This is a genomic window from Agrobacterium sp. D14 (assembly GCF_001526505.1).
Lineage (GTDB): Bacteria > Pseudomonadota > Alphaproteobacteria > Rhizobiales > Rhizobiaceae > Agrobacterium > Agrobacterium leguminum.
Genome location: NZ_ASXX01000063.1, coordinates 1 through 57,365, shown reverse-complemented (window position 1 = coordinate 57,365; position 57,365 = coordinate 1). Strand labels below are relative to the sequence as shown.

General features: G+C 60.7%; 54 protein-coding genes, 2 tRNA genes and 1 pseudogene. 28 read left to right on the top strand and 29 right to left on the bottom strand.

Annotated features, from left to right (window positions below; genetic code table 11):
• Positions 1-113: 113 nt before the first annotated feature.
• Positions 114-188: transfer RNA gene (locus L901_RS23195), tRNA-Thr, on the bottom strand.
• A 155-nt stretch (positions 189-343) separates the two neighbouring features.
• Here L901_RS23195 and L901_RS23190 point away from each other — a divergent pair.
• The 10 genes from L901_RS23190 (at position 344) to L901_RS23145 (ending at position 7,195) form a co-directional block, all read left to right on the top strand.
• Positions 344-610 (top strand): hypothetical protein, encoded by a 267-nt coding sequence (locus L901_RS23190; RefSeq protein WP_059760547.1) that lies wholly within the window; start codon positions 344-346, stop codon positions 608-610.
• Positions 611-713: 103 nt separating this feature from the next.
• Positions 714-2,006 carry a UDP-N-acetylglucosamine 1-carboxyvinyltransferase gene (gene murA / locus L901_RS23185; protein ID WP_004432483.1) on the top strand — a complete coding sequence of 431 codons (1,293 nt, stop codon included), beginning with the start codon at positions 714-716 and terminating at the stop codon, positions 2,004-2,006.
• Between the two features lie 114 nt (positions 2,007-2,120).
• Positions 2,121-2,561, top strand: coding sequence for a DUF2948 family protein (locus tag L901_RS23180; protein ID WP_004432481.1), 441 nt, complete (start codon positions 2,121-2,123; stop codon positions 2,559-2,561).
• 133 nt (positions 2,562-2,694) lie between these two features.
• Entirely contained in the window at positions 2,695-3,993 is a 1,299-nt protein-coding gene (gene hisD, locus L901_RS23175) for a histidinol dehydrogenase (RefSeq protein ID WP_059760545.1), read from the top strand.
• 3 nt (positions 3,994-3,996) lie between these two features.
• Positions 3,997-4,470: a UPF0262 family protein gene (locus tag L901_RS23170; protein ID WP_004432477.1), complete on the top strand. Its 474-nt coding sequence runs from the start codon at positions 3,997-3,999 to the stop codon at positions 4,468-4,470.
• 2 nt (positions 4,471-4,472) lie between these two features.
• Positions 4,473-4,961, top strand: a complete 489-nt coding sequence (locus L901_RS23165; RefSeq protein WP_004432476.1) for a low molecular weight phosphatase family protein — start codon at positions 4,473-4,475, stop codon at positions 4,959-4,961.
• Positions 4,962-5,104: 143 nt separating this feature from the next.
• Positions 5,105-5,323, top strand: coding sequence for a translation initiation factor IF-1 (gene infA / locus L901_RS23160; RefSeq protein WP_003503453.1), 219 nt, complete (start codon positions 5,105-5,107; stop codon positions 5,321-5,323).
• Positions 5,324-5,356: 33 nt separating this feature from the next.
• A complete protein-coding gene (locus tag L901_RS23155; RefSeq protein ID WP_035262770.1) occupies positions 5,357-5,980 on the top strand; it encodes a Maf-like protein in 624 nt (207 codons plus the stop codon).
• Positions 5,981-5,983: 3 nt separating this feature from the next.
• Positions 5,984-6,211, top strand: a complete 228-nt coding sequence (yacG, locus tag L901_RS23150; RefSeq protein WP_035262773.1) for a DNA gyrase inhibitor YacG — start codon at positions 5,984-5,986, stop codon at positions 6,209-6,211.
• 150 nt (positions 6,212-6,361) lie between these two features.
• Positions 6,362-7,195: a DUF6030 family protein gene (locus tag L901_RS23145; RefSeq protein WP_035262775.1), complete on the top strand. Its 834-nt coding sequence runs from the start codon at positions 6,362-6,364 to the stop codon at positions 7,193-7,195.
• 12 nt (positions 7,196-7,207) lie between these two features.
• Here the strand turns inward: L901_RS23145 and galE are convergent, their stop codons facing one another.
• The 3 genes from galE to mscL form a co-directional block, all read right to left on the bottom strand.
• Positions 7,208-8,239, bottom strand: coding sequence for a UDP-glucose 4-epimerase GalE (gene galE, locus L901_RS23140; protein ID WP_035262779.1), 1,032 nt, complete (start codon positions 8,237-8,239; stop codon positions 7,208-7,210).
• A 327-nt stretch (positions 8,240-8,566) separates the two neighbouring features.
• Positions 8,567-9,733, bottom strand: coding sequence for a pyridoxal phosphate-dependent aminotransferase (locus tag L901_RS23135; protein ID WP_035262781.1), 1,167 nt, complete (start codon positions 9,731-9,733; stop codon positions 8,567-8,569).
• Positions 9,734-9,887: 154 nt separating this feature from the next.
• A complete protein-coding gene (gene mscL / locus L901_RS23130; RefSeq protein WP_059760543.1) occupies positions 9,888-10,316 on the bottom strand; it encodes a large conductance mechanosensitive channel protein MscL in 429 nt (142 codons plus the stop codon).
• A 219-nt stretch (positions 10,317-10,535) separates the two neighbouring features.
• On the opposite strand from mscL, the gene L901_RS23125 reads away from it, so the two are divergent.
• On the top strand, positions 10,536-14,045 hold the full coding sequence (locus L901_RS23125) for a hybrid sensor histidine kinase/response regulator (protein WP_059760541.1): 3,510 nt from the start codon (positions 10,536-10,538) through the stop codon (positions 14,043-14,045).
• Between the two features lie 57 nt (positions 14,046-14,102).
• On the opposite strand, the gene L901_RS23120 is transcribed toward L901_RS23125, so the two are convergent.
• The 13 genes and pseudogenes from L901_RS23120 to L901_RS23060 all read right to left on the bottom strand — a co-directional run bounded on the left by L901_RS23120 (position 14,103) and on the right by L901_RS23060 (position 27,605).
• Positions 14,103-15,950 carry a methyl-accepting chemotaxis protein gene (locus L901_RS23120; protein WP_059760539.1) on the bottom strand — a complete coding sequence of 616 codons (1,848 nt, stop codon included), beginning with the start codon at positions 15,948-15,950 and terminating at the stop codon, positions 14,103-14,105.
• A 143-nt stretch (positions 15,951-16,093) separates the two neighbouring features.
• Positions 16,094-16,795 carry a transcriptional regulator VisR gene (visR, locus tag L901_RS23115; protein WP_003522758.1) on the bottom strand — a complete coding sequence of 234 codons (702 nt, stop codon included), beginning with the start codon at positions 16,793-16,795 and terminating at the stop codon, positions 16,094-16,096.
• 53 nt (positions 16,796-16,848) lie between these two features.
• A complete protein-coding gene (gene visN / locus L901_RS23110; RefSeq protein WP_035262791.1) occupies positions 16,849-17,580 on the bottom strand; it encodes a transcriptional regulator VisN in 732 nt (243 codons plus the stop codon).
• A gap of 370 nt (positions 17,581-17,950) precedes the next feature.
• A complete protein-coding gene (gene fliF, locus L901_RS23105) occupies positions 17,951-19,633 on the bottom strand; it encodes a flagellar basal-body MS-ring/collar protein FliF (RefSeq protein ID WP_059760537.1) in 1,683 nt (560 codons plus the stop codon).
• Between the two features lie 129 nt (positions 19,634-19,762).
• A complete protein-coding gene (locus tag L901_RS23100) occupies positions 19,763-20,146 on the bottom strand; it encodes a hypothetical protein (protein WP_003522761.1) in 384 nt (127 codons plus the stop codon).
• Positions 20,147-20,160: 14 nt separating this feature from the next.
• The gene (cheD, locus tag L901_RS23095; RefSeq protein WP_003522762.1) at positions 20,161-20,706 is read right to left on the bottom strand and encodes a chemoreceptor glutamine deamidase CheD; all 546 of its coding nucleotides are present in this window, start codon (positions 20,704-20,706) and stop codon (positions 20,161-20,163) included.
• Positions 20,703-21,092 (bottom strand): chemotaxis response regulator CheY2, encoded by a 390-nt coding sequence (gene cheY2 / locus L901_RS23090; protein WP_003503467.1) that lies wholly within the window; start codon positions 21,090-21,092, stop codon positions 20,703-20,705. Before cheY2 ends, cheD begins: the two co-directional genes overlap by 4 nt.
• On the bottom strand, positions 21,092-22,147 hold the full coding sequence (cheB, locus tag L901_RS23085; protein WP_003522763.1) for a protein-glutamate O-methylesterase CheB: 1,056 nt from the start codon (positions 22,145-22,147) through the stop codon (positions 21,092-21,094). Before cheB ends, cheY2 begins: the two co-directional genes overlap by 1 nt.
• Entirely contained in the window at positions 22,144-23,052 is a 909-nt protein-coding gene (gene cheR / locus L901_RS23080) for a protein-glutamate O-methyltransferase CheR (RefSeq protein WP_003522764.1), read from the bottom strand. The genes cheB and cheR overlap by 4 nt, the downstream gene beginning before the upstream one ends.
• Before the next feature lie 13 nt (positions 23,053-23,065).
• Positions 23,066-25,332 (bottom strand): annotated as a pseudogene (locus tag L901_RS23075) (chemotaxis protein CheA).
• Between the two features lie 16 nt (positions 25,333-25,348).
• Positions 25,349-25,714 (bottom strand): chemotaxis response regulator CheY1, encoded by a 366-nt coding sequence (gene cheY1, locus L901_RS23070; RefSeq protein WP_003493773.1) that lies wholly within the window; start codon positions 25,712-25,714, stop codon positions 25,349-25,351.
• A complete protein-coding gene (locus tag L901_RS23065; RefSeq protein ID WP_003503483.1) occupies positions 25,711-26,010 on the bottom strand; it encodes an STAS domain-containing protein in 300 nt (99 codons plus the stop codon). The genes cheY1 and L901_RS23065 overlap by 4 nt, the downstream gene beginning before the upstream one ends.
• A complete protein-coding gene (locus tag L901_RS23060) occupies positions 26,010-27,605 on the bottom strand; it encodes a globin-coupled sensor protein (protein WP_249936962.1) in 1,596 nt (531 codons plus the stop codon). The genes L901_RS23065 and L901_RS23060 overlap by 1 nt, the downstream gene beginning before the upstream one ends.
• A 517-nt stretch (positions 27,606-28,122) precedes the next feature.
• Here L901_RS23060 and L901_RS23055 point away from each other — a divergent pair.
• From L901_RS23055 to mnhG, 7 genes are all read left to right on the top strand, one after another.
• Complete coding sequence (locus L901_RS23055; RefSeq protein WP_059760534.1) at positions 28,123-28,500, top strand: hypothetical protein; 378 nt, start codon at positions 28,123-28,125, stop codon at positions 28,498-28,500.
• Positions 28,501-28,606: 106 nt separating this feature from the next.
• Positions 28,607-31,525 carry a monovalent cation/H+ antiporter subunit A gene (locus L901_RS23050; RefSeq protein WP_059760533.1) on the top strand — a complete coding sequence of 973 codons (2,919 nt, stop codon included), beginning with the start codon at positions 28,607-28,609 and terminating at the stop codon, positions 31,523-31,525.
• Positions 31,525-31,860, top strand: a complete 336-nt coding sequence (locus L901_RS23045) for a Na+/H+ antiporter subunit C (protein ID WP_059760531.1) — start codon at positions 31,525-31,527, stop codon at positions 31,858-31,860. Before L901_RS23050 ends, L901_RS23045 begins: the two co-directional genes overlap by 1 nt.
• On the top strand, positions 31,857-33,503 hold the full coding sequence (locus tag L901_RS23040; protein ID WP_059760529.1) for a monovalent cation/H+ antiporter subunit D: 1,647 nt from the start codon (positions 31,857-31,859) through the stop codon (positions 33,501-33,503). The genes L901_RS23045 and L901_RS23040 overlap by 4 nt, the downstream gene beginning before the upstream one ends.
• The gene (locus L901_RS23035) at positions 33,500-33,988 is read left to right on the top strand and encodes a Na+/H+ antiporter subunit E (protein WP_003522771.1); all 489 of its coding nucleotides are present in this window, start codon (positions 33,500-33,502) and stop codon (positions 33,986-33,988) included. Before L901_RS23040 ends, L901_RS23035 begins: the two co-directional genes overlap by 4 nt.
• Positions 33,985-34,266 (top strand): K+/H+ antiporter subunit F, encoded by a 282-nt coding sequence (locus L901_RS23030; protein WP_003522772.1) that lies wholly within the window; start codon positions 33,985-33,987, stop codon positions 34,264-34,266. The genes L901_RS23035 and L901_RS23030 overlap by 4 nt, the downstream gene beginning before the upstream one ends.
• Entirely contained in the window at positions 34,263-34,607 is a 345-nt protein-coding gene (mnhG, locus tag L901_RS23025) for a monovalent cation/H(+) antiporter subunit G (RefSeq protein ID WP_003522773.1), read from the top strand. The genes L901_RS23030 and mnhG overlap by 4 nt, the downstream gene beginning before the upstream one ends.
• A gap of 9 nt (positions 34,608-34,616) precedes the next feature.
• On the opposite strand, the gene L901_RS23020 is transcribed toward mnhG, so the two are convergent.
• Positions 34,617-34,949, bottom strand: a complete 333-nt coding sequence (locus tag L901_RS23020; RefSeq protein WP_059760526.1) for a helix-turn-helix domain-containing protein — start codon at positions 34,947-34,949, stop codon at positions 34,617-34,619.
• 78 nt (positions 34,950-35,027) lie between these two features.
• Between L901_RS23020 and L901_RS23015 the strand changes: the two genes are divergently transcribed.
• Both L901_RS23015 and L901_RS23010 read left to right on the top strand, forming a co-directional pair.
• Positions 35,028-35,306, top strand: coding sequence for a hypothetical protein (locus tag L901_RS23015; protein ID WP_059760524.1), 279 nt, complete (start codon positions 35,028-35,030; stop codon positions 35,304-35,306).
• A 53-nt stretch (positions 35,307-35,359) separates the two neighbouring features.
• Positions 35,360-35,620 (top strand): helix-turn-helix domain-containing protein, encoded by a 261-nt coding sequence (locus L901_RS23010; protein WP_059760522.1) that lies wholly within the window; start codon positions 35,360-35,362, stop codon positions 35,618-35,620.
• On the opposite strand, the gene L901_RS23005 is transcribed toward L901_RS23010, so the two are convergent.
• The 6 genes from L901_RS23005 to L901_RS22980 all read right to left on the bottom strand — a co-directional run bounded on the left by L901_RS23005 (position 35,621) and on the right by L901_RS22980 (position 42,672).
• Entirely contained in the window at positions 35,621-36,211 is a 591-nt protein-coding gene (locus tag L901_RS23005) for an alpha-ketoglutarate-dependent dioxygenase AlkB (RefSeq protein WP_059760520.1), read from the bottom strand.
• A 159-nt stretch (positions 36,212-36,370) separates the two neighbouring features.
• Positions 36,371-36,446 (bottom strand) — tRNA-Phe (locus L901_RS23000).
• A 239-nt stretch (positions 36,447-36,685) separates the two neighbouring features.
• Positions 36,686-37,111 carry a hypothetical protein gene (locus L901_RS22995; protein ID WP_059760518.1) on the bottom strand — a complete coding sequence of 142 codons (426 nt, stop codon included), beginning with the start codon at positions 37,109-37,111 and terminating at the stop codon, positions 36,686-36,688.
• Positions 37,112-37,266: 155 nt separating this feature from the next.
• A complete protein-coding gene (locus L901_RS22990; RefSeq protein WP_059760516.1) occupies positions 37,267-39,483 on the bottom strand; it encodes a 3-hydroxyacyl-CoA dehydrogenase NAD-binding domain-containing protein in 2,217 nt (738 codons plus the stop codon).
• A 147-nt stretch (positions 39,484-39,630) separates the two neighbouring features.
• Positions 39,631-40,839, bottom strand: a complete 1,209-nt coding sequence (locus L901_RS22985; protein WP_059760514.1) for an acetyl-CoA C-acetyltransferase — start codon at positions 40,837-40,839, stop codon at positions 39,631-39,633.
• A gap of 36 nt (positions 40,840-40,875) precedes the next feature.
• Entirely contained in the window at positions 40,876-42,672 is a 1,797-nt protein-coding gene (locus tag L901_RS22980; protein WP_059760512.1) for an acyl-CoA dehydrogenase C-terminal domain-containing protein, read from the bottom strand.
• Between the two features lie 377 nt (positions 42,673-43,049).
• Between L901_RS22980 and podJ the strand changes: the two genes are divergently transcribed.
• The 4 genes from podJ to L901_RS22960 all read left to right on the top strand — a co-directional run bounded on the left by podJ (position 43,050) and on the right by L901_RS22960 (position 49,401).
• Positions 43,050-46,790 carry a cell division protein PodJ gene (gene podJ, locus L901_RS22975; RefSeq protein WP_082710799.1) on the top strand — a complete coding sequence of 1,247 codons (3,741 nt, stop codon included), beginning with the start codon at positions 43,050-43,052 and terminating at the stop codon, positions 46,788-46,790.
• A 263-nt stretch (positions 46,791-47,053) separates the two neighbouring features.
• Positions 47,054-47,980, top strand: coding sequence for a sulfite exporter TauE/SafE family protein (locus tag L901_RS22970; RefSeq protein ID WP_003522786.1), 927 nt, complete (start codon positions 47,054-47,056; stop codon positions 47,978-47,980).
• Positions 47,977-48,804: a TIGR02186 family protein gene (locus tag L901_RS22965; protein ID WP_059760508.1), complete on the top strand. Its 828-nt coding sequence runs from the start codon at positions 47,977-47,979 to the stop codon at positions 48,802-48,804. Before L901_RS22970 ends, L901_RS22965 begins: the two co-directional genes overlap by 4 nt.
• Before the next feature lie 159 nt (positions 48,805-48,963).
• Positions 48,964-49,401 carry a universal stress protein gene (locus tag L901_RS22960; protein ID WP_003522788.1) on the top strand — a complete coding sequence of 146 codons (438 nt, stop codon included), beginning with the start codon at positions 48,964-48,966 and terminating at the stop codon, positions 49,399-49,401.
• Between the two features lie 49 nt (positions 49,402-49,450).
• Here L901_RS22960 and pdeM read toward each other — a convergent pair whose 3' ends face one another.
• Positions 49,451-50,179 carry a ligase-associated DNA damage response endonuclease PdeM gene (pdeM, locus tag L901_RS22955; protein WP_059760505.1) on the bottom strand — a complete coding sequence of 243 codons (729 nt, stop codon included), beginning with the start codon at positions 50,177-50,179 and terminating at the stop codon, positions 49,451-49,453.
• Positions 50,180-50,213: 34 nt separating this feature from the next.
• Positions 50,214-52,733, bottom strand: a complete 2,520-nt coding sequence (locus tag L901_RS22950; protein ID WP_059760504.1) for a ligase-associated DNA damage response DEXH box helicase — start codon at positions 52,731-52,733, stop codon at positions 50,214-50,216.
• A gap of 121 nt (positions 52,734-52,854) precedes the next feature.
• Here L901_RS22950 and L901_RS22945 point away from each other — a divergent pair, with 121 nt between their 5' ends.
• Together L901_RS22945 and L901_RS22940 are read left to right on the top strand one after the other, a co-directional pair.
• Positions 52,855-53,358, top strand: a complete 504-nt coding sequence (locus L901_RS22945) for an Rrf2 family transcriptional regulator (protein ID WP_059760503.1) — start codon at positions 52,855-52,857, stop codon at positions 53,356-53,358.
• 97 nt (positions 53,359-53,455) lie between these two features.
• Complete coding sequence (locus tag L901_RS22940; RefSeq protein WP_035227571.1) at positions 53,456-53,917, top strand: carboxymuconolactone decarboxylase family protein; 462 nt, start codon at positions 53,456-53,458, stop codon at positions 53,915-53,917.
• A gap of 26 nt (positions 53,918-53,943) precedes the next feature.
• Here L901_RS22940 and L901_RS22935 read toward each other — a convergent pair whose 3' ends face one another.
• The 3 genes from L901_RS22935 to L901_RS22925 form a co-directional block, all read right to left on the bottom strand.
• Complete coding sequence (locus tag L901_RS22935; protein ID WP_059760502.1) at positions 53,944-54,585, bottom strand: YitT family protein; 642 nt, start codon at positions 54,583-54,585, stop codon at positions 53,944-53,946.
• Positions 54,586-54,658: 73 nt separating this feature from the next.
• A complete protein-coding gene (locus L901_RS22930) occupies positions 54,659-55,270 on the bottom strand; it encodes a YitT family protein (RefSeq protein WP_035236585.1) in 612 nt (203 codons plus the stop codon).
• 134 nt (positions 55,271-55,404) lie between these two features.
• The gene (locus tag L901_RS22925; protein WP_059760499.1) at positions 55,405-56,346 is read right to left on the bottom strand and encodes a class I SAM-dependent methyltransferase; all 942 of its coding nucleotides are present in this window, start codon (positions 56,344-56,346) and stop codon (positions 55,405-55,407) included.
• Between the two features lie 168 nt (positions 56,347-56,514).
• On the opposite strand from L901_RS22925, the gene L901_RS22920 reads away from it, so the two are divergent.
• Both L901_RS22920 and L901_RS22915 read left to right on the top strand, forming a co-directional pair.
• A complete protein-coding gene (locus L901_RS22920; protein WP_003493739.1) occupies positions 56,515-56,781 on the top strand; it encodes a DUF6460 domain-containing protein in 267 nt (88 codons plus the stop codon).
• A 1-nt stretch (position 56,782) separates the two neighbouring features.
• Complete coding sequence (locus tag L901_RS22915) at positions 56,783-57,280, top strand: CAP domain-containing protein (RefSeq protein ID WP_003519931.1); 498 nt, start codon at positions 56,783-56,785, stop codon at positions 57,278-57,280.
• Positions 57,281-57,365: the final 85 nt, after the last annotated feature.

The window sequence follows — 57,365 nt, the reverse complement described above, 5'->3', positions numbered from 1 at the left end:
ACAAATCACACGGATTTTAATGCGGATTCATGAATTGCTCTGCCGCTTTAAGCGGCTTTACACGCAACAACTAAACGGGGGATTTGTAGAAAACTGAATTTATTGAAGAAAAATGGTGCTGCTAGAGAGATTTGAACTCTCGGCCTCTCCCTTACCAAGGGAGTGCTCTACCCCTGAGCTATAGCAGCATCCGGTGCCGAAGCGTTTGCTTCAGCATCAAGCGTGGCGGCCTATTGCCATAGGTTTTTGGCGAGCGCAAGTCGCAAAACGATATTCTTCATCAAGCGGGGCAAAAAAGCGTGCCCCCTGTTGAAAAATACATTTTTCAGATATTGCTGAATCTATGAACGAACATCATGACAAACAGGCAAAGGCAGCGGTTTCCGCCAGCGCCTCCGCGGAAGCATCCGCCCCGGTGGCCGATGGCAAGCCGCAGGCGGGGCCTGGCGAAAAGGCGCGGCAGCGCGAGGCGGAGCGCAAGGCGCGGGCGGCGAAGAAGCTTCGTGAAAATCTTTTAAAGCGCAAACAGCAGGTTCGCGCGCGCCGTGCCGGCGAAGAGGACGAGACGATTGGCCTGCCTGCCGCAAAAACGGACGAATCATCCTCATAGAGAATTCACCAAGCATAAATTGAAACGCCGCGGAAATTGGTCTAAGGACGCGCCTTTCCGCAAGGCACGATAAAGAAAGGCGGGCACAGGCCCGTAGGGACGCATGGATCGCATCAGAATTACGGGTGGCAACAAGCTAAACGGCATCATTCCCATCTCCGGCGCCAAAAACGCCGCCTTGCCGTTGATGATCGCATCGCTTCTGACCAGCGACACGCTGACGCTCGAAAACGTGCCGCATCTGGCGGACGTGGAGCAGCTCATCCGCATTCTCGGCAATCATGGCGTCGATATTTCCGTCAACGGCCGCCGCGAAAGCCAGGGCGAAGCCTATTCCCGCACCGTGCACTTCACCTGCCGCACCATTGTCGATACCACCGCACCTTACGAGCTGGTGTCCAAGATGCGCGCAAGCTTCTGGGTCATCGGCCCGCTTCTGGCGCGTGAGGGCCGCGCCCGCGTTTCCCTGCCCGGCGGCTGTGCCATCGGCACGCGCCCGGTCGACCTGTTCATCGAGGGCCTTGAGGCGCTCGGCGCAACGATGGAGATCGATGGCGGCTACATCAACGCCACAGCGCCCAAGGGCGGCCTGATCGGCGCGGTTTACACCTTCCCGAAAGTTTCCGTCGGCGCGACGCATGTGATGCTGATGGCCGCAAGCCTTGCCCGCGGCACCACCGTCATCCACAATGCCGCCCGCGAACCGGAAGTGGTGGATCTGGCGCAATGCCTGATCGCCATGGGCGCGAAGATCGAAGGCGCCGGCACCTCCACCATCACCATCGAAGGCGTCACCTCGCTTTCCGGCGCGCGCCACCGCGTTCTGCCGGATCGTATCGAGACCGGCACCTATGCCATGGCAGTGGCAATGACCGGCGGTGATGTGGTGCTGGAAGGCACGCGCGCAGCGCTGCTCGACAACGCGCTCGACACGCTGAGGCTTGCAGGCGCCACGATCAGCGAGACGGAGACAGGCCTTCGCGTCGTGCGCAACGGCAACGGCATCCAGCCGGTCGATATCGTCACCGAGCCCTTCCCCGGCTTCCCCACCGACCTGCAGGCGCAGTTCATGGCGCTGATGACCCGCTCGCAGGGTGTTTCGCATATCACCGAAACCATCTTTGAAAACCGCTTCATGCATGTGCAGGAACTCGCCCGTCTCGGTGCGAAGATTTCGCTTTCCGGCCAGATGGCCCGCATCGAGGGCGTCTCCCGCCTGAAGGGCGCGCCTGTCATGGCGACCGATCTGCGCGCTTCCGTGTCGTTGGTCATTGCCGGCCTCGTGGCGGAAGGCGAGACCATGGTTTCGCGCGTCTACCACCTCGATCGCGGCTTCGAACGCCTCGAGGAAAAGCTCACCCGCTGCGGTGCACTGGTCGAACGCGTCAGCGATTGATCCTGTCTTTGCCGCTCATCCGTTTTCTACCCGTTGCAGAGTGGGCCCGGACTGCCTATTTCCAATGTAAGTCATGGAAATAGCGGTCCGCACCGCAGAAGAAGGAAGAAAAAGATGAGCGGCCTGAAATTGCTCGCGCTGGATACTGAAGATCTCTCCGTCATCTCGACGCATATGCAGGACAGTGTCTTCAAGCTGAAGGATGTTGCCTTCGAGCCGAAGCACGGCCAGTTCACGCTTTCCGCCAACCGTTTCGTCTGGGAAAGCACTGACAAAAAGAACCTGCCACCGGAACGCTGCCGCAGCGTCGTTTTTCTGAAACGCGTCTCGGCCGTCCGCTCGCACGGCATCAACCGCGCCGACAGGGAACAGGTGCTGTCGCTTCTTGCCATCCGCTTCGTGCAGAACGGCGAAGGACCTGATGGAGCCGTGGAATTGACGCTTTCGGGCGGCGGCGCCATCGCGCTCGATGTCGAATGCATCGAGGCGCAATTGACCGATGTGAGCGGCGCCTGGGAAACCGCTGCCAAACCGCACCATCCCGATAGCGAATAAGCACACCGCGCCATTGCAACGGTTGCCTTTCGTCACCGTTTCGATTTATGCCACATACCAGAGCCGCAATTTTTCTGCGGTAAGTTCGTGCACCTCGCGGGATCGCCCGCGGGGACAATGAAAGGGTAATGGCGTGGCAATCTGGCTGGAGCAGGCGTCGGCGGATTTCGAACAGAAATTCGCGGCCTTTCTGACAACCAAGAGAGAAGTTTCCGAAGACGTCAACGCAACCGTTCGCGACATCATTAACGATGTCCGACATCGCGGCGATGCGGCCCTTGCCCATTATTCCCAGAAATTCGACGGTATCGATTTCACCAAGGTTTCGATGCGTGTCACGGCGGACGAGATCGATGCGGCCTTCGCCGCCGTCGACAGCAGCGTCATCGAGGCGCTTGAACTCGCCGCCCGGCGTATCGAAAAACACCATGCGCGGCAAATGCCGAAGGATGATATTTACGAGGACGATATCGGCGTGGGTCTCGGCTCGCGCTGGACCGCCATCGAAGCCGTGGGCCTTTATGTGCCCGGCGGCACGGCCAGCTATCCAAGCTCGGTGCTGATGAACGCCGTGCCTGCCAGGGTCGCCGGTGTGGAGCGCATCGTCATGGTCGTGCCGGCCAATGGCGGCGCGGTCAATCCGGCGGTGCTGGCTGCGGCGCGCATTGCGGGCGTCGAGGAAATCTATCGCATCGGCGGCGCACAGGCCGTCGCCGCACTTGCCTATGGCACCGAAACCATCGCGCCGGTCGCCAAGATCGTCGGTCCCGGCAATGCCTATGTGGCGGCCGCCAAGCGCCAGGTCTTCGGCACCGTCGGCATCGACATGATCGCCGGTCCCTCCGAAGTGCTGGTTATTGCCGACAGGGACAATGATCCCGACTGGCTTGCCGCCGATCTTCTGGCGCAGGCGGAGCATGATCGCGGTGCGCAATCCATCCTCATCACCGACAATGCCGAACTCGGCAAGGCCGTTGAAGCCGCTGTCGAGCGGCAGTTGAAGCGCCTGTCGCGCTCCGAGACGGCGGCGGCAAGCTGGGCCGATTTCGGCGCGGTCATTCTGGTCGAAAAGCTCACCGACGCCATTCCGCTCGCCAACCGCATCGCCGCCGAGCATCTGGAACTTGCCGTCGACGACCCGGATGCTCTGATGGCGCATATCCGCAATGCGGGCGCGATCTTCGTCGGACGCCATACGCCGGAAGTGATCGGCGATTATGTCGGCGGCTCCAACCACGTACTCCCGACAGCGCGGTCGGCGCGCTTCTCCTCCGGGCTTTCGGTGCTGGATTTCGTCAAGCGCACCTCGATCCTGCGGCTTGGACCGGAGCAGTTGCGACAGCTTGCGCCCGCAGCCATCACCCTTGCCCGGTCCGAGGGACTGGACGCGCATGCGCGTTCCGTCTCCATTCGCCTCAATCCGGAAAGTTAAAAGATGGCTTCAGGCGATTTCCGGCTTTGCGACGTGGTACTGGACGACAGCATCGGCCGGTCCACGCCCGACGTGGAGCATGAACGCGCCGTCGCCATTTTCGACCTCATCGAAGAAAACAGCTTCGAACCTTTCGGCCATGATGGCGGCCCCTATCGGCTGCATATATCGCTGGTCGATGCCAAGCTGGTTTTTTCAATCCGCACCGAAGACGAGAAGGATGTCGCGACCCATATTCTGTCGCTGACGCCGTTCCGCCGCATCATCAAGGATTATTTCCTGATCTGCGAAAGCTATTACGAAGCGATCCGCTCCTCTACGCCGAGCCAGATCGAGGCCATCGACATGGGCCGGCGCGGCATTCACAATGATGGCTCGCAGACGCTGATGGACCGGCTTTCGGGCAAGATCAGGATCGATTTCGACACGGCGCGCCGCCTCTTTACCCTTGTCTGCGTGCTTTATTGGCGGGGTTAGAGATGATCGATCCTGCCGCAGCGCCAAACGAGGGACGAGCGCCCAAATCGGTCCTCTTCATGTGCGGCATGAACTCCATCCGTTCCCCCATGGCGGAGGTCATCGCCAAACGGCTGGTGGCGCCCGGCATCTACATCCAGTCCGCGGGCGTGCGGGCGGGCGAGCGCGATCCATTCGTGGATGCGGTGCTGGAAGAACAGGGCTTTTCGCTCGGCAAGCACAAACCCCGCACTCTGGATGAGATCGAGGATGATTTTTTCGATCTGATCATTACATTGACGCCGGAAGCCCATCACGCCGCACTGGAACTGACGCGCTCGAATTCGCTCGACGTGGTCTATTGGCCGACCATGGACCCAACGGTGATCACCGGCACGCGCGAGCAGATTCTCGACGCCTATCGCGAGGTGCGGGACCATCTGGCAAAGCTGATCTCGGAACGACTGCCGAGGCGGCAGCAGCCGGTGGCGGATACGCTTTCAAAAGACTGAAAATTGCCTCGGCCTGTTAAAATCAATCGCGATTTTCAAGCCGATGCTTTAGAGGTTCACAAATGTGCCGGGATTGTGTAGTTTCCGCGCAATTTTCCCGGACTCGATATGTCCGGCACTATCAACAGGAAGAAAACCCTTACATGACAAAAGAAGAAGTCCTTGAATTCCCGGGCATCGTAACCGAATTGCTGCCGAACGCAACATTCCGCGTGAAGCTTGAGAACGACCACGAAATCATCGCCCACACGGCGGGCCGCATGCGCAAGAACCGTATCCGCGTTCTGGCCGGCGACAAGGTGCTGGTCGAAATGACGCCTTACGACCTCACCAAGGGCCGCATCACCTATCGCTTCAAGTAATCCACCTTCCGCATCGGACGCCCGGGCAGCGCAATGACCAATTCAAAACAAAAGCTCGTTCTGGCATCCGGCTCGCCGCGGCGTCTGGAGCTGCTGCATCAGATCGGTATCGAACCGGCACGTCTGATGCCGATGGATATCGACGAGACGCCGGCCAAGCTCGAACATCCGCGCACGCTCTGCCGTCGTCTGTCACTGCAGAAGGCGGAAGCCGCGCAGGTGGCGCTGAAAAGCGAACAGACGTGGAAAGACGCCTATGTTCTGGGGTCCGATACGGTGGTCGCCGTCGGTCGCCGCATCGTCGGCAAGGCCGAATATACGGAAGAGGCCTCGGCGGCGCTGCATCTTCTCTCGGGACGCAGCCATTGGGTCTATACCGGCATCTGCCTTGTGACCCCCGGCGGCAAGATCCGCCAGAAGGTGGCGGAGACCAAGGTGCGCTTCAAGCGCCTCTCCACGCGGGAGATCGAGGCTTATATCGCGTCGGGCCAGTGGCGCGGCAAGGCGGGAGCCTATGGCATCCAGGGCATTGCCGGCGCCTTCGTGCAGAAACTGACCGGCTCCTATACCAATGTCGTCGGCCTGCCGCTTTATGAAACCATGTCGCTTCTTTCCGGAGAAGGATTTGAGGTGACTTCGGGCTGGCTCGAAGGATAGGCCATGGCAAAGTCCCCCACCGAAGGCGCTGGAAACGTCACCCCGCTTCGCAAATCCCAGCCATGCCCGGAATGCGGGCGGCCCTCGACGCGCGAAGACTATCCTTTCTGTTCGGATCGCTGCCGCTCGCTCGATCTCGCCCGCTGGCTGAACGGCTCCTACGCCATTCCGGTTGCGGACGATGAGAGCAGCGCCGGCGGACAGGACGGCGCTAAAAATAACGCCGAATGAGACCGTGCACCGCCGGAAACCTCGGCGGTGAATTGCATAAGATTTTCAGAGCCACCGCTCACACCACATATTCACCGGGTTGCCGACAGCCCGAAAAACCATATCAGAACCGGCTGACGCCTTTTTCCGCCAGCCCCTTAAGGTCTTGCGATGGACGCAGGCTTGCAAAAGAGAGTGAGCCATGGCGCGCTGCTGTTTGCGGTGCTGGCCGTTTGCCTTGCCATAGGCGCGACGGTGCTGCTGGCCAATGACAAGAAGCACCTCAAAAGCCTGCTGGCCTATCTCAATCTGGCGCCCGCCATACAATCCGCCACGCCACCGAAGATGAAGCCCGTCAAGCGGCAGAAACTCGCCGTCCAAAAAGTCTCTCTGCCGCCGCATCTGCTGAAGTTCGAGCAAGTGGGCGACAGAGCATCTTTCGCCCGCGATTTCGTTGTTTCCGGCAAGGAGCTCTGCGACCGCTTTACCGCCGCAGGTTTCTCCAACCCGCGAGGCTGGCACGCGAGCCCGGTCAACATCCGCAATTTCGAATGCATGGCCGATCTTGCGGCAGGAAACGCATCGGACCCGGCCGAGCGGGCATCGCTCTTTCTTGAAATCAGGGGGGAAGCCTCGGGAGAAATTCGCTCCATCCGGATGAAGGCCGTTGCGCCCAAGACACCGGACGGCGCGGCCGTTCTGACGAAGCTCGATGAAGCGCTCGCCATGATTATCGGACAGACACGCTGGGCCGATCTGGCGGACATGCTTGAGCCGGCACGCCGGATGCAGCCCTATCAGGCACAACATTTCGGTATTTCGGTTTCCATAAAACCGGAACCGACGGCGCCGCATCGCCTGAACGTGATTTTGCTCGCAAACGAACAATCGCCGGGGTTGAAGCTGACACGCAGTTTCTTCGACCGGGATCGCTGGCTTAGCCCAGCCGCTCCACCGGATCGGCCGGCGCTCTATGCGTCCGTCAAGAAAGACCGTGTCCGGTGAGGCGTAGGCCGCTCAGCCTATTGCAGCCAGCTTGCGCCGCACCGGCGGAATCCTGTCGCTTTGCTGGGCCTGACGTTTGGCCTCCCACTGAAGCGCGGTGCGAACGATTGTCGCCAGATCGTTGAAGCGGGGACGCCAGCCCAGTTCCGACTGGATACGCGATGAATCCGCCACCATGGTCGCAATATCGCCAGGGCGGCGCGGACAATGGATGATCGGGAAATCGCGTTCCGATTCCCGCTGCACGGCCTGCAGGACGTCCAGAACCGAATAACCGACGCCATAACCGCAATTGAGCGTGCGGGTGCCGCCGCCGGCGCGCAGATGCGCCATGGCCAGCATATGGGCGTCGATCAGGTCGCTGACATGAATATAGTCGCGGACGCCGGTGCCATCGGCGGTCGGGTAGTCCGTTCCGTAAACTTCCACCCGGTCGCGGCGACCGGTTGCGGCTTCGCAGGCGACTTTGATGAGGTTTGCCACGCCCGTGGGCGAAGGCCCGGCGCGGCCCTGCGGGTCGGCTCCGGCGACGTTGAAATAACGCAGCGCCACATAGTTGAAATCATGCGCCTGCACGACATCGCGCAGCATGATTTCAGAGGCGAGTTTCGACAGGCCGTAGGGGTTTTCCGGGCTGAGGATCGCGGTTTCAGGAACCGGGCCATCAAAGGGCTGGTTTCCATAGACGGCGGCCGTCGAGGAGAAGATGAAATTGCGGATGCCATGGGCGACCGCCGCAGCGACGAGGGCGCGGGTCGTGCCCGTATTGTTTTCGTAATATTCGAGCGGCTGGCTGATCGATTCAGGAACGCTGACAGAGCCTGCGAAATGGAAAATGGTCTCGATCTGGTTTTCTTCGAAAATCTGGTCCAGCAGGGCGCGGTCCGCCGCATCGCCCAGATAAAAACGCGCCGCCGGCGCGACTGCCCAGCGCGACCCCGTCGAAAGCCGGTCGACAACAACGACCTCTTCCCCGGCATCGAGCAAAGCCCACACCATGTGGCTTCCTATATAACCGGCCCCACCCGTGACCAGAACAGCCATGACACTACTTCCCTGTTTGCTTTTCTTGAGCTCATCAAAGCCAATAATTCTTCATCATTGATTACTTGCACAGCGAATACGCGGCCAATCCACCGCCCCATTAAAAAGGTGGCTTACGATTGGTTAGCGCAATGAAGTGCTTTTTATCTATTAGTGAAAATGTTCTCATAAATGGAACAAGGAGCGCATATCACAGAAAATGCCCCACGTCGATGGTTGCGCCGTGGGGTTGCAGTTTTAGGTCTTCGCTGTGATTTTGTTGTCGATTTCCCTACCGCAGCGCGATCCCGGCACGGCAGGGGAAACCACTAAACGGAAAGCCGACGCTTACCTGCCGAGGATATAGGATGCCAGCCGCTCGGCCGCGTCTTCTATCTGCCTGGGGTTGCGCAGGAAACAGGCGCGGAGAAACAATTCCCCTCCCGGGCCAAAGGCCGTGCCGGGCGCAAGACCAACCCCGGTCTTGTCGACGATATCGAGCGCCGTCGCCCGGCTGTCCGTCACGCCATCAATCTTGAGAAAGGCGTAAAGGGCGCCGTCGGGCTTCAGGGTTTCCACACGGTTCGTCGCGATGAGCGCATCGCAGAGAATGTCGCGGGAGGTTAGAGCGCGTTCGTAATTTTCGCGGACGAAACCATCGCCGTGATCGAGGGCGGCGACAGCGCCGCGCTGCATGAATTGCGCCACGCCTGAGGTGGAATATTGAATGAGATTCTCGATCACCTGACCGATGGCCGGCGGGGCGACAAGCCAGCCGACGCGCCAGCCGGTCATGGACCAGTTCTTCGAGAAGGAATTGGCGAAGACGATCTTGTCGTCCGGCTCCATGACGTCAAGGAAGGACGGCGCACGGCTGCCGGAATAATGATAGAGCGCATAAATCTCGTCGGCGACGATCCACAGATCGTGTTTGCGGGCGAGAGCCAGAACGTCGCGGAGATTGTCGAGCGTCGCCGTCCAGCCGGTCGGGTTGGAGGGCGTATTGATGAAAAGCGCCTTCGTCTTGCCGGTGATCGCGCTTTCCAGCCTGTTGATATCGAGATCCCAACGGCCGTCGCGGAAATCGATACCGACCGGAACCGCCTTCGCACCCGCCACGCCGATGGCAGCCACGATATTCGGCCATGTCGGAGACAGATAGACCATTTCGTCGCCCGGCGAGGTCAGCGCCTGCACGGCAAGCACGATGGCCTGCATGCCGGAACCGGTCGCGTAAAAATGCTCCGGCGGCAGCGACGCTGCGAAATGACGTTGATAATAACGGCTCAGCGCCTGGCGCAATTCGGGAATGCCGCGCTGCCAGGTATAGAAGGTTTCGCCGTTGTTCAGCCCATCGATGGCGGCCTGATTGATGAAGTCCGGGCTCGGCAGATCGCCTTCGCCGACCCAGAGCGGCAGGAGATTGTCTCGCCCCCGGGCATAATTCACGACTTCAACAATGCCGCTCTCGGGAGCCGCCAGAGAGCGCGCACTCAGACTGTTCAAAATGGACATTAAAGACACTCCGTTTGGTGCCTTCTTATCGCATCGAACCAGCCATGTGCATGATATTCCGTGAGGCGATCATGGATTTTCTTTATGGATCACCCCCGGCAGGAGACCGCCGGCCGCGTGAGCCGGCAAATCAGGCCGGGGACGATGGCGATAATCAACGCGTCTTCAGCAGATCGCGGATTTCGGTGAGGAGCTTGACGTCTTCCGGCGGCGGCGCTGCTTCCGGCTTTTCCTCGACCTTCTTGCGCTCAACCGAATCGCGCAGCTTGTTGACGCCCTTGACCATCAGGAAAATGATCCAGGCGAGGATAAGGAAGTTGATGAGAACCGTCAGAAAGCTACCATAAGCGAAGACGGCGCCCTGATCGCGGGCGGCGGCGAGCGACGTGGCGTTGACGCTGGAGCTCAGCGGCAGGAAGTAGTTCGAAAAATCGAACCCGCCGAAGATGGCGCCGACAATCGGCATGATGAGATCGTTGACGACGGAGTCGACGATCTTGCTGAAAGCCGCACCGATAATAACACCCACGGCCAGATCCATGACATTGCCGCGGGCAATGAAGGTTTTAAATTCGTTAAGCATTCAGATTGTCCCTCTCTCCTGCTTCGCGAGCTGAAGCTATGTGACTGTCCCTACGGGTCGAACCATATAGGGTCCGGGCTTCATTTGGAATCCGCGGGATTGCATTTATTAGCTTTTTTGCACGCTCACCTTGAACTTTATGCTCAGACCGCGCTCATTCTCAACGGCGCGGAATTCGCCTATGCTTGATATCAGGGAATTCTTGCATGGGGAGGATGCGTGCTTCCTGGGTGGATCATATTCGGTTCGGCCTTCGCTTATGTCCTGCTGCTGTTTGCGGTTGCAAGCTATGGGGACAGGAAGAGCCGTAAAAGAAACGCTCCGAACAAGGGGCGTCCGTTCGTCTATGCGCTCAGCCTGGCGATCTATTGCACCTCCTGGACCTATTTCGGCGGCGTGGGGCTCGCGGCAGACAGGGGGCTGGAATTTCTCGGCATCTATACCGGCCCGATCCTTGCCTTCACCATCGGCATGCCGATCATCCGCCGCATCGTCGAACTGGCGAAAACGGAAAAGCTGACGTCCGTTGCGGATTTCATTGCCGCCCGTTACGGCAAGAACTCCACCGTGGCGATGATCGTCGCCATCATCGCTCTCGTCGGCGCCATTCCCTATATCGCTCTGCAGCTGAAAGCCGTTTCCAGCTCGGTGGCGACGATGGTCGATCCCGGCGATTACGGCATTGGCAGCGGCAATCTTTATTTCCTCGATCTGCCGCTGGTCGTCACCATCGTCATGGCGGGGTTTGCCGTCATGTTCGGCACCCGGCACACCGATGCCACCGAACATCAGGACGGGCTCATTCTGGCGATCTCGATGGAATCGCTGGTCAAACTCGTCGCCATGTGCACCGTCGGCTTTTATGTGCTCTTCGTGCTCTTCGACGGTCCCGTGCACCTATGGCAGCTCGCCTCCGATAACGAACAGGCCATGCGGGCCATATCCTATCACACGCCCGTCAGCCGCTGGATCGTGATGACGCTGCTTTCCGGCTTCGCCATCATCCTGCTGCCGCGCCAGTTCCACGTCACCGTGGTTGAAAACCGCACGCCGCAGGAGCTGCGCATGGCGGGGTTCCTGCTGCCGCTTTATCTCATCGCGATCAACATCTTCGTGCTGCCGATTGCGCTGGCCGGCATTCTGACGCTCGGCGCCAATGGCGATGCCGACCTCTACGTGCTGCAATTGCCGCTCAATCACCAAATGCCGGTCGTGTCGCTGATCACCTTCATCGGCGGATTTTCGGCGGCGACCGCGATGGTGATCGTCGCCTCGGTGGCGCTATCGATCATGATTTCCAACGACATCGTCATGCCGATCTTCCTTCGGCAGAAGCTGCTGAACCGTTCTCCGCACCGGGACGACTTCGCCAAGACGCTGCTCAACATCCGCAGGACGGCAATCTTTGCGGTGCTGCTTCTGGGCTACGGCTATTATCGCGCCGCCGACAGCGCCACGGGCCTTGCCTCCATCGGCCTTCTGGCATTTGCCGCCATTGCCCAGATGGCCCCCGCTTTGTTCGGTGGGCTGTTCTGGCGGCGCGCCAATGCGCGCGGCGCAATCGCCGGGCTGAGTTCCGGCTTTTTCGTCTGGGCCTATCTGCTGTTCCTGCCGAGCTTCGGCGGGCCGGATAATTCCGAGGTCGCGGCGAATATTCTCGGCTTCCTGTTTTCCGGCAGCACGGTGTTCAACGGGCCTGAAGCCGACCCGTTCGTGAATGCGGTCATTCTCAGCCTGCTCGTCAACAGCCTTGCCTTCGTGCTCGGCTCGCTTTCGCGCAATCCGAGGCCAGTGGAGCGCATCCAGTCCGGCATCTTCGTCAAGCGCCACTCGAAATCGCAATTCGCCACGCGCGGCTGGAAAACCCGTGTCAGCGTCGGCGACCTCAAAAGCGCGGTCGCCCGTTATCTCGGCGAGGAGCGCATGTTGCGGTCACTCGCGACCTATGAAAAGACAGCGGGCAGGAAGCTCAATGACGATCAGCCGGCGGACATGGCGCTGATCCATTTCTCCGAACAGTTGCTGGGCAGCGCCATCGGCTCCTCCTCCGCCCGCCTGGTGCTTTCGATCATTCTTCAGAAGGCGGAAGATACCAGCGCGGACACGGCATGGCTGCTCGATCAGGCAAGCGAGGCCCTGCAATATAATCAGGACATGCTGCAAACCGCGCTCGCCCAGATGGATCAGGGCATTGCGGTTTTCGACAGTTCGCAGCAGTTGACCATCTGGAACCGGCGCTTCCGCACGCTGCTGGATTTGCCCGAACAATTCGGGCAGGTCGGCGTACCGCTCACGGATATCGTTTCGATGCTGCAGGAACGCGGCGACATGCCTGACGGCGACACGAATGAGCTGATTACCAGCTTCCTGACCATGGACCTGCCCTTCTCGCTGGTGCTGGCGGGCGGCGAGCGCATCATCGAAGTGCGCTCCAACACCATGCCGGACAAGGGCATCGTCGCCACCTTCACCGATATCACCCAGCGTGTGGCGAGCGATCAGGCGCTGAAACAGGCGAACGAGACGCTGGAGCAGCGCGTGGCGGAGCGAACAGTGGAGCTTACCCGCGTCAACCGCGAACTGGCGGAAGCGAGGGCATCCGCCGACGAGGCGAATATCGGCAAGACACGGTTTTTCGCCGCCGCCGGTCACGATATTCTCCAGCCGCTGAATGCCGCCCGCCTCTATTCTTCCTCGCTGGTCGAACGGCTTGGCGCATCGGGAGAAAGCGATCTCGTCCATAATATCGATTCGGCGCTGGAATCGGTCGAAACCATTCTCGGCGCGGTTCTCGATATTTCCCGTCTCGACACTGGCTCGATGAAGGCGCGTATGACATCCGTGCCGCTGAATGAGCTACTGAAACGCATCGAAACCGATTTCGCGCCGATGGCGCAGGAGAAGAACCTCGACCTCGTGGTCATGCCGACCTCGCTCACGGTCCGCTCGGACCCCAATCTCCTGCGGCGTCTGATACAGAACCTGGTGTCCAACGCCATCAAATACACGCTGAAGGGCAAGGTGGTCGTCGGCGCACGCCGCCGGGGCGGCGAAGTGGTCATTCAGGTGACGGATTCCGGTATCGGCATTCCCTCATCCAAATTTCGCACCGTCTTCAAGGAATTCGCCCGATTGGACGAGGGTGCAAGAACGGCATCCGGCCTCGGGCTCGGCCTTTCCATCGTCGACCGGCTGTCGCGCATGCTGCACCATCCGGTACAGCTGATTTCCACCCCCGGAAAAGGCACGACCTTCCGCATCCACCTGCCGCGCGAGGCGGATCGCCTCGTACCGGCCAAAGCCGATAGTGGGATAGCCAGTCCCGCAGCCAGCGACCGCCTTCAGGGCGTCCGGGTCCTGTGCATCGACAACGAGCCGAAAATCCTAGAGGGCATGACGCTACTCTTGACGGGATGGGGCTGTGAGGTTTTACCCGCAGGTTCCGTGGCGACGCTTGAGGAGCCCTTCCTCACTTTGACCGAAGCTCCCGACGTCATCGTCGCCGATTACCATCTGGACGATGGCGACGGCATCAGCGCCATCCGTCTCATCAGGGCATTTTACGGCAAGACGATCCCTGCCCTGCTGGTGACGGCGGACCGCAGCCCGGAAGTGCGCAGCGATGCCGAAAAATATGGGATTTCAGTTCAGCACAAACCGGTCAAACCGGCGGCGCTGCGGGCCTATATCAACCAGATATCCAGTACAGTGCGGGCAGCGGCCGAATAAAAACTCCCAGACCTTGCGATCCGGGAGCGGTTTTGACCTTCAAAAAAAACAGACCCATCAGGCCGCCTGAGTGTAGCGATCCCTGCCGGTCGCCGAACCCTGCTCCATCTGGAACCGCTGCACCAGATCGAGCAGCGCTTCCACCTCGCCGGAAAGCACCCGGCTGGCCGCGCTCGACTGTTCGGCAAGCGCCGCATTCTGCTGCGTCATCTGGTCCATCTGGTTGACGGAGCTGTTGACGTTATGAAGCGCGGAGGACTGGTCCTGCGTTGCCGTCGCGATGGTTTCGACATGCTGGCTGACGGTAACGATCTGCTGGCTGATGGCGGAAAGAACCGTGCCCGCCTCCTGTACCAGCTTCGAGCCGGAGCTGACCTCATGCGTCGACTGGTTGATGAGCTGCTTGATCTCGCGGGCCGCGTCGGCGGAGCGCTGGGCAAGCTCGCGCACTTCCTGCGCCACCACGGCAAAACCCTTGCCCGCCTCACCCGCGCGCGCCGCCTCAATGCCCGCATTCAGGGCTAGGAGGTTGGTCTGGAAGGCGATGTCGTCAATGACCTCGATGATCTGCTCGATCTTGCGCGAGGCGTCTTCGATGCGGCCCATGGCGTCGACGGCGTTGCTGACGACCGAACCGGAACTGTCGGCGCTCTGCTTGGTGATGCGCACGGCCTCATTGGCCTCCCGCGCCCGCTCAGCCGAGGATCTGACCGTGACGGTGATTTCGTCCACGGCGGCGGCGGTCTCTTCCAGCGAGGCGGCCTGATTTTCGGTACGCTTCGACAGATCGACCGACGACTGCTCGATTTCAAAGCCACTATGCTGAATGATGAGCGTGCGCTCGCGGATCTGCCCCAGCGCATCGCGCAGATTGAGTAGGGATTCGTTGAAATCCGTGCGCAGACGGTCGAGACGACCAGCGAAAGGCGTCTCGATGGTGCGGCTCAGATCGCCACGCGAGAGCCTGCCGAGGCCGGAAGCGATCTCGCTGACCGCAAATTCGATCTGGCCGTCGAGTTCCTGTTTCTCGGCGTCGTTGCGGTGACGTTCGGACTCGGCTGCGGAGCGCTCCTCGGCGCTTTTGCCCTCAATCGCCAGTTTCTCGATCGCATTCTCGCGGAAAATCACCAGCGCGCGGGCGATATTGCCGAATTCATTGGTGTTGGTGGCGTAGGGGATCGGCGTGTCGAGATTGCCGTCCGAAAGGGACTTCACCGCATCGGTCAGCTTGCCAAGCGGCTGAAGCGTGCGCTTGATGACGAAATAGGCGAGCAATCCGACGCCAAGCATGGCGAGCGCGCCGCAGATCAGCATCATGTCGCGCAGGCTGTATATCTGCGCATCGTAGACATCCATGGGAACGCCCACGAACAGGATGCCGACGGTTGCGCCGGTCTTGTTCGTAACCGGCATATAACCGGTCATGTAGCTGGTGCCGAACAGTGTGGCGGTGCCAAAATAGGCCTCTCCCTTGGAAACTTTCGGGAAAGCGGGATGATCGGTAGCAAGCTTGGTGCCTGCTGCTCTCTCACCCTTTTCGTTCTTCAGATTGGTGGTCAGGCGAATGAACTCGCCGGCCTTGGCTTCAAAAACAGTAGAGATACCGCCGTTGCCGGCTGCCGTGCGATCGACGAGGTCATTGTCACGCATCGTTCCGATGCTGGCGCGACCGACGCTCTTCAACTCGCCATCCACCATTTCGAGGGCAACGCCGCCGACCTTCATCTCATAGAGGATGGCCATGCCGCGCATTGCGCTGTGCGTATCACGCAGCGCGGTGGTGATGATGTTGTCCTTCAAGCGAATGTAGGTCGAAAAACCAACTGCCGCCACGCTGAGCGTGATCAGGCCGATCGTCAACGCGACGACCTTGCCGGCAACGGACTTAAAGAGCCGGTTGTGCATGAAACAGTTCCCCAAAGCCAAACTTATAAAAGTTCTAGTAGGCAACTGTTAAAAAAACGCGAAGTGTCGATAGCGCCTTTTAGGGGGGCACAAGCCGGGCCGGCGCCTGCCGGCTTATGAGGGACGGGAAAACCCGTCCGCCATCAGTGGATATAACCGAGCCGAATGGCCTTGGCGATCGCCTGGATACGGTTGACGGAATCGAGCTTGATCGTCGCCGAACCGAGATAGGCGTTGACGGTGTGCACGGAAAGCCCGAGCTTGACCGCGATTTCTTCGCTGATACGGCCGTCCCCCGCCAGTTGCAGGCAGGCGATTTCCCTCTCGCTCAAGGCTTCGGAAGGCGCCGCCTTGCGCTCGTCCAGCGCCAGCATGTCCACCATGATCTCGCAGCACTTGATGTGCTGTTCGATCACGACCTCATTGTCGAGAACGAGGTTGGTGCCGCAGAAGACGATATAACCGTTGCCGATGGTGCCGAGCCGCACCGGGAGCGCCAGCCCCGCATAGGGCAATGTGTCGTTCTCGATGCGGCGCAGAAGTGCGGGCACATCGGGAAGATCGGCAAAGCCACCGGCATTCTTGTTGCGCCAGATGACCGGCAGGAGCGATGTCTCGATATGATCGAGAAGAATGTCGCCGACGGCGCGGATGAACTGCGCGCTCTGCTCTGCGGCATTCATGCCCCAGTTTTCCAGCTCGCAGGTCAGCTTCTTCTTGTTGGGGAAACCGGAAGCGGCAGCCTTCGTCACCACGAAATTGCGCGCGCCGACCAGCTTCTGCATGGCGACGAGCTTCGGAAAAAGATCCGACCGGCTCGTCACGACAGGGCTGCGGTAAAACATGCCCGTCTGACCTGAACCCTCATTGTCTTTCGTCTGTACCATCCGTCCGACCATTATACGAGGTTGTTGCGCACGGCGTAGGCAATTGCCTCCGAGCGGGTTTTCGTCGCGGTTTTACGCATCACGCTTGTAATGTAATTATTGATCGTATTGCGCGAAATGCCAAGGATCATCGCAATTTCATCGCTCGTCTTGCCTTCCGCGATCCAGAACAGGCATTCCAGTTCGCGCTCCGTGAGATCGATATCGCGCACGGTCTTTGCTTCGCTGGCAATGCCGAAGCTGACGCAATAGCCCGTCAGCAGGGCGATTTCGCGCAGCCGTTCCGGCGAAGGCACCGCTTCTTCGGGAAACAGCAGCAGCAGCGAAAGCCGGATGCGTCCCACACAGAAAGACAGCGCCGAATATTGCCGATCTATGCCGTAGGGAACTGAAACATCGTCGGGAAGGAAGAGCAGCCGCGGCTGCAGAAGCGAAAGGCATTTCTCCATTTCGCTCGATCTGTTCTGGCTGTTGGCCAGTTCGATACCAAGCCTGCGGACCAGATCGAAAGGCCAGTCGGAGGTGACGATGAATTTCAGTCCGGTTTCTTCGAGAAGATCATCCCGCGCCAGCAGATAATGCGAGGCGCCAGCGTAGGTTACGAGCAGATCCAGTGCGCCTGCAACGTTACCGGCAGCAGCCGTGGCTGCGACGTTTTTAGCAAGCTGATCGCGCGGCAAGGGCTTACCCATGCCCTCCATAGGCTTGGCAGACAGCCTGCGGATATCAACATCGACTTTCAATCGCCTACGCCCTCTTGCTCCCAGTGGGAGATTATACCTCGGGATGGAATCATTCCATTCGAGAAGCTTACCAAAATGGGACGGCAAACCCCCGGAGACCGAATCACTTCATTTTATGGAACGGACTGGGATTTGCCATTACCTGACACCAGCCTTTCCACGTATTTCCCTGCTCGTCTATTACTAAAAAAACATACTGAAAAGCTGTTCAATCCATAAACGGCATTCTCAGCCAATTCCCAGCAAACTGTATCGTTGCTGAATTTTTTGTAAACACTGTCCTGAAACGAGATTGCCACGGCTCGCCCGCCAAGCATAGCAAAAAGCCCAAAAACGGAAAAAAGGCCGGGTAAAACCGGCCTTTTCGATATTATGCTGCTTTTTCCACCGCCCATTTGCGCAGGATCTTGGCGGCTCGTTCCTCGCTGATTTCCACCATGCGGGAGAGCCTGCGTTCCGGTCCTTCGCGAACCCGGCGGTTGAATGTGCCCTCGCCATCGCCGCCTGCCAGAAGGTCGTCGGTGCTGTCGAAGCCGAAATCCGCCCCGAAACCTTCCATGAGACCGCCTGCGCCCGCATCCATGCCGGGAGAGAAATCCGGCAGTTCGAGACCGGCGGCCTCCTGGCTGAGCTGACCTGCGGCGGCACCGTTGCCGGTCACCGTGCGGACCAGAGGGCGTACACCGAGCCAGACGACAAGGAAGGCGACCGCGACAAAGGCGAGCGAGTTGATGATGCCGGCGGAATTGCGGCTCAGCACTTCCATGATGCCCGGTCCGCTTGCGGCCTCATCCAGCAATTGCGTTTCGAGGAAGTCCATCGCCGTCAGCGAGACGATGTCGCCACGGTCGGAGGAAATGCCCGCTGCCGAGGTGACGATCTTCTGCATTTCGGCAAGATAGGCGTCGATCTTCGCCTGATCGGCGGGCTCGCCGACCATCTTGGCGATCCGGCCCTTGTTGACGACGACCGCGACCGAAATCTTCTCGACGGTGTAGCCGTTCTTGACCGTGGCTACCGTCTTGGAATTGATCTCGTAGTTGGTCTGCTCTTCCTTCTTGGCCGACTGGTCGGAGGACTGCGGACCGCCGCCGCCGCCCTGGGGTGCTGCCTGCGGTACGTTCTGCTCCACGGTCGCGGCCGTATCCGGCTGCGTTTCCTGGGACTTCTGGTCTTCCTTTACCGTGCGCACGGAGCGCTCGACGCGCGATTCCGGATCGTAGACGGTTTCCTGGATCTGGCGGCTATCGGTATTGAGCTGCGCCGTGACGCTGGAGCGGAAATTGTCCATGCCGAGGAAAGGCGCCAGCGCCTTGTCGATATTGGTTTCGATTTCCTGCTGCACGTTCTGCGCCAGCGTCAACGAGCGGTTCATGGCGGCATTAGTGACATCGTCGCCGGAGGCGAGAAGCTGGCCGGTCGAATCAAGCAGGGTCACATCGTCGACTTCAAGGCCGGGAACGGCCGAGGCGACGAGGTGACGGATGGAGGCGGACGCCTTGCGGCCGGCCGAAGCACTGGCGCGAATCATGACCGATGCGGTGGGCTTCTGTTCGCCACGGCGGAAATTGCCGACGTCAGGCATGACGATATGGACGCGTGCGGCCGCAATGCCGTCGATCTGCTGGATCGAGCGGCCGATCTCGCCTTCAAGGGCGCGAACGCGCGTCACTTCCTGCATGAAGGAGGTCAGGCCGAGAGAGCCGACATTGTCGAAAAGCTCATAACCGGCATTGGCGCTGTCGGGCAGGCCGCGCTCGGCCAGAAGCAGCCTTGCCTTGCTGGTGAGGCCGACAGGAACCTGAAGGCTGGAACCATCGGTCCCCACCTGAAAGTCCAGACCCGATTCGGCGAGCGCAATGCTGATCTTGTTAAGGTCGCTTTTTTCAAGCCCCACATAGAGGGTCTCGTAAGCGGGACGGTTCACGTAAAGAGCTGCGGCAAGGATGATGGCCATGGACACAACGCCCACGCCGCCCAGCATCAGCAGCCGTGTCTGCCCCAGCGCCGCGACATTCTTCAAGACCTGAGGGATTTGATTTAACAGATTCATTCTGTTCCGCACCGTCATTCATAGAGTCCGAGACCTTTTGGCCCCGTCGTGACAATAGGGTGCGAAGCTTGCGCGAGCGTTGCCTTTCTCCGCATTCCGCGAAGGACGGCAACGCTGGCCGAAATAGCTCTAGAACAGGTCGAAGTCGCCCGAGGCCTTGTCGAGCGGCTGGGAATGGCCATGACGAAAGGCCGCGCCGAGCGCCTTCTGCATTTCGGCCAGCTTGACGAGGCTGAGGGCGGTGGAGACATCCACGATCCAGTTTCCGGGGATGGAACCGGTGATGGTATCGATGAATTCCGCAAGGCCGCGGGTTTTCTGGACAGCAAGGTCGATGCCCTGCAGCAGCTTGACGCCTTCGCTGGACAATTGACCGCTGGTCACCTCAAGCAATTGCGGCTCGATGCGCTCGATGAGATAGGCGACGTCGTGCAGTTCCGATACCACGCGCATCAGAACGTCCGGCAGGGCTTCTTCGAACGGAGTGGCGGCGGTGTGCTCTGCAAGCTGCATTGGAAACTCCGTGACTAGAAAAATTCGATGTCGTTGGCGACTGGCTTGGGGGCCGGCACCGGACGCGTTTCCATGGCAACCGTCTTCTGGGTTTCCGCGCCGCTGAGGGGATGCTGACGTGCACGCCCGGAGACCGGCCAGAATTCGATCTTTCGGCCGTGATCCCCGCCCGTGGAGGAGCTTAAGACCGGAATACCTTCATCCTTGAGAAACTGCATGGCGAAGATGGCATTCTGCTCGCCGACGTTGGAGAAGCTGGCAATCGTCTTGGCGCCGCCGAAAACCTTGGCTTCCAGCCGGTCACGCCGCGCCCCCTGCTTCAGGAGGCCGTTGATCAGGAGCTCCATGAGATGCACACCGTAACGCGTGGCGTCTCCGCCGGTCACATTTCCCGTTCCCGGCAGCAGGAAGTGATTCATGCCTCCCAAGCCGGCAACGGGGTCTCTCAGACAGGCGGCCACGCACGAACCGAGTATCGTCGTCAGCACCACGTCGGGATCGCTGACGACCTTATACTCGCCCTGAATGATATGTACGCGCTTGGCCGCAGCTTCAATCATTTCAGCGATCCGAAAACCGCTTCGATGGCAGCGCGCATCTTGTCGATCGTGAAGGGTTTGGCCAGCACGTTATTCGCGCCGAGCTGTGCTGCCTTCTGCACCAGCGCGCGGTCGCCCTGCGCGGTGAGGATGATGAAGGCGGCTTTCTTGGTGGTCGGATTGGCCCTGACGGCATGCAGGAAACCGAGACCGTCCATCTTCGGCATGTTGAAGTCGGAAATGACGAGATGATGGGGCTGCTGCTCCATGATCTTCATTCCCTGCTCGCCGTCACCGGCGGCGGTGATCTGCTTGAAGCCGAGCTGTGTCAGCGCATCGCTGAGGAGCAGCCGGCTGGTCACCTGATCGTCGACGATCAGAACTTTGATCTTTTCTGCGAGAGACATTAGTCAGCACCTTCTTTGCGGGCAGTGGTTAGTTTCAGGATTTCTTCGCCGATGGAGGCCAGCGGGAGTTGCTGTTCCACGGCGCCAAGTTCATAGGCCACGCGGGGCATGCCGTAGACGACACATGTTTTTTCGTTCTGTCCGACGGTGCGCGCGCCGGCATGACGCATTTTCAACAGCCCGGCTGCGCCATCGCGGCCCATGCCGGTGAGAATGACGCCGACGGCGTTACGGCCGGCAAGTTCAGCCACCGAATCGAACAGCACATCGACGGAGGGGCGATGGCCGTTGACGGGATCGCGTTCGACGAGCCGGCAGCAGGGTGCGGACCGGTTGGCGATCTGCAAATGGCGCTCGCCGCCCGGCGCAAGATAGATCTTGCCGGTCTGAAGACGCGCACCGTCCGTCGCCTCTTCCACCACGGGGGCGCAGATGCGGTTCAGCCGTTCGGCAAAACTCTTGGTGAAGGTCGGCGGCATGTGCTGGGTGATGACGGTCGGCGGGCAATTGGCCGGGAATTTCTGCAGCACGGCGATCAACGCTTCGACACCGCCGGTGGAGGAACCGATGGCCACGACCTTGCGCCCAGCCCGATATTCACTGACCGGGACCGGCTGCGGCGCGGCGGCGGCTTCCGGGCGCGCCGCACGGTAGGCGGCATGTTGAGAGCGGGCAGCGGCCTTCACCTTGTCGGCGAGATCGCCGAAGGGGCGTGCATCGCCCGGCGCCGGCTTGCCGACACAGTCGAAGGCGCCGATTTCAAGTGCGGCCAGCGAAGCATCCGCGCCGCGATGGGTCAGCGACGAGACCATGATGACCGGCATGGGCCGCAGGCGCATGATCTTTTCGAGAAATTCCAGCCCGTTCATTTCCGGCATCTCGATGTCGAGCGTCACGACATCGGGATTGAGCTGCTTGATGGCCGCGCGTGCTTCCATGGCGTTGCCGGCCTGCCCGACCACCTCGACTTCCGGATCGGCCTTGAGGACAGCCGAAATCAGGCCGCGCATGGTGGGCGAATCATCGACGACGAGTACCCGTGCGAGTGCGCTCATGCCTTCCTCCCCGAAGCGTGGCCAGTGAAGCGGTAGGTGGTGATGCCCGTATTGTCGAACAGGTTCTTGGCGTCACCGGAGACGCGTTCGGAATGCCCGATATAAAGATGACCGCCTTCCGGCAGCAGCCCGGCAAAACGCGACCAGATGCGCATCTGCGTCGGCTCGTCGAAATAAATGACGACGTTGCGGCAGAAGATCACGTCGAAATTGCCCTTGAAGGGCCATTGCGTCATCAGGTTCAATTCGTTGAAGGTGATGAGACGCTTGACCTTGTCGTCGATGCGGAATTTGCGGCGACCGCCGGCATCGACCTCCGTGAACCATTGCTTGCGCATGGCGGGAGACACGGTTTCGAGCGCATTGTCGTCATAGACCCCTGCCCGGGCCTGCGCCAAAATCTTCGGGTCGATATCCGTCGCCAGGATTTTGAAATCGTAATCCGCCGCATTCGGAAACATGGCGAGCACGGTGAGCGCGATGGAATAGGGCTCCTGCCCATCCGAACAGGCGGCCGACCAGATGCGGACACGACCGCCGCTCTTCGCCCGGGCGATGAGGCCCGGCAGGACCTCGTCACGCAGATGTTCGAAATGATGGTTTTCGCGGAAGAAGCGGGTGAAATTCGTCGTCAGATGCGACAGCATTTCGCGCCGCGCCTGCGCGCCATCCGGCGAGGACACCAATGCGCAATATTCGCGGAAACCCGACAGGCCGAGATTGCGGATATGCTTCGACAGGCGGGAATAAACCAGCGACGCCTTGGTGTCGTTGAGGTAGATGCCCGCATCGGCATAGATCATCGCCGCGATTTCCGACAGGTCGCGTCTCGTCAGCGGATATTCGCCGCTGGCAAGAACCTCGTCGGGAGACTGGCGCTGGTCGCTGAAATTAAGTGCTGCCATGGATGATCCGCTTTCAACCTGTCGCCGCGAGCGACATTTCCTGCTTCAGGGGCTGTCCGCGCGAGGCGCTGACGATGGCATCGACATCCAGAATAAGCGCGACACGGCCGTCACCCAGAATAGTGGCGGCGGCGATGCCCTGAACATGGGTATAGTTGGCTTCCAACGACTTGATGACAACCTGACGCTGGCCCTGGATCGCGTCGACCATCAGGGCGCGCTGGCCGCCGCCTTCCGATTCCACCAGAAGAGCGACACCTTCGACCGGATCGGCCTGGGTCGGGCGGAAGTTCAGCACGCGGCCGACATCGACCAGCGGGCAGAAGGAATTGCGGATGGAGATCAGCCGCTGGTTCGCGCCGAAGGAATGAATGTTCTTCGCCTCCGGCTGCAGGGTTTCGACGATTGCCGTCAGCGGCACCACCAGCGTCTGGCCGGCAACGGTCACCACCATGCCGTCGAGAACGGCGAGCGTCAGCGGCAGGCTCATGGTGAAGGTCGAGCCATGGCCGGGGCGCGAGGAGATGCTGATGCGGCCGCCAAGCGCCTGAATGGAGCGTTTGACCACATCCATGCCGACGCCGCGGCCGGAAATGTCGGAAATCTTGTCGGCGGTGGAGAAGCCCGGGGCGAAGATCAGATTGTCGATTTCTTCATCCGTCAGGTTCGCATCGGCGGCGATGAGATCGTTGTCGATTGCCTTCTGACGAACGCGCTCACGGTTGATGCCGGCGCCATCGTCCTGAAGCTCGATGAGGATGCGACCCGAGCGGTGCTTGGCCGAAAGCTTGATGGTGCCTTCCGGGTTCTTGCCCGCCGCTTCGCGTTTTTCCGGCGTTTCGATGCCGTGGTCGACGGCATTGCGGATCATATGCGTCAGGGGTTCGGCCAGCTTGTCGATGACCGTCTTGTCGACTTCGGTGTTTTCACCTTCGGTGACAAGGCGGATCTGCTTGCCGATCATGTCGGCGACTTCGCGGACGATACGCGACATGCGCTGGAAGACGGGCTTCACCGGCTGCGCGCGGATCGCCATGACGCTGTCCTGAATTTCGCGCGTCAGCTGCTGCAGTTCGTCCAGACCCATATTGACGGCAGAGGTGCCGCTCGCATCGTTTTCGATGACGCTCTGCGACAGCATCGCCTGATTGATGACGAGCTCACCGACAAGGTTGATCAGGCGGTCGACACGGTCGAGGTCCACACGGATGGTCTGGCCGGCGCTGGCATTGGCCGCCGCATTGGCATTCGCCTGGGCCGCGGCAGGCGCTGCCGCCGCTTCACGCTTTTCGATGGCGGCATTGACGCTCTGGGCGATCTGCGTCGTCGCGACGGCCGTTTCGACGGCTGCGGCAACGTAGGACGCTTCAGCCGTGGCGATTTCAACAGCGGGCTGCTCTTCCGGTCCGCTATCCAGGGCCGAAAGATCGAACGGCACCGGGATCATCGGAAGCTCTTCCGCATCGTCTGCGGCATCCGAAACAACCGGAACGATTTCGAGATCGCAATCCCATTCGGCAAATTCGAAGACGCTGCGGATACCCTCTTCGCCCTGTCGGTCGCAATCGAAACAGTCCAGGAAAGATAGGATGCTTCAGGATCGAGCTTGTCTAGAGAAGGCAGCTCCGACATGTCGCAATTGATGCTCATATCGCCGATGCGCGAAAGATCGCGCAGGAGAAGTGCCGCCTCGTTGCCCTTCGAATAAAGCGATGCATGCGGCTTGAAGGTTATCTGGAAGGATGGCGCTTCCATCAGCGGCGTGGTTTCGTCGGCAAAGTCCGTGAAGGAGAACGGGATCGGCTCGAAGCCGCTCTCATCCGTCGGCTTGGGTGCGACGGGTTGCGGCGCCTTGACGGCAGCCGGCGCTGCCACGGGCGCGGAAACCTGTACGGTTTCGCCGTTTGCCAGCGCTTCCAGCTCCTTGACGAGGCCGCGGGTGCGGCTTTCATCGACGCTGCCGCCGTCTCTGGCCGCATTGGTCAGGTCCGCCAGCACGTCGGCGGAGCGCAGCATGACTTTCAGAACATCCTGTGTCGGCTCCAGCTTGTTGGAGCGGACGCAGTCGAGGGTCGTTTCAAAAACGTGGGCGAAGGCCACGAGATCATCGAGACCGAAGGCACCCGCCCCGCCCTTGATGGAATGAACGGCACGGAAAACGGCGTTGACGGTTTCCGGATCGCGGTCGCCGTCATTCAATTTAAGAAGCCCCGATTCCAGTTCGGCGAGCTGCTCCTCGCATTCCTGGAAAAAGATTTCCTTGATTTCGTTCATATCCATCGTGAAATGTCCCGTATCAGGCGGTTACGCGTTCAATGGCATCGATGAGTTTCGCAGGGTCGAACGGCTTGACGATCCAGCCTGTCGCACCGGCCTGACGGGCGCGGTTCTTCTTCTCTGCGTCGCTTTCGGTCGTCAGAACGAGGATCGGGATCGCACGATACTTTTCGTTGCGCCGTACACCCTCGATGAAGCCGAAACCATCGAGACGGGGCATGTTGATGTCCGTCACGATAACATCGGGGTTGCTCTGCTCGAGCACTTCGAGGCCCTCGATGCCGTCTTCGGCCTGAATGGTTTCGAAACCGGCATTGTTGAGCGTGACCAGGAGCATGTTCCTGATCGTCCGGGAATCATCCACGGTAAGAACTTTTTTCTTCACTTTTGCATCTCCTTGGGGAGCAAATGGTCAATATCGACGCCTATCAGTTTCATCGTCTTGTCGAATGCATCGGACACCCTGGCAAAACCGAAGGGCTTGCCGTCCTCTTCCCAGGATTTCGCGCCGGCCATGAGGACCTGGGCGCAAAGCGCACCGATACGCTCCACCTCGGACGCATCTACCGACAAAGGTGCTCCCCTCAGCGTCATCAGCTTGCCGTGCAGGGCCGATGCTTCGTTGAGATCCAGCACCGGTGACAGTTTCAGCGTCGCCTCAGCTGCTTTTCTGGCTGCCATTACATGACTCCCTGACGTCTGAATTGTTGGTAATCCTGGCCGTAATCCGTGCGATTATCCGCACGAGCCATAAATGAAGTGTCCTGCCGGTCCGCACCGGATGCCGCTCTCGCCTGCCCCTGACGGGCAATGCGGAATTCACGGATGGTGCGGCCGAGTTCGAGAATAACGGTTTGAAGCGCATCGGCCTCGGAGGCGCTCGCGCTGATATCGACGGCGTTCCGGCCGGCCTGCCTTTGCTGCTCGCCGATATCGGCGGCAACCGATTGCAGTTCGCCGGCCTGCTCGGCCGTATGCCGGGAGACTTCCGCGATCATGTCGTTGATGCCCGAGACCTGCCGGACGACGCCGCCGATTGCGTCCTGCGTGCGGTTGACCATGCGCACACCGCCCTCGACCTGCGTCTTGGTGGTGCCGACAAGGCTCTTGATCTCCCTTGCAGCGTCGGCGGAACGCTGGGCGAGCGCCCGGACCTCCTGCGCGACGACAGCGAAACCACGTCCGCTTTCACCCGCGCGCGCCGCCTCGATGCCGGCATTGAGGGCGAGAAGGTTGGTCTGAAAAGCAATCTCGTCAATCGTGCCGATGATCCTGCCGATCTGTTCGGCGGATTGTTCGATGTCCGACATGGCGTCAATCGCCTCGCCGATAGCCTTGCCGCTTTCGACCGCCGCCTCGCGGGCGCGGGAAACAGCCGTTTCCGTGGCCGATATGCGCGCGCCGTTTTCCGCAACGTTCCCGATCATCGTCTGGATGGCACGGGAGGTTTCGGCAAGCGCTTCGGCCTGCTGGCGGGAGCGCTCGGCCATGGAGCGGCCCATATCGGCAAAGCGCGCGCCGAGCGCCTCGGCCTCGCCGATGCTGTTTTGCGCCGCGATCAGCGATGCGCCGATCGTTTCCAGAGCCGTGTTGAAGGAAGCCGCAACATCGCGATAGGCTTCCGGCACTTCGCCGCCGATGCGGGCCTGCAAATCGCCTGCGGCAAAGGCCGTCAATGCCGTGCCCAGCAACTTCGCCGCTTCGGAGCGGTCATTGTCGCGCTGTTCCGCCAGTTCGCGGCCATGGCGCAGGCGCAATTCGTTGAAGCGCAACGAGACAGCGATTTCGGTATCGACCATCACCAGACGGACGACATTCTTGACGGCTTCCGCCAGTTCACGGGTTTTCTTGCGGTTGCCGGGCAGGATGGAGCGCGGTGCATGTTCGGCCACCAGCCCGCCGACGAGATGTTCCAGAACCACCGCGTGGCTGGCGATCTGCCAGCGCGGATCGAGCCCCATGCGGCTGGCATTGTCGGAAAGAACCTTCACCCGCTCGGCATAGAGTGCATCGAAACGCGCATCGGTCAGAACGCTCCAGTGCGAGGATTGCAGATCGTGCAGGCGGTCGAGCTGATTTTCGCTTTCGAAAGACGGAGAACAGTCCGGCATGGACTGGAAACGGGTCATCACGTCCCGCAGGCCGGCCTTAACGTAAGGCTCCAGCATGCTGCGATAGCTGCGCAGGAAATCGGATTGCGTCTCGTCGAGGCCGGCAAAACGCAACCGTCCCGCCAGGCTTCCGCCTGCCGATCTGCGCGCTTGATCTGATGGCAAATCCTGCCCCAACCGACGTCCCCAACAACATGACGGCCGGTAAAACCCGGCCAAATTGGCCAAGGTTCAGAACGCCAGCACCCTAAGGGGATTTTTGAACGAACATACCCATCGCGGACGATGCGGCATCGACGCCTGCCAGACCTTCTTGAACCAAGAAACGAAAATACCGGATCGGCACCGGTACGGCAGTGCGGCGTCATGCCTGGAAGGGGAGAGAACCCCATTCCGCCGTGGAAATACCATCAATCTTTATGGTTAATTCCTTGCTTGAAAGTTAAGAAACACAGGCGTCGGCGTCAAACGGTAAAATTTGTAAAAGCTTTTAGCCAATGCCGCCCTCACTTTGCCGCAAACGGGCAAAAACGAAAAGGAATCGGACGGTGCGGGCGGTTTTTCCCGCATGCGCGCTGGACAAGCATGTCCGGCTTCCCCTAAAACAAATCAACAGGATATTCGCTCAACGGTGATGCTTTAAAGAGACCTTTACGATCAAGGAGATGCCAACTTGCCATGGATGGAGAAAGGCCGCAGTTCAAGGCGCCATCCGCAAGTGTTGATCGGCCTCGTGGTCGCGAGCCTGCTCGTCATGATCGGCTTTCAGGCGCCGGCCGGCGTCAAGCCCCTTTCCAAAACCAGCCGCCTCGAACGATTGCAGAGCGTCGATCCCGGCCGTTCCCTTTCTCTTCGCGAAAAGGATTGCAATAGCGGCAATGATTTCGGCTGCAGGACCGGCGATGCCGGCTCAGGCTTTCGCCTGGACGCGTTTGCGTCACCCGCCCCGAGCCTCAGGGATAATGCCGACGTCTCGCTCGTTGCTGTTGCCATCGTGCCACAAGCTTTCCGAGACTTTGCCAGCGTGGTTCCACGCGCGCCTCCGCATATTATGTATTAGTCATTCCGGCGGTCCTCATCATTCGGTTCATTGCGAACCTTGAGGGATCGGAGTCGTCGGAAACCCGCCGTAGGCTCCCATTCCAGAGAGAAAACCGCCGCCGCATATGACACTTGCAACCATTCTTCCATTCATTGTCGCATTGCCCTTCGTTGGCGCGCTTCTGACGGCCTTCATGCCGCGCGAGGGTGCGGCCGCCGGTCCCGCCTCCGTTGCGGGCGGCGTCGCCCTTTTCGGCCTTGTCAGCAGCATTTTTCTCTATACGAGCGTCAGCGGCGGCGCGGTTCTCAAGTATGATGTGGAATGGCTGCCCCAGCTTGGCCTGAACTTTACCCTGCGGCTGGACGGATTTGCCTGGATTTTCACGATGCTCATTACCGGCATTGGCCTGCTGGTGGTGCTCTACGCGCGTTATTATATGTCGGCCGAAGACCCGATCCCCCGTTTCTTCGCCTTCCTGCTCGCCTTCATGGGCTCGATGCTTGGCGTGGTGCTCTCCGGCAACGTGATCCTGCTGTCGATCTTCTGGGAAATGACCAGCATCTTCTCGTTCCTGCTGATCGGCTACTGGCATCAGAACGCCGGTGCGCGCGACGGCGCACGCATGGCGCTGACCGTGACCGGCATCGGCGGCTTCAGCCTGCTGGCCGGCCTGCTGATCCTCGGCCATATGGCGGGAAGCTATGACCTCGACAAGATCATCGAGGCCGGTGCGGCCATCCGCGCCCATTCCCTCTATGTACCGGCGCTCATCCTCATTCTCGGCGGCGCGCTGACCAAGAGCGCGCAGTTTCCGTTCCATTTCTGGCTGCCCAACGCCATGGCGGCGCCCACACCCGTTTCCGCCTATCTGCATTCGGCCACCATGGTGAAGGCCGGGGTTTTCCTGCTTGCGCGGTTCTGGCCGGTACTGGCGGGCACGCCGGAATGGTTCTGGCTGGTGGGCGCGGCCGGCATCATCACCCTGCTGCTCGGCGCCTATTTCGCCATGTTCCAGCAGGACCTCAAGGGTCTGCTCGCCTATTCCACCATCAGCCATCTCGGCCTCATCACCACGCTGCTCAGCCTCGGCAGCCCGCTGGCGGCAGTGGCGGCCATATTCCACATGGTCAACCACGCCACCTTCAAGGCCTCGCTCTTCATGGCGGCCGGCATCATCGACCATGAAACCGGCACGCGCGACATGCGGCGCTTAAGCGGGCTTTATACCTATATGCCGGCGACCGCGACGCTCGCCATGGCGGCAAGTGCGGCCATGGCCGGAGTGCCGCTGTTCAACGGCTTCCTTTCCAAGGAAATGTTCTTTGCCGAGGCCGTCGAAACCCATGCCGACTCACTGCTGGACCGGGCACTGCCCTATGTCGCGACGCTATCGGGCGCCTTCGCCGTCGCCTATTCGCTACGCTTCATCCATACGGTGTTCTTCGGCCCCAAGCCCGTCGATCTGCCGAACCCGCATCCGCACGAACCGCCGCGCTGGATGCGTTTCCCCATCGAATTCCTCGTCTTCGCCTGCCTGATCGTCGGCATCGTTCCGAGCCTCTCCATCGGCCCGTTCCTGCATTCGGCCGTGCTTTCGGTTCTCGGTGCGCAAACGCCGGTCTACAGCCTGTCGATCTGGCACGGTTTCAACCTGCCGCTGATCATGAGTATTGCGGCGCTGATCGGCGGCGTTACGATCTATGCCCTGCTCGGCGGTTATTTCTCGCGCTGCGACGACGGTCCGCCGGTCTTCCGGCATTTGCGGGGACAGCGCATCTTCGAGCGCATTCTCGTCACCGTGTCCTGGAAATGGGCGCGGTGGCTGGAAAGCACGCTCGGCACGCGGCGTCTGCAGCCGCAGCTGAGGCTTCTTATCCTCGTGGCGCTTCTCGCCGGTTTCTCGCCTCTCTTCCTTTCGGAATTCTCCCTGTCGCTGCCGCGCGTCACGACCTTCGATCCGATCTTCGCCATTCTCTGGCTGATCGGCATGATCGCGGCCATGGGTGCGGCCTGGCAGGCGAAATATCATCGCCTCGCCGCGCTCGTCATGCTGGGCGTCTCTGGCCTCGTCACCTGCCTCACCTTCGTCTGGCTTTCCGCGCCGGATCTGGCCATCACCCAGCTGCTGGTGGAAATCGTCACCACGGTTCTCATCCTGCTCGGCCTCAGATGGCTACCGAAACGCGTCGAGAAGGTCGACAGCAGCGATGAGCTGCCGGCGCAGCTTCGCCGCGCCCGTGACTTTTTGCTGGCCGCAGGCAGCGGTATCGGCATGTCCGTCATCGCCTATGCCGTGATGACGCTGCCGGTGCCGAACGCGATTGCGACCTATTTCCTCGAACGCGCCTATACCGAAGGCGGCGGCACCAATGTCGTGAACGTCATCCTCGTCGACTTCCGTGGCTTCGATACCTTCGGCGAAATCGCGGTGCTGGCCATCGTCGCGCTCACCGTCTTTGCGCTGCTTCGCCGTTTCCGCCCCGCCCATGAAAGCATCGGGGTGCCGGAACAGCAGCAGATGCAGAACGCCTTCGATGCCGAACGGCCAGACCGGAGCAATGGCGATACGGTCCGCGACTATCTCTATGTGCCGTCCATCGTGATGCAGTGGATGTTCCCGGTCATCATCACCTTCTCGATCTTCCTGTTCATGCGCGGGCACGACCTGCCGGGCGGCGGCTTTGCGGCCGGCATCACAATGGCCATCGGCTTTCTGCTGCAATATCTTGCCGGTGGGGCGCGCTGGGCGGAGGACCGCATCCGCATCCTGCCGCTGCGCTGGATGGGTTTCGGCCTTTTGATGGCGGCGGCGACGGGTATTGGCTCCTGGTACTTCGGCTACCCGTTCCTGACCTCCTATTTCCAGTATACGGAGATACCCTATATCGGCAAAATGCCGACGGCATCCGCCCTGCTGTTCGACCTCGGCGTCTTCTCGCTGGTCGTCGGCTCCGTTGTTCTTATCCTGATAGCACTGGCACACCAATCGTTGCGTAACTACCGCGTTCGCACGCCTGAAGCCGCAAAAGCGGAGGACGTGTAATGGAACTTATTCTTGCAATCGGCATCGGCATCATGACCGGCTCCGGCGTGTGGCTGGTGCTGCGCCCGCGCACCTATCAGGTCATCGTCGGGCTTTCGCTGCTGTCTTACGCCGTCAATCTCTTCATCTTCGGCGTCGGCGGCATCAAGACCAATGCGCCGCCGGTGCTGGCCAATGGCGTCGACAGTTCGACGCTCGCCGACCCCGTGCCGCAGGCGCTGGTGCTGACGGCCATCGTCATCGGTTTCGCCACCACCGCATTGTTCCTCGTCGTGCTGCTTGCCGCCCGCGGCCTCACCGGCACCGACCATGTGGACGGGAGGGAGACGAAATGATGTCGTTCCCCTTCCACATCGTCATCGCGCCCATTCTTCTGCCGCTGATTACCGCGGCCCTTCTGCTGTTCTTCGACGAGCGCCAGCGCGTGGCGAAAGCCGCCATCAGCCTCACCTCGACCGTGCTGTTGCTGGCGGTCGCCATATTGCTGTTCCGCGAGGTGAACTCGACGGTCAATACCGAGATCGCCGCCGTGGTTTCGAGCGGCGTCTATCTGCTCGGCAACTGGCCGGCGCCCTTCGGCATCGTGCTCGTCGCCGACCGTCTTTCGGGCCTGATGGTGCTGTTGACGGCGCTGCTTGCCATCCCGTCCTTGATCTATTCGATGGCGAAGTGGCACAGGTCGGGCGCGCATTTCCATTCGCTATTCCAGATGATGCTGATGGGCGTCAACGGTGCATTCCTGACCGGCGACCTCTTCAACCTCTTCGTCTTCTTCGAAGTGATGCTGGCCGCTTCTTACGGTTTGCTGCTGCACGGTTCCGGCCAGCAGCGCGTCAAGGCCGGGCTGCATTACATCGCCATCAACCTCGTCGCCGCCCTGTTCTTTCTGATCGGCGTCAGCCTCATCTATGGCGTTACCGGCACACTGAACATGGGCGATCTCGCCCATCGCATCGAAGGGCTCAACCCCGATCAGCGCATGCTCTTGGAAACCGGCTCGGCCATCCTCGGCATCGCCTTTCTGGTCAAGGCCGGCATGTGGCCGCTGAATTTCTGGCTGCCTTCCGCCTATGGCGCGGCGTCGGCCCCGGTGGGCGGGCTCTTCGCCATCATGAGCAAGGTCGGGATTTATGTCATCGCCCGCCTGTCCTTCCTGCTTTTCGGGCAGACGGCCGGGGAATCGGCCGGTTTCGGCCATGATGCCCTGCTGGTCGGCGGCATCGCCACCATCATCTTCGGCGCCATCGGCGTTCTGGCGTCGCAGGCGCTGGGGCGGCTGGCCGGCTTTTCGGTTCTCGTCTCGTCGGGAACGCTGCTTGCCGCCATGGGCACCGGCAATCCCACGGTTGCGGCCGGCGCGCTTTATTACATGGTCAGCTCCACCCTCACCATCAGCGCCTTCTTCATGCTGATCGAACTCGTCGAGCGCGGACAGGATGCCGGCGCGAACGTTCTTGCCGTGACCATGGAGGCCTATGGCGAGGGCGACGAGGAAGAGGAGGAAGAAGAAGTCGGCGTGACCATGCCCGCCACCATGGCGGTGCTCGGCGCCTGTTTTGCCGCCTGCGGCATTCTTCTGGCCGGCCTGCCACCGCTTTCGGGCTTCATCGCCAAATTCTCGATGCTGACCGCCATTCTCAATCCTTCCGGGCTTGGCGCCAATGACAGCGTTTCCACACTGTCCTGGTGGCTGGTTTTCCTGATCGTCTTTGCCGGTTTCGCCTCACTGATTTCGATGACGCGCGCCGGCATCCGCACCTTCTGGGCTTCCATCGAAGGCACCGTGCCGCGCGTGCTCGTCATCGAAATCGCCCCCGTGATGCTGCTGCTCGGCCTGACGCTCGCCATGACCGTGCAGGCGGGGCCGGTGATGCGATACATGCAGGAAACGGCGCGTATTCTCGACCTGCCGGCGAGCTATATTCAGGGCGTCATTTCCGCACCCCGAGCGGGAAGCAACCCGGAGGCAGAGCCATGATAAGCCGTGTCCTGCCCTACCCGCTGCTGACGATCTCGCTGATCTTCTTCTGGATGACGATCAACAGCTTTTCGCCGGGGCATCTGCTGCTCGGCACCGGTGTTGCGCTTGTCGCCTCCTGGGCGATGGCGTCGCTCAGGCCCGCCAAACCGCGCATCCGCAACTGGCACAGGCTGGTGCAGCTGATCCTGATCGTGCTTTACGATATCGTCAGGTCCAATCTCTCGGTCGTGAAGATCATCCTGTTCAAGCGCGAGAGGGACCGCAAATCCGGCTTCCTGGCCGTGCCGCTCGATATTCGCGACCCGATGGCGCTTGCGGTTCTGGCGACGATCCTGACCTCGACGCCGGGAAGCGCATGGCTCGAATATAATTCCAGCCAGGGCACGCTGCTGCTTCACGTTCTCGACGATGTGGATGAGGCGGCCTGGATAAGCCTCATCAAGAACCGTTATGAAAAACTGCTGATGGAGATATTCGAATGAGTTCGATTATCCTTTTCTGGTCCTTTTCGCTGGCGCAGTTCATGCTCGCCATTGCCATGGCGATCTCGGTCTATCGCATCGCCATCGGCCCGCGCGCGCAGGACCGCGTGCTGGGCGTGGATACGCTCTATGTCAACGCCATGCTGCTTCTCCTGACCTTCGGCCTGCGCACCGGCAACGACATTTATTTCGAGGCATCGCTGCTGATCGCCATCCTCGGCTTCGTCTCCACCGTCGCCCTTTCCAAATTCCTGATGCGCGGCGAGGTGATCGAATGAGCGAGGCGCACGAATTTCCCCTCTGGGCCGCCATTGCCGTGGCCTTCTTCGTGCTGCTCGGCGCCTCGCTGACGCTGATCGGCACCATCGGCTTTGCCAGGCTCAACAGCTTCTATGAGCGCCTGCATGCGCCCACACTCGGCACCAGCTGGGGCACCGGCGGCATCGTCATGGCCTCGATCATCTATTTCTCCGTCTCCGGCGACCGCTTCGCCTTCCACGAAATCTTCATCGGCATTTTCATGACGGTGACGACCCCGGTTTCCCTGATGCTGCTCGGCCGGGCAGCACTTTATCGGGACCGGGCGGAGCAGAATACGGATAATCGGGAGCATCTTTAGAGCGCCGGGCTACTTTGCCCGGCTGTTCGCCACCGCCTCAATTGCGATGGCCATGACTTCCAGATCGCTTTCCGGCAGTGCATTTGCTGCCGCAGCGATCTTTGCTTTCAGCAGATCATGGCCAGTCAGCGCGGCTGTTTTCTTCTCAAAATCAAGCAATGCGTTCGGAGTGCTATCCAGAACGGTGGCTATCCGAACGAGTGTCGCCAGATCGGGCTCCCTTCGGCCCATGATGTAGTTGCCGTAACGACGCTCCGTAAGCCCCGCTCGGCGGGCAACTTCCGCATTGGAGAGACCAAGCTCCTTCGCGCGCTTTTTCAGATTTGCTGCAAATGATTCCATAGGAACAGATTGTTCCTGACAGAAACCACGGGTCTATGTACATTATGGCGTTAAAGATCACGTCATTATAGGTAGGCCATGCCACTCAGCGCCGACTATCTCTATCTCATCGCGGGCTGCAGTTTCGTCCTGGCAGCTTACCTCTGGCTCGAATGGCAGACCCGCATTCGACCCCTGCTCTTACCAAGCTCGGAGATTAAACGCCTTGCTGATGACCTGATTGAACGACATGGCGAGCGCGCGGAGGAATTCGCCGCAATGGAAGAAGACCGGGCATGGCGCTATTCGCGAAGCTTCGAGCAGGGCAAATGGCGGCGTGTGCGCAGAGAACTTGAGTGCCGCGACAATATCCCATAGCAGGATAATTCAGGATCGACTCTTGGCACTGCGATTTTGAGATTTTTCGGCATATGACAAAGTCTACGCATACACCCGAGTATCGGCTTCTTGTTGAGATACTGACCGACACGCGGCGAAAAGCAGGGTTAACCCAGCAGCAAATCGCAGATCGGCTGGGTAAGCCACAGTCCTATGTCGCAAAGGCCGAAGGGGCTGAAAGACGCATAGATGTCGTTGAGTTTGCAAAACTCTCGGCGGCGATGGATCAAGACCCGATAGCGCTTCTCCGCCTTTTACTCGAGCGGATAAAAGAGCAGCGCTCTCCTCTCTGATCAAGACTGTTTCGAAGCAATGACCTTGCGAAAAGTGAGGGAAATTCGTCTGCCTCGGGCTGTCTTGACTCCATTCACGACATCCGATTTTCGAGCCGGAATTTCATGGGTCCACCCGTAGCGGCCAGCGTCTCTCAGCAAGACGCCGGAGCGAGGTTGAAGCAAGACGCCGCATATGGCTGGTCCACGCAATTCGCGGAAAACCATCTCGCATGTGGATAAAAGGCTTATCGACACGATCGTATCGTCAAAACACGGCACACAATCGACGTGCGCACTGATGCCCTGCCCAGGAAGATATTCGTTCGCGATAACCTGATCGGGCAAATCCCGACAATAACCTGCGGTAACTAACCGCTCCGCGAACACGCCAAGCCATGGCGGCAACGGCCCGAGATACGCTTCCGCGGTAACAGCGCGCGCCTTATAATCGTACCGATAACCGAAATGCTGCACGCGACGCTTCAGCTCCGTGCTCCACACACCCGCATCCAGTCTGTGGGCGACGGCGGCCTCCTCCTCTGGAGAGAGAAAGCCGTCAAAATAGACAATGCCGGGGGGTAGAAGAGGTAGGCTTGTGACACGATCCATTTGCGGGCTGCTCTCCAACTGCCTGCAATAAACAGGGTTGGCCCATGGCTACACCGGGCATGTCAAAAGCATATGATGGCTGTAGCTACTCATCGAAATTTGCCTTCAAATGGACAAGTCGCCAAGCACGCAATTCGTCAACAATGCTATTGAGATAAATGGTGCCCGGAGGCGGATTTGAACCACCGACACGCGGATTTTCAATCCGCTGCTCTACCAACTGAGCTATCCGGGCACTTCAGGTCCTTGAAGAACCTCCGCTTTTGGCGGGCGGGGCTGTTTGGTGCCCCGAAAGTGAGCGGGGTTATAACATCTTGTTCGGACATGGCAAGCGCCATCGCGAAGTTTTTTGACAGTTTTTTCACGGCGCCTGTGGATGGTTTAAATCTATGCCCGGCGAAGGCAGGATTGCGGCGGAAAACCCGCTCCTGGGCATCCGCCGGGCCAGCGGGCGGTGGCGCGGCAGGGGACGGCTTATGCCCCCTCACTGCGCCGTGCGGCAAGGCCAAGCGCGATTGGCACAACGGCCACCAGCGCCGCCATGGCGGGCGAGGAGGCGAAGATGCGGCTTGCCAGCGAGGTGACGGCAACGGAGCGCACCACCGTCATCAGGCGCGAATTCTCGCGATCGCGCTCATGCCGGGCATTGGCGGATTTATGATGTGACGGGTTGGAGGCGGCTTCCAGCCGTTTGACGTCGCGGCGAATTTTTTCGAGCTGTTTGCGCAGATCATCCAGTTCCGCCCGCAAGGATGATTCCGGCGGGGCGGAGGCACGCGCCCTTCGGGCAGCAGCGGGTTTTGCAGCCTTCTTCTCCACGGCCTCCTCGTCCAGTTCGGCCAGATGGTCGTCAAGGTCCGAGGGCTTGTCGAAACCGTGGGATCGCAGTGGTGCTTTCATCGCTGTCTCCTGAGGCGTGCTGAATTGCGGCGGCGGGTGCTTTTGCCCGGCCAGCCTTTTCAACGCCTCAGCCCGGCAAAGGATGCACGGAAAGCAGGGAGGCAAGCATAATAAAACAGGCCCCGAAGGGCCTGTTCAATGTCTCGCTTGCAGCCTTAGGCCGCTTTGGCGGCGCTGGCATAGGGATCGAAGCGACCGTAGAAGGTCTCGCCCTTGGCGGCCATGTCCTTCAGCAGCGGCGTCGGCTTGAAGCGTGGGCCATAGGTCTCGCTGAGCTTTTCGGCGAGTGCCACGAAGTTCTTCACGCCCATGCCGTCGATGTAGGACAGCGCGCCGCCGGTATAGGGCGCGAAGCCGAAGCCGAGGATGGAGCCGACATCCGCCTCACGCGGATCGGTAACGATGCCTTCTTCCACCGTGCGGGCGGCTTCCAGCGCCACGGTGACGAGGAAGCGCTGTTTCAGCACCTCCATATCCACCGCTTCAGGCTTCTGCTGCGGATAAAGGTCCTTCAGGCCGGGCCAGAGGGATTTCTTGGCGGGTTTTGGCGGATAGTCGTAAAAGCCCTTGGCGTTCTTGCGGCCGAAACGGCCCTCGCCTTCCACCAGCTTCTTCACCAGCTCCATATGGCGCGGATCGACGGCCTTTTCGCCGAGATCGGCGACGGTGGCCTTCAGGATCTTGTAGGAAAGATCGATGGCCACCTCATCGTTCAGCGCCAGCGGGCCGACCGGCATGCCGGCGAATTTCGCGGCATTTTCGATCATGGCGGGCGGCACGCCCTCGATCAGCATGTCGTAGCTTTCCGCCATGTAGCGCAGCACGCAGCGATTGACGAAGAAGCCGCGCGTATCATTGACCACAATCGGGGTCTTCCTGATCTTGGCCACATAATCCAGCGCGACGGCGAGCGCCTTGTCGCCGGTTTCCTTGCCGAGGATCACTTCCGTCAGCATCATCTTCTCGACCGGCGAGAAGAAGTGGATGCCGATGAAATCCGCCGGGCGCTTCGAGCTCTTCGCAAGGCCGGTGATCGGCAAAGTGGAGGTGTTGGAAGCGAAGATCGCGCCCTGCGGCAAGACGGCTTCCACGGCCTCGATGACGGCTTTCTTCACGTCGCGGTCTTCGAAGACGGCCTCGATGACGAGATCGGCATCGGAGAGCGCCTTGTAATCCGCCGTCGGAGTGACGAGGTCTAGCAGGGCCTTGGCCTCATCCTGCGTCAGCCTGCCCTTGCCGATGGCGGCCTTGACGCTTTCCTCGCAATGGCCCTTGCCCTTGTCGGCGGCTTCCTGATCGCGATCCACCAGCACAACGGGGATGCCGGCGGCAGCCGTGACATAAGCGACGGCAGCGCCCATGAAGCCCGCGCCGACGACGCCGACCTTCCTGAACTCCGTCTTCGGCTGGCCGGCCGGGCGGCGCGCGCCCTTGCCCAGTTCCTGCATGGAAATGAACAGCGAGCGGATCATGCCGAAGGCTTCCTTCGAGCGAAGGATTTCGGTGAAATAACGCTGCTCCACCTTCAGTGCGGTATCGAAGGGCAATTGCAGGCCTTCATAGACGCATTTGAGGATGGCGAGTGCGGCCGGATAGTTGCCGGCGCTTTCACGGCGCAGGATGGCCGGTGCGGCGGGCCAGAGCTGGGCTGCGGCAGGCGTCCAGATGCCGCCGCCGGGGGCCTTGAAGCCCTTTTCATCCCAGGGTGCGACCGGTTTCAGGCCGTCCTTGATCATCTGCTTTGCGGTTGCAACCAGCTGATCCGGCTCTACCACCTGATGCACCAGACCCATGGCCTTGGCGCGCGCGCCGGTCAGCGACTGGCCGGTGGTCATCATCTGCAGTGCCGATTGCGCATCCGTCAGCCGCGGCACGCGCTGGGTGCCACCGGCGCCGGGGAAGATGCCGACCTTGACTTCCGGCAGGGCGATCTTGAGGTTCTTGGCGCTGGAGGCGACCCGGCCGTGGCAGGCAAGCGACAGTTCGAAAGCGCCGCCCATGCAGGTGCCGTTGATGGCCGAAACCCAGGGCTTGCCGTTGGTCTCGATCTTGCGGAACAGGCCCGTCATGCGGCCGACCAGTTCGAACAGCTTTGCCGCCGCCTGATCCGGGTTCTTCGTCTTCTCATCATTGTAGAAGGAGAACATCGACTTGATCATCGAAAGATCGGCGCCGCCGGAAAAGGTGCTCTTGCCGGAGGTGAAAACGACGCCCTTGACGGCGCTATCGGCGACGGTCGCGTCCACAATGGCGTTCAGCTCGTCCATCACCTCTGACGTGAAGACGTTCATGGATTTTTCCGGCATGTCCCAGGTGACGAGGGCAATGCCGTCTGCGTCCGTCTCGATGGTGAAATTGGTGTAAGTGCTCATTTGGGATTCCTCTTCCCTGAATCTTCATGGCCGCTTCGCTTTCTCCGTCATCCTCGGGCTTGACCCGAGGATCCAAGCACCGGGGATAGATCCTCGGGTCAAGCCCGAGGATGACGGAGGAACCGTTGCGGTATCAGCCGAAGCCTCTCAAACCCGCTCGATAACCGTCGCCGTGCCCATGCCAGCGCCGATGCAGAGCGTGACGAGCGCGGTGTTCAGATCGCGCCGCTCCAGCTCATCCAGCACCGTGCCGAGGATCATCGCGCCGGTTGCACCCAACGGATGGCCCATGGCGATGGCGCCACCATTGACGTTCATCCGGTCGTGGTCGATGTCGAAGGCCTGCATGTAACGCAGGACCACGGCGGCAAAGGCTTCGTTGAGTTCGAAAAGATCGATATCCGCAAGCTTCATGCTGGTCTTTTTCAGGAGCTTTTCGGTCACATCCACCGGGCCGGTCAGCATCAGCGCCGGATCGGAGCCGATATTGGCGAAAGCCTTGATGCGGGCGCGGGGCTTAATGCCCATCGCCTCGCCGCCCGCCTTCGAGCCAACCAGCACGGCGGCAGCGCCGTCGACGATGCCGGACGAATTGCCGGCGTGGTGCACGTAATTGATCCGCTCCACTTCCGGATGCGCCATGATGCCGACGGCTTCGAAGCCGCCCATTTCACCCGGCATCTGGAAGGACGGGTTGAGCGAGGCGAGCGCCTGCATGTCCGTGCCGGGGCGCATATGCTCGTCACGGTCGAGGATCGTCAGGCCGTTTGAGTCCTTCACCGGAATAACCGACTTGTTGAAATAGCCCTTATCCCAAGCATGCGCCGCGCGCTTCTGGCTTTCGACGGCATAGGCGTCGACATCGTCACGAGAGAAACCATACTTTGTGGCGATGAGATCGGCCGACACGCCCTGCGGCATGAAGAAGGCCGGGAAGTTGACCGAAGGGTCCATGTACCAGGCGCCGCCCGACATGCCCATGCCGACGCGCGACATGCTTTCGACGCCGCCGGCGATGACGATGTCGTCAGATCCCGCTTTGACCTTGCCGGCCGCGAAGTTGATGGCGTCGAGACCCGAGGCGCAGAAGCGTGAGATTTGCATGCCTGGCGCCCTGTTCGAATAACCGGCCTCGAAAGCGGCGGCCTTCGGGATCACCGCACCGGCATCCATGACGGGATCGACACAGCCCATGATGATGTCGTCGACGGCAGAAGTGTCCAGCCCATTGCGGTCGCGGATGGCTTCCAGTGTCTTGGCGGCAAGGCGAACGGAAGGCACCTCATGCAGGCTGCCATCCTTCTTGCCGCGTCCGCGCGGGGTGCGGACATGGTCGTAGATAAATACGTCGGTCATAACTCTCTCCCTGTGGCGTTATGAACGCCAGATTTCTCAGAATGCTTCCGCAGCCAGTTCCATCATGGTGTCCGCGCCGGTTTCGATGCGGGCCTTGCGCAGCGCGGTTTCCGGCATGATGCGCTCCATGTAAAACTTCGCCGTGACAAGCTTGGTCTTGAGGTAATCCTCGTCCGAAGCGCTGCCCGCTGCAAGCGCTTCGCTGGCGGCTTTCGCCATGCGCGCCTGCATGTAGCCCAGCACCACGATGCCGAAGAGATGCATATAGTCGGTCGAGCCGGCACCGGCATTGTCGGGTTTCGCCATGGCGTTCTGCATGAACCACATGGTTGCGGCCTGCAGGTCGTTCAAGCCCTTCTTCAGGCCCTTGGTGTAGAGGCTCAGCTTTTCATCGGCGCGGTTTTCCTCGCAGAAATCGCCGATTTCCTTGAACAGCGCCATGACGGCGCGGCCGCCATTCATGCCGAGCTTGCGGCCGACCAGATCGAGCGCCTGAATGCCGTTCGCGCCCTCATAGATCATGGTGATACGCGCATCGCGGACATATTGGCTCATGCCATGTTCCTCGATGTAGCCGTGGCCACCGAAGACCTGCTGCGCCATCACGGCATGGTCGAAGCCCTTGTCGGTCAGGACACCTTTCAGGATCGGGGTGACGAGGCCAAGCAGGTCGTCCGCCGCCTGGCGCTGCTTTTCATCGGCCGCACGGTGGGCAATGTCGGATTGCAGCGCGGTCCACAGAAGGAAGGCGCGGCCGGCCTCGTTATAGGCCTTGATGGTCATCAGCGTGCGGCGGATATCGGGATGCACGATGATCGGATCCGCCTTCCTGTCGGGGAATTTCGCACCGGAAAGCGAGCGGCCCTGAATGCGCTCACGGGCATATTCAACCGCGTTCTGATAGGCGATCTCACCGACCGAAAGACCCTGAAGGCCGACGCCGAGGCGGGCTTCGTTCATCATCACGAACATGGCCGAAAGGCCCTTGTTCTCAGCGCCCAGCAGATAACCGGTCGCGTCATCGTAGTTCATGACGCAGGTGGCGTTGCCGTGAATGCCCATCTTGTGTTCGATGGCGCCGCAGGTGACGCCGTTGCGCTCGCCCGGCGTGCCGTCTTCCTTCACCAGGAACTTCGGCACGATGAAGAGCGAAATGCCCTTGGTGCCTTCCGGCGCGCCTTCAATGCGGGCAATTACCAGATGAACGATATTGTTCGTCATGGAATGTTCGCCGGCGGAGATGAAGATTTTCTGGCCGGAAATTTTGTAGCTGCCATCAGCCTGCGGCACGGCCTTGGTGCGCAGCATGCCGAGATCGGTGCCGCAATGGGGTTCGGTGAGGTTCATGGTGCCAGACCATGTGCCTTCCACCATCTTCGGCAGGTAGGTGTCCTTCTGTTCCTGCGTGCCATGCACCAGAATGGCGGCAATCGCACCCTGCGTCAGGCCGGGATACATCATCAGCGACAGGTTGGCCGACGACATATATTCGCCGATCGCGGCGTGCAGCGTATAGGGCAGGCCCTGACCGCCGAATTCCGGCGGAACGGCAAGACCGATCCAGCCGCCCTCGCAATAGGCGTCATAGGCATCCTTGAAACCATCCGGCACGGAAACCGAACCGTCATCGGCGCGCTTGCAGCCCTGTTGGTCGCCGGAAAGGTTGAGCGGGAAAAGCCGCTCTTCGGCAAGCTTTGCGGCTTCACCGGTAATGGCCTCGATCATGTCGGGGGTTGCATCCTCGAAGCCGGGCAGGTTGTTATACCGCTCCAGGCCGAGAACGTCGTTCAGGATAAAAAGCGTGTCTTTAACTGGGGCCTTATAAACAGGCATTACCGATGTTCCTCCGCATCGTGGGCGCCGGCGATAATCCGGCCGATATGGGATGACAATATTTGACGTGCGCGTAAACGTCAAATAAATTTCGGCGGAATATCCCTTCTCCTTTTTCGCGGAATGGACGTCCGGCCCGGCGCAGGGCTGCCGCGTGCCGCAAAAGTTAAAAAATTCCGACCATAGTTAACCACTTCTTTACCACGTTTCGTGAATTCTCCCGACAGAGGTAACTGCTTCGTACTCCGGCGCATTTTCCTCAACGGGGGCGAATACCGGCTCTAGGATTGCTGCATGTTGCGGCGACGGCGTGTCCAGGCAGGCAACGTCGCGACAGATAACCGGGCACGGCGGGCGGAAGCGAAGCGAGCGAAAAGATGAACGGATTGCGATCGAAAACCCAACAGCCAAGCGACAGATCGTCTCTTGATGCGCTCAATCGCACCATTGAAGGCCTTGAAGCCCGTATCGAAGGGCTGATGAGCCAGAAGTTCCCGCGTGACCCCCGGGCCGCGAGCGCTCAGCCCGAAGCGAAAAGCGAGGCTTATGCCGCGCGCGCCGCCGTCACGCCGCCGCAGCTCGATCCCGTCAACGAAATCCGCCAGCGCCAGCGCCTCCTCGAGGCGAGCTTCCAGCGCCCGCAGGAACCCGTCGCCCGCCCGGAACGAACGATTACCAGACCGCTTGCACCGGAATACCGGCCGAGGGACGCACAGCAGGCAGCAGCCGCTCCCGCACCACGCGCGCGTTCCATCCCGCCCTATCAGGAGCCGCAGCGCAATGACGCGGCCCTGCAGGAAATCGCACAGGCGCTCGTCAATCTACGGCATGAGCTGAAGCACGACATTGCCGAGGGCGTTGCCCGCGAAGCGCAGGGCCTGCGCGCCGAGATCCGCAATATTCGCGCGGTAGCGGAAGACCAGCAGTTCATCGGCGATCTGCGCGACGATATCGCACGGCTGGCCGGCAGCATCGACCAGCTCGGCAATCTGGCGTCTCCCGATGCCTACGGGCTGCGCAACGAATTCGAGGACCTGCGCCTGACGATCGATCAGCTTGCGCGCGAAGACAGCGTGCACCGGATCGAAAGCCGCTGGAACAATGTGGAAGACACGCTGCGCGGTTTCGACGCCGGCGCGTTGCAGGATGAGATCGTTTCGCTCGCCTATCGTCTCGACGACATCAAGACCCAGCTTGGCGGCATGAGCAACAATCCGGCCGTGCGCGTGCTCGAAGACAAGCTGATCGCCATTGCCAGCGCCGTGGAGCAGCTTGGCAAGCACATGCAGCCGAACGAAGCGGCCTTTACCGAACAGTTTTCCGGTCTCGACCAGCGGCTGGACGAAATAAGCCGCGCCATTGCCGCAACCGGCACGCGCGCCAATGCGCAGGCAACGGACAATGCGCTGGCGCAGCGTCTGGAAACCCGGCTTAACGGCCTTGCCGAACAGCTTGGCGACATCAACCGCCTTGCCGCCGCAAAACCTGAACCGGCGCTGGACCTGACCGCCCGTCTTGAAGCGCTGGCGGGCAAGATCGACGAACTCAGCACCGCCCGCGACGCCGCCCAGTTGCATGAGCGGCTAGACCAGCTTTCCCTGCTTCTGGAGCGTTCGCAGCGCCCCTCGCAACAGGCGGAACTGACGTCTTTCCTCAGCGACATTTCCCGCAAGATCGATGCGCTGGATCACGGCGCCGTCAATGACGGTCTGGCAGAGCGGCTCGATACGCTCTCGCGCCGCATCGAGGACCTCGATTATCGTTACAGCCAGCCGCAACCGGCATCGGGCCTCAGCGAAAGCGCCTTCTCGCGTCTGGAAGAGCGGCTCGGCAATATTGCCGCCCGTCTCGACGAGACCGCCCATGCCGCGCCCGCCGACAGCCACGCGCTGGCAAGTCTTGAAAACCAGATCGCCCATCTCTCGACGCTGATCAGCCAGCCGGTGCAGATGCAGGCCGCGGGCATGCCGCCTGAACTCGATGCCCGCATGGCGGCCATCGAAGACTATATGGCGTCCAACGACGAATATATCATCGAAGCAGCCCGGCAGGCGGCCGAGGCCGTTCTCGACGCTTATACCCGCAACAATCTCTCGGCCGGCGCAAACCTTGCCGACATGACGATGCTGACCGATCTTGCGACCGATCTGCGCAATCTCGAAGCCTTGAGCCGCAACACCGAAGAACGCACGCACCGCACATTCGAAGCGCTGCATGAGACGCTGGTGCAGATCGCCGGCCGGCTGGATAACCTCGACAATGCTCCCGTCTACCGCGAAGAGGCCGCGCCCCGCAACGTCGCGAAGCCTGTGTCGGCCCCCGCGCACGAAGATGTGCCCATGCCGGCCGCCATCTTCCCGGAAGAGGGTTATATCGCCGAAGAACAGGCCATTCTCGACGCCGACGGGAAAGATGGGGATGCCATCGTGCCTCCCGCTGCGGCGAAGCCCGCGAAGGCGGAAAAAAAGAGCCTGCTTGCCGGCCTGACGAAGCGTTTCAAGACGGGTACTGCAAAGACCGTCAAAGCCGCAGAAGAACCCGTATCGGCCTCCTCCTCCGCCCGCACGCAGGTCGAGCCCGCCCCGTCGCTCGATCCGATCGACGTTCTGCCGGCGGGTCAGGAGAACGAACTTCTGGAGCCGGGTTCTGGTGCGCCCGATATCAAGAAAATCCTCGAGCGCGTGCGCGCCAGCCAGGTGGCCGCCAGCGGCAAGGCCGCAGACGCCGAAGGACGGACGGATTTCATTGCCGCCGCCCGTCGTGCGGCGCAGGCCGCCGCCATGGAAACATCGCCGGAGAAGCTCGATACCGGCAAGAAGGGCCGCAAGGCCGAGGCATCGGGGCTTTCGCGCTATCGCCGCCCGCTGCTGCTCGGCATCGGCGCCATTCTTCTGGCGATGATGGCCATGCCGCTCGTCAAGACGCTGATCGGCGGCGCGGAAGCCCCGGCTCCGGTCATCGAGCAGAAGCAGGACAATGGCCCGGTCTCCGCGCTTCCCGAAACGGGCGACAAGGCCGTGACCATTCCGTCCGATCTCGCCATCGATCCGGAACAGGCAGCATCCGCTGACAGCATCGAAAACACCGCACCGGCGGAAAACACCATCGATCCCCGCACCGTCGGCGGCGCGCCGCTGCCTGACGAGCCGCCGGTTGCCGACGTTCCTGCCGTGGATGCGGCAAATTCCGGCACCGTCGCGCAGAACGAACCTTCGGCTCCGGCACAGGTCACAGCCACGGCTGTTCCCGCCCAAGACGCCATCACCGTTCCCGCCGGCATCGAGCCGGCATCGCTTGCCGAAGCTGCTGCCAGGGGCGACACGCAGGCGCTGTTCGAGATCGCAGCCCGCTACACCGATGGCCGCGGCGTTGCCGCCGACCGCACCGAGGCGGCAAAATGGTACAAGCTCGCCGCTGATCGTGGCCTTGCACCCGCGCAATACCGTCTCGCCAATCTCTACGAGAAGGCGAACGGCGTCGAACGCAACCTTCCCGAAGCCAAGCGCTATTACACGCTGGCCGCGGAACAGGGCAATGCGGGCGCCATGCACAATCTCGCCGTCCTGCTCGCTTCCGATGCGGCCGGTCAGCCGGATTTCGCCGTCGCAGCGCAATGGTTCATCAAGGCCTCCGACCTCGGCGTTCGTGACAGCCAGTTCAACCTCGCCATTCTCTATGCGCGCGGCAGCGGCGTGAAGCAGGACATCGAGGAATCCTACAAGTGGTTCGCCATCGCAGCTAAGGATGGTGACGCCGACGCCGCCCAGAAGCGCGACGAAGTGGCGGGGGCCCTGAACCCGCAGCAGCTTCAGAGCGCAAAGGCCAAGGTGGACGCCTGGAAGGTCAAGCCGCTTTCGGAAGATGCCAACAGCGTCAACCCGCCCGAGGAATGGGCCGGCAAGGAAGGCGTGAAAACCGCTTCCGTGGACATGGAAAAGGCGATCCGCAACATTCAGGCGATCCTGAACAAGAACGGTTTCGATGCCGGCCAGCCTGACGGCAAGCTCGGCAAGAACACCGTGACGGCCATCAAGGACTTCCAGAAGTCCGTGGGCCAGACGCCGGACGGCCGCATTACCAACGAGCTGGTGACCGCGCTTCTCGCCCGCAACAAATAAACATTCGAGAACCGACTAAGCGGCCCCTTGGCCGCTTTCGCTCAGCCCGGCGCAGGAATGTGGCCGGCTGCCGACACACGGCCGCTATCTTTCCAAATTATCAACGTATTTACCGTTGAATGTTGACAGGTCAGGCCCTCGCGGGCATGACGGATGAAGGCCGGGCATGCCCGGTCTTTTCAGACAGAAAGTGTAAATCGCGGCGCGGCCCCCTCACCCGGACAAGCCCTGCCGCCCGGAACCATTTGCCCGAGGTCCGAGCCGTGACTGTCTATCTGCCGATCGCAGAACTGTCGGTGAATATTTTCATCATTCTCGGCATGGGCGCGGCCGTCGGTTTTCTTTCCGGCATGTTCGGCGTGGGCGGCGGTTTTCTGATTACCCCGCTTCTGATTTTCTACAATATTCCGCCTGTGGTGGCCGTGGCGACGGGTGCAAACCAGGTTGTCGCCTCTTCCGTGTCAGGCTCGATCACGCATTTCCGGCGCGGCACGCTCGACGTCAAGCTCGGCAGCGTGCTGCTTGTGGGCGGTCTGGTGGGTGCGACGGTCGGCGTGTGGATATTCTCCTTCCTGCGCAGCATCGGCCAGCTCGATCTCATCGTGTCGCTGCTCTATGTCATCCTGCTCGGCACCGTCGGCGGGCTGATGCTGAAGGAAAGCATTTCGGCGCTTCGCCGCGCCGCCCGCAACGAAACCGTGACGCTGCGCCGGCCGGGCCATCACAACTGGGTGCACCGCCTGCCGCTGAAAATGCGGTTCAAGAAATCGAAGATCTATCTCAGCATCATTCCCATCGTCACGCTGGGTTTCGGCATCGGCATCCTCACCTCGATCATGGGTGTGGGCGGCGGCTTCATCATGGTGCCGGCGATGATCTATCTCTTACGCATCCCCACCAGCGTGGTTGTCGGCACCTCGCTGTTCCAGATCATTTTCGTAACCGCCTATACGACCGTGGTTCAGGCGGCGACCAACTATTCCGTCGATGTGGTGCTGGCCTTCATCCTGATGGTGGCAGGCGTCATCGGCGCGCAATATGGCGTGCGCGTCGGCCAGAAACTGCGCGGCGAACAGCTACGCGCCCTGCTTGCGCTTCTCGTTCTCGCTGTTGCGCTTCGCCTTGCCGTATCGCTGGTGGTGCGCCCGGAAGACCTGTTTTCGGTGGCCGTCGGGGGGTTAGGTTATTGACCCGCCATTTGCTGCTTGCCGCCCTTGCGCTGGCCTCATGCCTCAACCTCGGGCAAACCGCTTCGGCCCAGACACCGCCGCTTGCCCTGCCGCCCGGCCCGCAGCAGCGATCCCTGCTGGAAAATATCGAAATCGGCGCATCGACGACCGAAATTCCAATTGCTTCCGATTTTCGCGGCGCGGATTTTACGCTTTTCGGTGCGCTGAACAATACCGACCAGTTGCTGCTCGCCATCGGGCAATACGACATCGTCGTGACGCTCGAGGGACCGAGCGACTATATGACCGTGCGCAAAAAGGAACGCGTTGCAGGCATCTGGATCAATACCAGCGCCATCACCTTCACGCCGCTGCCGGAATCCTATTCTATGGCCAGCACGCGCAATATCAGCGACGTTGCCTCGCCCGGAACGCTCCGCGCCATGGGGCTTGGCGTCGACCATCTGTCACTGAAAAGCGCGGTCTTTTCCGGCGTGCCCGACAATGTCTTCGATTTTCAGGAAGCCTATCGGCGTCTGAAGCTTTCCAGCGGCATCTATCGTAACGACACGACCGGGGTGCGGCTGGAACGCACCGGCCTGTTCTGGGCGACGTTGCGCCTGCCGGCCAACGTGCCGAACGGTGTGCACACCGCCCGCGCCTATCTCTTCAAGAGCGGCAAATTCATCGCCCAGCGCGAACTGAAACTGCGCGTCGTCAAGACCGGCATGGAACAGGCGATCACCGACGCCGCGCATCAGACGCCGCTTGCCTATGGCGCGCTCTGCGTTCTGCTTGCCGTCGTGACCGGCTGGGGCGCCAGCATCATCTTCCGCAAGGACTGATCGGTTTTCATCCCGCAAAAGAGAGCTTCTACCGCCCCTGTCGGCAAAGATAGCATTCGCTTCCGCCATCGGTTTGCAGTAAAATTCAAGGCGTTACAATCATGCATGCAGCTCAAGGCGGCATGTGCGGTTTTGACCGGGATGAAAAGGAGAAATGTCATGTTCAAGCACATTCTCATTCCCACCGATGGCTCGCCGCTGGCGCAGATCGCAATCGACCAAGGGTTCGCTCTCGCCAAGGAGGCAGGCGCAAAGGTGACCGTCGTGACGGTATCGGAACCCTTTCACGTGATTGCCAGCGATGTCGAAGACATTGCCGCCATTGCCGAAGAAGAATTCCACCGCTGCGAGGAAGCGGAACATCTGCTGAGAGATACGCAGGCGCAGGCCACTTCCATGGGGCTGGATTGCGAAGCGCTGCTGGCGCGGGCTGGAAGGCCCGACGAGGCGATCATCGAAGCCGCCAACAGGAGCGGCTGCGACCTCATCGCCATGGCCTCGCACCGGCGCAGGAGCTTCGTGGAAATGCTACTCGGCAGCGTCACGGCCAAGGTGCTGAAGAATTCGAAGATACCGGTGCTGGTCTACCGGCAATAGAGCATTTCCAGTAAAGCTGCGTAAGCGGTTTTACATCCGGAAAATACGCTCAGCCGAGAAGATTTGAAAACCGCACCGAATAGATACGGTCCCTCCCCATCAGATGCGCGACGAGAGCGGCATGATCGAACAGGCCGCGCATGGCCTTGTGCCGCAAATCCAGCCCGCCGCTCATGACCCCGAAAGCCGGCATCAACAGACGCGAACCGTCGGTGGCGAAACAGGGCCGCCGCACCGTCTTTTCGCGGCGGCGGACCGTGGCGGAGGGATGCAGGTGGCCGGCGATTTCGCCGGCGGCATCGCCCAGCTTCGGCTCGTGGCGGAAGACGAGAGTGCCGTAAAACATCTCGTCCACCGAAGAGCCCGGCAGATCGACCGTGCCGTCGGGATCGTGATTGCCGTTGATCCATATCCATTCGCGGCCACGGGCCATGTCGCGAATGAGTTCACGCAGCGGCAGCGGCAGGTGCTCGGAACCGACGCGGTCGTGGAAATTGTCGCCAAGGCTGACCACGATCTTCGGATCGTAACGGCTGACGAGGGAGGAGAGGATTTTAAGCGTGGCGATGGTGTCGTAAGGCGGCAGCATACGTCCGCGCCTTGCAAAAGCCGCGCCCTTTTCCAGATGCAGATCGGAGACGACGAGCAGCGACAGGTCCGGCAGGTAAAGCCCGCCCAAAGGATCGCACCAGGCGGCGACGCCATTGATGGCGGTTTCGCTGCCGAGGCATTCGAAGCCATTGGAAAACTTGTCGCTCAATGTCAGCCGGCTCAGCACTTTTGCCTTTGTTCCTTCATTCCGCTCAGATGTTTCAGGACATGGCCTCGGCGATCAGCTCGTCGGCGGCCTCGGCCAGCACATCGTCCATCGCCTCGCCCGCCACCGTCTCACGGCCGATTTCCAGCATGACGGGAACGGCAAGCGGCGAAACATGTTCCAGCGCGCAATGGGTGGTGTGACCCTTGATTCGCCTCAGCATATCGCCAAGACGGCCAATGTCCAAAAGTCCGGCTGCCGCATCCCGCCGCGTCGCTTCCAGCAGGATATGATCCGGCTCATGGCTGCGAAGAACGTCATAAATAAGATCGGCGGAGACCGTCACCTGCCGGCCGGTCTTTTCCTTGCCCGGATGGCGGCGCTCGATCAGCCCGGAAATGACGGCGCAATTGCGGAAGGTACGCTTCAGCATGAAGGATTCGTCCAGCCACGCCTCCAGATCGTCGCCCAGCATGTCCTCATCCAGCAGGTCTGCAAGCGAAAGGCGGCGGGATTTCAGCCGCCTGCCGATATCTTCCATGGCCCAGATGGCGAGCGAATAGTCGGTGGCGACAAAGCCCATGGGCTTTGCGCCCGCGCGTTCCAGTCTCCGCGTCAGCAGCATGCCGAGCGTCTGGTGCGCCAAGCGTCCCTCGAAGGGATACATGACCATGAAGAAGCGCTTGCGGAAGGGGAAGGTCTCCACCAGCAGCTCGTCGCGCTTGGGAATGATCGACTTTTCCTTCTGGATCGCCAGCCAGTCGCGCACCTGATCCGGGAGCGCATGCCAGCGCGTCGGGTCTGCCAGCATGGAGCGCACTTGATCCGCCAGGTAGGTGGAGAGCGGGAACTTGCCGCCGGCATAGGAGGGTATCTTCGGGTCCATGGAGAAGGCCTGGGAGACCAGGCATTCATTCTCCCTGATACCCTCGAAGCGCAGCACCTTGCCGGCGAAGAGGAAGGTATCGCCCTGCACCAGTTGCTCGAGGAAATATTCCTCGACCTTGCCGAGCGACATACCGCCGCGCCCGACCGTGCCCTTGGCATTGCGCTTGACCATGCGGACGTTCAATTCCGCCGCCTCGACGATGGTGCCGAGGTTCAGGCGATATTGCTGCGCGACCGCCGGATTGGAGACGCGCCAGCGACCGTCCTTCATCTGGCGGATGCGGGCGTAACGCTCATAAGTGCGCAGCGCATAACCGCCGGTCGCGGTGAAATCCACCACCCGGTCGAAGGTGGCGCGCGGCAGATCGGAATAGGGCGAAGCGCTGGTCACTTCGCGATAAAGATCATCCGCATCGAAGGGCTCGGCGCAGGCCATGCCGAGCACATGCTGGGCGAGAACATCGAGCGCGCCTTCGGCAATGGGGGGCGTATCCTGCGCGCCGATATAATTGGCATCAAGGGCTGCCCGGCACTCCATCACCTCGAAACGGTTGGCGGGAACGAGGATCGCCTTTGACGGCTCGTCCATGCGGTGATTGGCGCGGCCGATGCGCTGGGCCAGGCGGCTTGCGCCCTTCGGCGCGCCGACATGCACGACGAGATCGACATCGCCCCAGTCTATGCCGAGATCGAGCGTGGAGGTGGCGACGACGGCGCGCAATTTGTTTTCCGCCATGGCCGCTTCCACCCTGCGGCGCTGGCCGGCATCCAGCGAGCCGTGATGCAGCGCAATCGGCAGATTGTCGTCATTGATGGTCCAGAGTTCCTGGAAGATCAGCTCCGCCTGCGAGCGGGTGTTGACGAAGATCAGCGTCGTCTGGTGGTCCTTCAGCGCGGTGTACAAATCCTTCATGGCGTAACGCGCCGAATGGCCGGACCATGGGATGCGCTCTTCCGTGCTCAGGATGGAGATATCCGGCTTTGCCCCACCCTCGACGGTGATGAGGCCGGCGGGCGGCTCATCCGGCCCCTGCGGCGCGAGATAACGGCGCAAATCCATCGGCTCCGCCACCGTGGCCGAAAGGCCGATGAAGCGCACATCGGGTGCGTGCCGGCGCACACGCGCGAGCGCCAGTGCCAGCAGATGGCCGCGTTTGGAGGTGACGAGCGAATGCAACTCGTCGAGCACCACATATTTCAGGTCACGGAAAAAGCGCTCGGCCTCCTTGTTGGCGAGCAGCAGCGAGACCTGCTCCGGCGTCGTCAGCAGAATATCCGGCGGCTTGACCTTCTGGCGCTGGCGTTTGCCCTGCGGCGTATCGCCGGTGCGGGTCTCGATGGAAATCGGCAAGCCCATTTCGGAGACGGGTCTGGTGAGGTTGCGCTCGATATCCACCGCCAGCGCCTTGAGCGGCGAGATGTAAAGCGTGTGCACGCCGACGAAGCCCGAGCCTGCCGGCACCTTGCCGCGTTCCGCCAGAGCGGTGAGCGAGGCCATGAAGCCGCCCAGCGTCTTGCCGGCACCCGTCGGCGCGATCAGCAGCATGTTCTCGCCGCCGCGTGCGCGCGCCATCAGCTCCAATTGATGCGCACGCGGAGACCACCCTTTTTCGGCAAACCATTTCTGGAATGGAAGGGGCAAGGAGCCGACATGGGTGCCGGAAATGGGAGACTCGGTGTGTTTCACGTCTTCAAGGTAGTGAAAAACCTGCAAAAAAGAAGGGCGGAACGGGACCGCTTGACAGAAAGCATAATCGCGGATAAATTTTATCCATGATACTGAAACGAACCGCACAGGGACAAGTCGGATGAAACTCGGCGACGGCGTGGAACAGGCCATTCACAGCGTGGGCATGCTGGCGGGACTTTCCGAAGGCGGCGTGCTGTCGGCAGCGGCGCTGGCGGAATTTCACGGCGTTTCCACGAGCTACCTGCTGAAGCATCTCCAGTCGCTGTCCAATGCCGGGATTGTCGCCACCGTGCCGGGGCCGAAGGGCGGTTATCGTCTGGCAAGGGCAACCGACAGAATCACCCTTCTCGATATCGTGCTGGCCGTCGAAGGGCCGCAGCCTGCCTTCCGCTGCGCGGAAATCCGCCAGCGTGGGCCGAACCCCTTGCCGGGGCGTTATTTCACCAAGCCCTGCGGCATCAATGCCGCGATGCTGAAAGCGGAGAAGGCCTATCGGGCGGAACTCGCCAAGACCACCATCGCCGACATTCTGGGCGATCTCGCCGCCAATGACGATGGCGGGATTGCCGCGCGGGGCTGCGCCTTTCTGGAGCTGAACGAGCGTAAAGCAGCGACGCGCTGATACAGCCACACCTTAACCAACCCAATGCCGGTCAGCCCGACAGCTTTCCGGACCGATGACGCATGACTTCAAACAGATCCAACCAATGGAGAGACCCATGAAAACCCGTATCAACTATGCCAAAGCATCCCCCGAAGCCTTCAAGGCCGTCATGGCTCTAGAGAATTACGTTCAGGGCAGCGGGCTGGAGCGCCGCTTCGTTCACCTCATCAAGCTGCGTGCCTCGATCATCAACGGCTGCGCTTTCTGTGTGGATATGCATGTGAAGGAAAGCCGCCATGACGGGCTTTCCGAACAATGGATCAACCTGATGAGCGTGTGGAGGGAATCCCCCGTTTATACCCAGCAGGAACGGGCGCTGCTCGGCTGGGTGGACGCGGTGACGAAGATTGCCGAAACCGGCGCCCCGGATGACGCCTTCGAGACGCTGAAGGCGCATTTTTCCGATGAGGATATCGTGAAGATCACCGTCGCCATCGGCGCGATCAACACCTGGAACCGCATCGCCGTCGGTTTCCGCTCGCAGCATCCGGTCGATGCGGCTGCGAAGGCGGCGTGACCTCTTAAACCCGAAACGGGCGGCCGCTACATGGCGATGTAGCGGTCGTTCCTGTGATTGATGGCAAGCGTGAGGTTCATGACCAGCGCGCCGAGGACGGAGCAGATGATGACGAAAGGTGTGGCCACGAAGAACGAGCAGGCCAGCACCATGCCGTCAAAGGCGAGCTGCACGAGGCCCGCGCGCCAGCCGAAACGATCCTGAAGATAAAGCGCCAATATGCCGAAACCGCCGAGGCTGGTGCGGTGGCGGAACAGCGCCAGCATGCCGGCTGCAACCGTCAGCCCACCGAAAAGTGCGGCGGCAACCGGACTGATGCTCTGAAAGGCGAAAAAGCCGGCCATATATTCCGACAGCAGCGCCGTCATGGCGATGGCGCAGAAGGTCTTGACCGTGAAGGCAAGGCCGAGGCGACGGAAGGCGAGATAATAAAACGGCAGATTGACGAGGAAGAACACCACGCCGAAGCTGAAGCCGGTGGAATAATGCGCCAGAAAGGCAAGGCCGACGGTGCCACCGGTGAGCAGGCCCGCGGCGGAAAGCAGTGTCACACCGAGCGAGACGAGCATGCTGCCGGCCAGAACGCCCTGAGCATCCTCCAGCAGCGAATGACGATCGGGCGCGGAAGCCCAGATATTCAAGCGCTTGCGTGCAGTCGTATCGACCATGCCTGTTCCCCTGATTTTCCGGCCTCTGTCGAGCTATTGCGCAAAAGCGCGATGGATTTCAAGCGTGCTTCGCTCAACGCACAACGATGTATCTATCCGAGCGGTGATTGATGGCGAGAAACATGTTGAGCACGAAAGCTCCGACAATCGAATAGACAACCGTGGCCGGATCGATGACGAGGAAGGCGCAAAGCATCACGAAGGCATCGAAAGCGAGCTGGATGAGACCGGCGCGGATGCCGAAGCGGTCCTGAATATAGATGGCCAGAATGCCGATACCGCCCAGGCTGGCGCGGTGGCGATAGAGCGCCAGCAAGCCGTAACCCAGCAACAGGCCGCCGAGCAGCGCCGCCCAGAGCGGATTGATACTGTCGATCACCATCCAGCGCGCTTCCACTTCCGTCAGCACCGAAACGAGGCCGATGGCGATGAAGGTCTTGAAGGAGAAGGCAAGACCGAGGCGGCGGAAGGACAGGTAATAAAACGGCAGATTGACGAGGAAGAACAGGAGGCCGAAGCTGATGCCGAAAGCATAATGCAGGAGAAAGGCGACGCCGGCGGTGCCGCCGGTCAGAAGGCCGACCTTGTTCAGAAGATAAAAGCCGAGCGCCGAGACGATGGCACCGGTGACGATGCCCTGCACGTCTTCGACCGGCGCATGTTTGGCCGGATCGGAACTCCACATGCCGTAAACGCTTCTCGTTCTGCTCACGCTTTTTTCCTCAGCTTCAGGCATATTTTGCACTGCAAAAAACATCTGAGCAAGATGGATACGTAAGGAAGCCTGACCTATCGCGAAAATGGCAAGAAACGGAATGTTCAGGCTTTGGCACGGGCAAGAAAAAGAATGCCGGAAAGGGGTTTTCCGGCATCCTTGCGAATGGTGGTTTTGCTAATTTCGATGAGAGAAAAGCCCGTCCGCTCAAGAAGCTCGGTCACATAGCTCTTCGAATGGGCGTAACGAAGGGATTCCCGAAGCACGAAACCGTCTTCATCCCCCGCATCCTCCACCGAAAAGGCGAAAAAGCCTGAAGGCGAAAGCAGGGCGGAAACGAGCGGCATGACGGTTTCGAGACTGCCGAGATACATCATCACATCGGCGGCGGCCACAAGGCCGGCGCGGTGCTGCGCAAGCGTGGAGGTGAAGAGCCCCGAGGCTTCCGGCTCCAGCGAAAGATCGGCCTGGTCGAGATGATCGTAAAGCCCCTTTTCCTCCGCCTTGGCCAGCATGTTCTGGGAAATATCGAAACCTTCCAGCCGGTTTGCGAAGGTGCGGATTTCAACGCCAAGGAGGCCGGTGCCGCAGCCAATATCGACAATGGTGTCGAACACGCCGCTTCCCGCCGCCTTGCCGATCAGTTCCGCCAGCTTTTGCGGCACGCTGTAATCCAGCTTTTCCAAAAGCGAGGTTTCGAAACGGTCGGCATAATCGTCGAAGAGCCCTTCCACATAGCGGCTCGGCGGTTGCTCGGGCGTTTCGGCGGCGCCGAGAACCGCGAGTTTCAGCTCGGCTGCAAACAGTCCTTCGGTGTCCAGTTCGGCGACTTTCCCGTAGGCCGCCACGGCTTTTTCCGTTTCGCCCGCTTTTTCGTGATATTCCCCGAAGCGAAACCAGCCCGCCGTCCACCGCGGCGCAAGCTCCAGCGCCTGTTCCATGAGTTCGGCGGCAGCGGGAAAGTCACCGCTCTCCGCCAGCATGCGGGCATAGTTCGCCCGGCGGTCGGCAATGACGTCACCGGAAGAAAACTGGTTTGGGGCCATTCAAGATTCCTGAGAAGATGTCGGCTGTCATTTATCAAGCCATAAAAAAACTCAAGTCCTATTTCATGGCGGCCTCGTGGAATTGGCGAATTTGACGCGATATAGTGCGGCGAAACTTGCATCGAAGCGTCGTGCTTCATATGTCAGGACAAAACAGGAGACGTGCTGATGGCCGGTGAGGTCAACAAAATGCTGGGTGACACGGTGGCCCGTACCGTGGTGAAGCTGCTGGTGGTTTCATTGCTCGTCGGCTTTCTGATGGCGATCTTCGGATTGACGCCATGGAACATCATCTACGGCGCGCGCGATTTCGTGGTCGACCTGTGGCGCAGCGGTTTCCATGCGCTGGGCGCAATCGGCGACTATCTGATCCTCGGGGCAACGATCGTCATTCCGGTTTTCATCATCCTGCGCCTCCTGAGCTACCGCCGCTGACATGACCCACTCCACGTTTCAAACGCTTTCACGGCGCGGCTTCGTGCTGCTTTCCGCCGGCTCCGTTCTTTCCGCCTGCGTTTCCATGCCCACCAACAAGGGCATGCCCTCCGGCACCCGCGACGAGACGGCGGCGGCGCTTCCCATGGTCAACGATCTGCGCCGCTCCAAGGGGCTTTCGCCGCTTGCCATCAATGGCGCGGCAAGCGGTGCTGCCGCCTATCAGGCCGGCCGCATGGTCAAGGCGCAGAAGATGGCGCATCTGATCGGCCTGACCGACAGTTTCCTGATCCGCATGAAAGACGGCAATGTGCCGCTTCCGGCAGCGGAAAACGTGGCCGCCGGGCAGGACAGCGTCGAGCGGGTGGTGAAGGCCTGGATCGGCTCACAACATCACCTCGAAAACATGCTCGGGCCCTATAACGGCCTCGGCGTCGCGGTCGCCTATGACGCGGCCAGCCGCAACCGCCCCTATTGGGCGATGGTGCTCTGCGCCTGAGATAGTGGTGGGGAACTAGGGCTACCCTCGTGATCCTCATTCCTGTGCTCGTCACAGGAATCCTGTGTATTGGATTTGTGCTATG

Coding starts and splice junctions, on each gene's coding strand:
- L901_RS23020 (WP_059760526.1), bottom strand. CDS start 34,949: ATGGAATCATTTGCAGCAAATCTGAAAAAGCGCGCGAAGGAGCTTGGT.
- L901_RS22920 (WP_003493739.1), top strand. CDS start 56,515: ATGGCCGGTGAGGTCAACAAAATGCTGGGTGACACGGTGGCCCGTACC.
- L901_RS23050 (WP_059760533.1), top strand. CDS start 28,607: ATGACACTTGCAACCATTCTTCCATTCATTGTCGCATTGCCCTTCGTT.
- L901_RS23180 (WP_004432481.1), top strand. CDS start 2,121: ATGAGCGGCCTGAAATTGCTCGCGCTGGATACTGAAGATCTCTCCGTC.
- cheB (WP_003522763.1), bottom strand. CDS start 22,147: ATGAGCGCACTCGCACGGGTACTCGTCGTCGATGATTCGCCCACCATG.
- galE (WP_035262779.1), bottom strand. CDS start 8,239: ATGGCTGTTCTGGTCACGGGTGGGGCCGGTTATATAGGAAGCCACATG.
- L901_RS23035 (WP_003522771.1), top strand. CDS start 33,500: ATGATAAGCCGTGTCCTGCCCTACCCGCTGCTGACGATCTCGCTGATC.
- L901_RS23120 (WP_059760539.1), bottom strand. CDS start 15,950: ATGCACAACCGGCTCTTTAAGTCCGTTGCCGGCAAGGTCGTCGCGTTG.
- L901_RS22930 (WP_035236585.1), bottom strand. CDS start 55,270: ATGTGGAGTTCCGATCCGGCCAAACATGCGCCGGTCGAAGACGTGCAG.
- podJ (WP_082710799.1), top strand. CDS start 43,050: ATGAACGGATTGCGATCGAAAACCCAACAGCCAAGCGACAGATCGTCT.
- L901_RS23135 (WP_035262781.1), bottom strand. CDS start 9,733: ATGTCCATTTTGAACAGTCTGAGTGCGCGCTCTCTGGCGGCTCCCGAG.
- L901_RS22945 (WP_059760503.1), top strand. CDS start 52,855: ATGAAACTCGGCGACGGCGTGGAACAGGCCATTCACAGCGTGGGCATG.
- L901_RS22995 (WP_059760518.1), bottom strand. CDS start 37,111: ATGAAAGCACCACTGCGATCCCACGGTTTCGACAAGCCCTCGGACCTT.
- L901_RS22990 (WP_059760516.1), bottom strand. CDS start 39,483: ATGAGCACTTACACCAATTTCACCATCGAGACGGACGCAGACGGCATT.
- L901_RS22980 (WP_059760512.1), bottom strand. CDS start 42,672: ATGCCTGTTTATAAGGCCCCAGTTAAAGACACGCTTTTTATCCTGAAC.
- L901_RS23055 (WP_059760534.1), top strand. CDS start 28,123: ATGGAGAAAGGCCGCAGTTCAAGGCGCCATCCGCAAGTGTTGATCGGC.
- cheD (WP_003522762.1), bottom strand. CDS start 20,706: ATGATTGAAGCTGCGGCCAAGCGCGTACATATCATTCAGGGCGAGTAT.
- L901_RS22960 (WP_003522788.1), top strand. CDS start 48,964: ATGTTCAAGCACATTCTCATTCCCACCGATGGCTCGCCGCTGGCGCAG.
- L901_RS23170 (WP_004432477.1), top strand. CDS start 3,997: ATGGCTTCAGGCGATTTCCGGCTTTGCGACGTGGTACTGGACGACAGC.
- murA (WP_004432483.1), top strand. CDS start 714: ATGGATCGCATCAGAATTACGGGTGGCAACAAGCTAAACGGCATCATT.
- cheY2 (WP_003503467.1), bottom strand. CDS start 21,092: ATGTCTCTCGCAGAAAAGATCAAAGTTCTGATCGTCGACGATCAGGTG.
- L901_RS22915 (WP_003519931.1), top strand. CDS start 56,783: ATGACCCACTCCACGTTTCAAACGCTTTCACGGCGCGGCTTCGTGCTG.
- visR (WP_003522758.1), bottom strand. CDS start 16,795: ATGTTTTACCGCAGCCCTGTCGTGACGAGCCGGTCGGATCTTTTTCCG.
- mscL (WP_059760543.1), bottom strand. CDS start 10,316: ATGCTTAACGAATTTAAAACCTTCATTGCCCGCGGCAATGTCATGGAT.
- L901_RS22940 (WP_035227571.1), top strand. CDS start 53,456: ATGAAAACCCGTATCAACTATGCCAAAGCATCCCCCGAAGCCTTCAAG.
- L901_RS23190 (WP_059760547.1), top strand. CDS start 344: ATGAACGAACATCATGACAAACAGGCAAAGGCAGCGGTTTCCGCCAGC.
- L901_RS23145 (WP_035262775.1), top strand. CDS start 6,362: ATGGACGCAGGCTTGCAAAAGAGAGTGAGCCATGGCGCGCTGCTGTTT.
- infA (WP_003503453.1), top strand. CDS start 5,105: ATGACAAAAGAAGAAGTCCTTGAATTCCCGGGCATCGTAACCGAATTG.
- L901_RS23010 (WP_059760522.1), top strand. CDS start 35,360: ATGACAAAGTCTACGCATACACCCGAGTATCGGCTTCTTGTTGAGATA.
- L901_RS23045 (WP_059760531.1), top strand. CDS start 31,525: ATGGAACTTATTCTTGCAATCGGCATCGGCATCATGACCGGCTCCGGC.
- cheR (WP_003522764.1), bottom strand. CDS start 23,052: ATGGCAGCACTTAATTTCAGCGACCAGCGCCAGTCTCCCGACGAGGTT.
- L901_RS23155 (WP_035262770.1), top strand. CDS start 5,357: ATGACCAATTCAAAACAAAAGCTCGTTCTGGCATCCGGCTCGCCGCGG.
- L901_RS23030 (WP_003522772.1), top strand. CDS start 33,985: ATGAGTTCGATTATCCTTTTCTGGTCCTTTTCGCTGGCGCAGTTCATG.
- L901_RS22935 (WP_059760502.1), bottom strand. CDS start 54,585: ATGGTCGATACGACTGCACGCAAGCGCTTGAATATCTGGGCTTCCGCG.
- fliF (WP_059760537.1), bottom strand. CDS start 19,633: ATGAATCTGTTAAATCAAATCCCTCAGGTCTTGAAGAATGTCGCGGCG.
- L901_RS22985 (WP_059760514.1), bottom strand. CDS start 40,839: ATGACCGACGTATTTATCTACGACCATGTCCGCACCCCGCGCGGACGC.
- L901_RS23005 (WP_059760520.1), bottom strand. CDS start 36,211: ATGGATCGTGTCACAAGCCTACCTCTTCTACCCCCCGGCATTGTCTAT.
- L901_RS23040 (WP_059760529.1), top strand. CDS start 31,857: ATGATGTCGTTCCCCTTCCACATCGTCATCGCGCCCATTCTTCTGCCG.
- L901_RS23100 (WP_003522761.1), bottom strand. CDS start 20,146: ATGCAGCTTGCAGAGCACACCGCCGCCACTCCGTTCGAAGAAGCCCTG.
- L901_RS23015 (WP_059760524.1), top strand. CDS start 35,028: ATGCCACTCAGCGCCGACTATCTCTATCTCATCGCGGGCTGCAGTTTC.
- L901_RS23165 (WP_004432476.1), top strand. CDS start 4,473: ATGATCGATCCTGCCGCAGCGCCAAACGAGGGACGAGCGCCCAAATCG.
- L901_RS23065 (WP_003503483.1), bottom strand. CDS start 26,010: ATGGCAGCCAGAAAAGCAGCTGAGGCGACGCTGAAACTGTCACCGGTG.
- yacG (WP_035262773.1), top strand. CDS start 5,984: ATGGCAAAGTCCCCCACCGAAGGCGCTGGAAACGTCACCCCGCTTCGC.
- L901_RS22925 (WP_059760499.1), bottom strand. CDS start 56,346: ATGGCCCCAAACCAGTTTTCTTCCGGTGACGTCATTGCCGACCGCCGG.
- mnhG (WP_003522773.1), top strand. CDS start 34,263: ATGAGCGAGGCGCACGAATTTCCCCTCTGGGCCGCCATTGCCGTGGCC.